Below are 57671 nucleotides of genomic sequence, written 5' to 3'. Positions count from 1 at the left end.
AACTTCCAACCAGTCGGTATGGGACCTGGGGCGACTGAGGCGAAAAGAGCAGATACTCTCCCGGGGTAATTCCCAAAGCCTTAAGGTTCTGTCCCCACTCCCGGATAACGCCCAACGCCCGTCCTTGCTCAGATAGACAGAAGTCACCCAATCGACATGTCCTTGAAAAGTCCGCAGACATCGACCGGTATCTACTTCCCAGAGTCGCAAGGTATTATCCCCACCCCCGGATAAGGCCCAACGTCCATCTTCACTGAGATGTACAGAAGTCACGTAGTTGGTATGTCCTTCGAAGACCCTCAAACATCGACCCGTATCCACCTCCCATAATGCCAGTGTCTTATCCAGACTTCCTGAAAGGGCCCAGCGTTTATTGGTACTTAAACAAACAGACATGATCCCCTTGATATGCCCTTCGAAGATTCTCAAGCATCGGCCAGTATCTACTTCCCAGAGTCGCAAGGTATTATCTCCACCCCCGGATAAGGCCCATTTTCCATCGCTGCTCAGGTAAACCGAAAGGACCTCCTTGGTATGTCCTTCGAAAACCTTCAGACATCGTCCCGTGGCAACTTCCCAAAGTCGTAGAGTTTTATCCCAGCTTCCCGATAAGACCCAACGGGCAACACCCATACTATCGGCCTCAGTGCTCAGGCAAACAGAGGATATTCCTTTAGTATGCCCCTCGAAGATCCTTAAGCATCGGCCTGTCGTTACCTCCCAAAGTCGCAGGGTATTGTCTCCACTTCCCGATAAGGCCCAGCGCCCGTCAGGACTCAGGCACACAGAACTTACATAACTGGTATGTCCTTCAAAGACCCTCAGACAGCGACCCGTAGCAACTTCCCAGAGCCGCAGAGTACTATCTCCACTCCCGGAGAGTGCCCAAAGTCCATCCTGACTCAGGCATACAGAACTTACATAACTGTTATGCCCTTCAAAGTTCCGTAAAAAGCGACGGGTAGCGAGACTACGGGATCTGGCTAACCGAAGAGGCTCCTGGAGTTCTGTTTCTTGGGGAGCCTGTCGGGCTGCTTCCTCCAGGAGTAAGAGGGCTAAATCTATCTCTCCCCGCTCAAACTGCACAAGAGCCAGGAGATACATGGCCTGCCACCAATTGCCGTGGGTGGCCCGGACCTCTTCCAATTGCCTTACCAGTGCTTCGTCTGTTAAACGACCCCGGCGCCAAAGGAAAATTCCATGGTTGTAAACCACTTCAGGGTGTTGAGGATCCACTGCGAGAGCCTTTCGCCAGGTGGCCTCCGCTTCTACTTCTTTCCCCAAATCTAAGTAGGAAAGGGCCCGGTTATTGAGGCTATCTGCCCGAAGGTCCAGATCTGTCGCCGCCTGCGTGTAAGGAGCTGTCCGCCCGACTTGCATTTGATAGATCAACTCCAGCCGTTCTCTGACCGATTTAACATCCGGTGGCCGGTCCACAGGAGTCTTGGCTAGACATTCCCTCAAGATCATGACCAGTGCTTCGGGAAGATCCCTTCGCCATTGATGGGGATCGGGAACGGGCTCCTGGGAATGCATCCGCTCCCACTCCCGTTCCTGAAGGGTCGGATGGGCATATCGTAGATTTTCTGTAAGCTCGAAAGGACGCCGACCACAGAAGAGTTCATAAAATACTAATCCCAAAGCATAAATATCTGTATGAACCCCCGTCTGTTCTGCTCCGGCCCACTGCTCAGGCGCCATATACTCTGGGGTCCCCAAGATGGTTCCTACCTGGGTCGCTTCTACAGATCGAGTATCTAACCTCGGGGAGGAAGATCGTATCGAATCCTGATCTCTGACCCTGGCACTTCGTTTGACCAGACCAAAGTCCGTAAGTTTGGGAGTTCCTCCCTTTGTCAGAAGTACATTGGCTGGTTTTAAGTCTCGATGAATAACCCCTTTACTATGGGCATACTCCAACCCCAGGCAAAGCTGGATAGCCACGGCCAATGGGGTCTCCAGATCCTGAAGAAACACCCCCCGGGTGATCCAGTCCTTAAGGGTGCCCCCTTCGACATACTCTAAAACAATGCGTGGCATTCCTTCAATTTGAGCCACATAATAACAGGTTGTGATATGGGGATGAAGACCCAGCTCCACCCAGCTTTCAGCCTCTTCAATAAATCGGGCCTTGAGATCTTCATTGGCAATCAGATGGGGTAAGGGACTCTTAATAGCTAACTCGATGTTCCAATCCCGATGCCTTACCCGATAAACCTGTCCCATAGCTCCTCCAGTTAATTCCTGGATAACTTCATAACGACCTTCTATAATCTCTCCAGGCATCCATACCCGTAGGGGATCCTTACTCTGTCGAGAACCTAAAATGGAAGAGCCACTGCCGGATCTGAGACCTCTGGAATGGGCAGAAATCCCCTCCTTAGCCAGACTTTCCGGAGAGTTTTTGGCAGGAGTGGGTGAGCTGCGAAGTTGATTCGGATCGGAAGCAGAAGATCCATTATCTGAAGATGAAGAGACTGTAGGTTCCTTCCTCTTCTTGTCACTCTTACCTTTTAATCTATCCCACAAACTCATAAAAATATCCAAGAATTGAAATTTTGGATGGTAACCCGTGTGAGGATTATCTTAAATAAGATGGATCGTATTTTCTAATTTACCAAACCTCTCAGGATAAGAAAATTATGAAGACCAGGCTAACCCTTCCCTATCAGATCCCTTCGCCCCTATTCCTTTAGGATTTACCCATTACGATTCCTATCTTAATACACTTGTCAGGTTTGCAATGTCAATAAAAAATTTAAATAGGGTTCGGGGTTATACCACAATAAGGTTTAAAACATCAATAGCCACGATGTTTATCTACCAGGTATCGAAGGGGTTCTTTGGCAAGAAAGCGGCGGTAGTTATCACAGAAGATTTGACTGACACGGGCCGGGTCATCCGGTCCCGAAATGTGTGGTGTTATAATAACATTTTTCAGGCTCCAGAGCCGACTCTCTTTGGGAAGAGGTTCATGCTCGAAGACGTCCAGAATTGCTCCGGCGATCCAATTTTCTTCTAAAGCCCGGATAAGATCCTCTTCTTGAACAACTGCACCCCGCGCAATATTGATCAGGTAAGCTTCTCGTTTCATTAACCTTAACTCATGGGCCTTGATCATACCCTGGGTTTTGGGAGTCAAGGGGACGGTAATAACCAGAAAATCTACCTGGGGCAAAAATTCCGGTAGCTGGGATTCCAGAAATAACCGATCCACATAAGGATAATGCCCGGCGGTTCGCTTCAAGCCTATAACTTTCATGCCAAACCCTTTAGCTCTTCGTGCAATCTCGCTGCCGATTTCTCCCAGACCCAGAATTCCCAGAACCCGACCCTCCAGGGTCCCAGGCATAAAAGGCTCCCAATGAGCCTTTTTTTGATTTTCTACTACCTGGGCAATTCGAAGAACCAGATAAAGTAGATATCCCAACACATACTCGGCCATAAACCTTCCAAAAACACCGCCAACTCTCGTTAAAAGGATCTCATCCCTTAAAAAGGGGGATCTTATAATATGATCCACCCCAGCCAGAGTTGATTGGATCCATTGGACTCTATAAGCCTGCTTCAAAAGATCCTCCGGAAACTTTCCATCCACTTTTCCGGCCAGAAAAATGTCCAGAGTTGACAGAAGACCTGGATCCTTCTTTACGTCCTCTAAAAAATAAATTTCCAGGTCCGGAATCTCCTTCTGGATTATTTGTCGATAACTTTCTGGGTTCTGTTCAATAATCAGAAGCCGATACAAGGTAAAATATTATCCATTAGGGGTCCCCCCAGAATCTCAAAGTTTGAAACCTTCTTAAGGATTCTTTGGATGAACCCCCTTTGTAGATTCTTAATTATTCCGGTTGACCCATGAGGAATTGATAGGCCTCGTTAATTTTCTTAAATGCTTTATCGGCCTTTTCCTTCATTTCCGGTGGGCTATTAACAAACTTATCCGGATGGTAGAGCTTGGCCAGCTCTTTATAAGCTTTTTTAATCTCTTCTTTACTCGCCCCTACCTTTACATTGAGGATCTCACGGCATTCTGCCTCGGTCAGTGGTTTTATGACTTCGGCGGATTCTTCACTCGCCACAGCATAGCTAAGCATTTCTACCGTTTCTTTAAGCTTGGAGGCTTCCATATAGGCTGTAGCTAGGGCGACCCGTCGTCCTTCTAACTTCCGTTGTAAGCCGTTTAACCGGGCCTCCAGGGCTAAGGTGTTACTCAAGACGGCTCCTCCACCTGCATTTTTGATTTTAAGTTCATCGATCAGCATCCGGGTCGTTGAAAGGATCTGCTGAAGGGCTTCCTTAGAAATCTCGGACTCTCCCTGGGAACTTTTCTGCCCTATCTGGGTCTGTGGGGTAAACGTCCTTCCAGATGGTTGTTCCTGTGGTTCTCTGGCATTTTCGTGCTGGACCTTCGGTTCATACTGCCTGGTCCGGGTAGAGGAGTTCACAACCGATGGAGCAGGCTTTCCTCCTCCGGCAATGTGACCCTGGTAAACCTCTCGAATCAGAACTTTTAATCGATTTTCCAGTCGAATAGACCTCTCCTTGAGGTTCTGATAAGAAGTTGGCTGGGAGAGAAATTCCGTCTTTAAGGCTTGAAAATTTTCCTCTAACTCTGTCAAAAGGGAATGGGCAGAAGTATCAGGATGAGAAGAAATTAGTCGACGATAATCCTCTATATGCCGAGGGATTCTGGCGAGTAATTTCTCCACATCGGATTTTTCAATGTGTCTTTGTCGCTCCTGCTCTCGACTTAGTTGCTGCTGGTAAAACCGGGTCTCGGTGAGGGGAATACCTACTCCTATTCCTATAAAAAAACCGGCTATCCCACTTACCATTAGATAATAAGACTGAAGCGTCAGAACAAATGAGACCTCTGAGACCAGAATACTTAAGAAAAAACCCGCTGCCCCGAGTATCAGTTGTAACACCCGGTGTTTATGTATGACAGACTCTGGGAAAAAAGAGTGGTTAAAGAGCTTCGTGAGACTTTCTGAAAAGGATAGGGTGAGTCCCATACCCCCTAAGGTTAAACATACAATTTTCAGAAATACCTCTCCAGATACAAAACCATAGGGGAGTAATACCAAAAGGCTCACCCCGATAAAAAGTCCCCAAAGGTCCTGACCAGGAGCCAAAATTGCATGAAGGACTCGATTTACTAATTGATATAAGGCCTTGAAAAAGATAATGGGAAGTTCCACTACCCTCCTCAGGTAAGTGGTTTCGAAAACCCGAGTTCCCCGGATACCAGGTTGAAAAGCTCCCATACTATAGACGGTGCAGAAACTAAAAAGACCCGTTAGAACTAAGCTGATCGCATACTGAAAGTTGTAAGGAAAAGAGGTAAGAAGTGGACCCAAGGCTAATCCCAAAGAACCTGCCACGGCAGATAGAAGGAGAATACCTACATTAGCCAGATGAACTCTTAAAGCCCCTTCCCTAAGGGGAATCTGTTGAGCTATCTGAATATTTATCCGCCCGATTTGATAGGTCAAAAAACAAATAACGCTATAAATGCCTATTACTCCTAAGAATTTTATATAAAACGGAAAGCCCAACCAGAGATTAATAAGTGGTATAAGGTTCATTTTCAGGATGGCTTCTTCACAGAGCCTACTCTTTTATTACCTTCTGGAAAGTTCTAAGTAGGTGCAAAGAGTTTCTTACAATAACTCCCTCACATCTTATAAAAAAGGGAAATCCTTGTAAGCTCTGGGTGAAGATACCCCCTCATTTATCTGGAAATTGAAAATAATGCCGCTAAATGGGCTGGATAGAAAAATTCACCTTTTTTTATATTTCTTACTTTTAATAAGAATTCAATAGATCACTAATTCCACAAGATTTCCTACATATTTTTCTTGCATCGGGAACAGAAATCTTGTATGAACTTACAAACGTTAACCTGCGTTTATAAAATTCCTATTTATCCGGGTCATACCTTTGCATGCAGTTTTGCTAAACCCTCGGAAGGATCTGTAAAATCGCAAGATATTCCAGGTCTACTCCTCGGGGAGCTGAAGGGAAGACCTGGAGTAGCCTGCGTTTAAAATTTGGTAAAAAATGATACATTCCGTTTTTGTCTGGAACCGTGTTTTCTTACTTCCGGGTTTTAGCTAAAAACAAAGAGTAGACGAGACTTTCACAGTTCTTTGCGTTACCCCATCCCATGAAAACTAGCGCGGTGGGGAATTTTAGAATTCTAGATGTTCAGACTAACGTGTTATACAGTGGTGCATAAAATATCGTTATAAATTTATAAGCAATAAATATACCAGGTATAGGTCAGGATATACCGAACCGGAAAAAGTGTCAATAAACAATTTTAACTTACTTACTTGGAAAACTCCTCTCTTTGTGGAATAACCTTTTTGTCCCTGCTTGAAGCCTGCCGGAAAAATTTTCTAAATCCCTTCTAGGGGAGGAGAGATTCGACTCCTACTTGGGGATCGGCGGGTTCGGATAAAGGGGATGTTGATACCCTTGACAGGCCTCCAACCTAAAACTCGGCGATTCAATTTTATAGGACTGTTATTATTGGTAACCATAGAGTGGATAGCGGTTGCGCCGGGTGAAGAGGGAAATTTCAGCCGGTTAGGGGGAGAGAGTCCTGGACTTGAATATTTTAACCAGGTAAAACAGTTGGTCAGGGCCGGCAAACTCCAGGAAGCACGGGATACTTATAACCAGGCTCTGGATCTCTTTCATAAAGAGGGTCAGTTGTTTCTGGAAGCCGAAACCTTGAGCGAGTTGGGGGTCATCTACCGACGCTTGGGGCAAATCCAAACTTCCCTGGAATTTCAATTTAAAGCCCTGGAACTTTATAATCGGCTAGGTAAAACCAGAGAGAAAGCCATCGCTTTGAGACGAATCGGGGTAGTCTATCGAAACCTTGGAGAGTTAAAAAAATCCCTGGAGGCTCAACATCAAGCCTTAGCCCTTATGGAGGAGTTAGGAGATCCTGAAGGTATTGCGGACTCCCGGATGAATCTAAGCGCTATCTATGTGAACTTGGGAAGACTCCGGGACGCTTTGAAAGTCCAACAAGAAGCCCTGGAGATCTATAAAACCCTTCAACGCACTGATAAGATGGCCTTTGCCCTGGGAAATCTTGGCCTTACCCAGCTTTTCTTAGGAAACCTGACTGAATCTATAAAGAATCAACGTCGTTCTTTGGAGATAAAACAACAACAAGGTGATGTCTATGGAGAGGGTAATGCCCGGGTCAATCTTGGACTTGCTTATGCCGGTCTGGGGGACTATTCCAGGGCTTTGGAGCAATATTGGGAGGCTTTGCATCTTTATCAAAAAATAGGAAATAAACAAGGTGAGGCAGTAACCCTGAGCAATATGGGGGACTTATTTAATGAATTAGGGGATTTAAATCGAGCCGAGACTTATTATCGGTCTTCCTTAACGCTTCGACGGGAAATCCAGGATAAGATCGGGCTGGTTATAACCCTCAAAAATCTGGCTCTTTTATATCGAAAGGAAAAGGATTGGGTTAAGGCAAAAAATTTTCTTCAAGAAGGGCTTGAGCTCGTCAGAGAATTGAAGCACCTGGGAACCGATCTACCTTTCACATTGCCTTTACTCGAAGGAGACCTTCAACAGGGGATGGGATTAATTTCACAAGATCAAGGGGAAGGCGCAGCAGCTTTGGAAAATTTTGAAAAAGCCCTGACTCTTTACGAAGGGACGGACTATTCACAGGGAGTTATGGAAACCTGGGGATATATGGGAGATGGTTATGGGTTGATCGGAGACTGGGAGAAAAGCCTGAGCGCTTATAAGAAGGGGCTGGAGCTTGCACGGCGGGAAAATCGTCTTCATATAGAAGCGCATTTACTTCACCGGCTTGGGCTTGTCTATGGAAGAATGGGCCAAGAAGAAATGGCCCTGCAGAATTTTTTAGATGCCATCAATCAGGTAGAAAGTCTACGGGCTAATCTGGAGGAAGCAGATATTCGGCGTTTATATACACAACAGAAATCGAATCTTTATAGGGATACCATCCGCCTGCTTCTGAGAAGAGGTAAGGTGGAAGAAGCTTTATTTTACCTGGAAAGATTTCGAGCCAGAACCTTCTTAGAAACGCTCTTAAGCGGACCTTCCCTTAAAATAAAAGAGGGAAGTCCACTCCTGGTAGAAGAACAGGAACTTTTTGCCGAAATTCGCTTTTTACATCGACAAATTAATCTTCTCTCTCAATCCAGTCTCCTAGAGTCCGGCTCTACAGGTTTAGATACCCCTTTGAATGAGGTTTCAAGTAAAAGTGATCCGGCCTATCGCTTTAATCCACCGGGTTCTAAGGATTCCTCCGAGACGCGAAACTTGAAATCCGAGAGTTATCTGAATCGACAACTCCTGGAACTCAAAGAGGAACTGGAATCTGCTAAAAACCGATATGAGGAATTATGGATTCGGATTCAATTGACGCAACCGGATTATGCTCATCTAAAAAGTGTCAAGGCTGAAGAGCTTAGAGAGATGATGACCAAAGCCAGAGCCTTACTAGATCCAGAGGTAGCCATCATAGAGTACTTTTTAGACGAAGAAAAGATTTATATCTGGGTGGTAACGAAGGAGCGGCTGGTTTATCGAGAAGTTCCCATCAGCCGAGAGATAATGACCCGGGAGGTTCTGGCTTTTCGTTCTTCGGTGAAGGCCCGAATCTCTCCGCCCGCGGGGAGGGCAGAGGGAGGGCCCTCTCGGGATTTTGTAGACCCTGCTAAGAAACTTCATGAAGCTCTGATAGCTCCTGTTGAAGAAGTTCTGGCAGGGAAGAAGGTGCTTGGGATTGTTCCCCATGAAATCCTGAATTTTATACCCTTTGCAGCCCTTAAGAATCAGAGATACCTTATCCAGGACTATGCCGTGTTTTATCTTCCTTCGTTGAGTCTGTTGCCGTTGCTTCGAGAAAAAAACCTGGAAAATAAACGATATCCTGTACCAGGTGAGTTATTAGCCATGGGAAATCCCTATGGAAACTTACCGGGTGCAGAAGCTGAACTTAAGTCCCTATCCAGGGTTTTTTCACAGGTAACTCTTTATCAAGGTTCCGAGGCTTCAAAGGAACGGTTTATGAAACTTTCCCCATCGTATCAGATCCTCCACTTGGCTACCCATAGTGTCTATGACAAGGAAAAACCTTTGCTATCTTACCTGGAACTGGCTTCTGAGGATCCAGGAGATGGGAGATTCTATGTCAGTCAGGTCTTGGGATTGAGCTTAAAAGCGAATTTAGTAACCCTGAGTGGCTGCGAGACCTCTTTACCTCAAGATTCTACTTCCCAGGAGATGGAAACTCTGGTATCCGGGGATGAGATTATAGCTTTTAATCGAGCCTTTATGTATGCCGGAGTTCCGACTGTTTTATCCAGTCTCTGGAGGGTTAGCGATTTTGCAACTCCGATTTTGATGTACCAGTTTTATCAAAACCTTAAAACAAAAACCCGGGCAGAAGCGTTGCGCCAAGCTTCTTTGATGGTCATGGGACAGCACATAACCCATGGGAGAAGAACAGTCAAGGATTTATCCTTATCGCATCCTTTTTTCTGGGCTCCCTTTGTCCTGGTGGGGGATTGGAAATGAGGAGAATTTATAGAGGCAAGTTAGCGAAGAGTTTTCTTGTTTTCGTGCTCCTTGACTTATTCTTTGGGTTCTTTCAAACCTCGATAGGGGCTATAGACCTGCCATTATCCCAGGAGGGAATGGATTCAGAAGGTAAAAAGCTGATCGTCTTGAGCGTTTTTGAGGAGAAAATAGCCGGAAAGGCAACGGCTGTAAAAGTTGAAAATACCTTGAGGAGTAAGGGGTACGAAGTAGTGGTGAATCCAAAAGTTGTAGAAATTGGAGAGCGTATCGTCCGAGTTTCCGAGCGTCCCAATTTAGACTACACCTTTAGGGTGATCCGGGGAGTTTTACGCCCCCAGGCTTTCTCCCTTCCCGGAGGGTATATTTATCTCACCCAGGGTTTGCTGGAGTATTTTTGTGAGGGAGATGATGAAATTGCCTTTGTAATAGGGCACGAAGTTGCCCATGTCGCACTCCGCCATTACGCAGATTATAAACTAAATAGTGAGGAAGAGACCCGGCATGTCCGAAAAATCCTTGAGAATCTGGACGCTTCAGATTTCCTGGAAAGATCCCGGTTAATTATGGAATTGAACGAAGTCCTTTCACCTTACCTTCTGAATATCAAAAGGGCTAAGGAAATCGAAGCCGATCAGTTTGGGGTACTTTATGCTCTCCGGACAGGTTACAAATTCTCGGGGGCCCTTCGATTATTGGAGAAGCTTAAACTGGCTTATGGGGATCAGTTTCTGCTGGATACTTCTGCCGAACAGGATGTGATAAAGACTCCCGATCAGGGAGCCAGATCGGAAAGCCAGACAGAAGTTCATCCGAGTTTATCTAAGCGACTGGAACAACTGGAAATCTTTAGAATTAAGGCCCATGAAATTGTCAAACTTTTCCCGGATGGGGTGAAAGCCCTGGAGCGTGGAGATTATGAAACGGCTTCAGTTATTTTTGAATCCATTCTCTCGATTCTGCCTCAAAGTTCTGCCGCTCGTTTAGGGCTTGGTATTGCCCGGCATCTAGAGTACTGGAGTTCTACGCAACCGGATGATTTTCTCATCTCATATGTGGAAGAGGTGGAGTTAGATTTGATGAATCTCCTGGTGCGAGGTGAAGAGAAAAGCGGCAATTGGATTGCTTTAAAAAAAGCCGAGGAAGCTTACAGGGCGGTACTGGAGCAAGCACCGGGAAATCCCCATGCCCATAACAATCTCGGAGTAGTTTTTGCTGAGACCGATCGACTCGACGAGGCCGAATCAGCCTTTCTAAAGGCTTTACATATCCAGGAGAAGAGCGATTTTCCCATCTTTAATCTGGGTTTACTCTTTGAAATCCGTTATCAAAAGACACGAGAAGCCAGGTATCGGGATCAGGCCCTTGAGTATTTCCGCAAATACCTCCAAACCAACCCGCAGGACCCGGTGGTAAAGGAGCACCTGGATAAGTTAAAATAGGAGAAAGCCGGGGCTAAGTGACCTACCCTTTTATTCTTCTTCCTTTAGGGATCTTTGGCGCATCTAAATCCAACGATATTTAACTCATATTCGGGCAAACCCGGGCTACGATGGGCTCCACGGGCTGTATAGAGTTCAGTATACCAGGACCCTCCTTTGAGGGTATAGCTATTTTGATCTGAGTCATACCAGCTACGGGTCCACTCCGATACATTACCGCCCATATCGTAAACTCCGTAGGGGCTTACGTCTCCTTGGTACTCGTCCACCGGAGAGGTATCACCTCGACCGGCATTGACCAGATTGACTTTCTCTCCTCCATACTCATTTCCCCAGGGATAGATAAATCCTTCAGATCCCCTGGCCGCTTTCTCCCACTCTTCAGCCGTAGGAAGCCGTTTCCCCGCCCATTTACAATAGGCTGCCGCATCTTCCCAGGAAACATAAACGACCGGATGATCGGCTTTATGAGACGGGTAAACATTTCCTTCCCAATGGCGAGGGGGTTTATGCCCGGTGGCATCGACAAATTTTTTATATTGGGCATTGGTTACCTCGTATTTATCCATAAAGAAGCCTTTGAGGAAGACCTGACGTTGGGGCTTTTCATCGGCCAATTCAGAGGGGTCGACGCCCTGACGCTGAGCAATTTTATTAATTTCCCCCTCACTACTTCCCAGGGTAGCCTCTCCGGCCGGAATAAAGACCATATCTTCAGGGGTTCTGACTTTTCTTGAGAGCTTCATATCGGGTTGATCGGAAGATTTTGTCTCTATTTGAATGGGAGATTCCACATCGGGTTGACCGGAAGGTTTGGTTTCTGTTTGAACAGGAAATTCCACTTTGGGTTGAGGAGGGATTAAGACCTGCTTGGGGGGAGGTGCCGGAGGTACTTCCTCCGATTTCTCTTTGAAGGGAGAAGGAGCCGGAAATACCCCTCGAGGGGAGAACGAAGGGGGTTTAGATACTTCTTCGGCTTTCTTCTGAGGTCGGGATTTTTCTGTCGTCTGGATCTCTTCTTGTTTTATTTTTTTAGGGATCAAAAGGGATGAAGCGATCCATCCAATTCGGCCATCCTCCAGTTGGACCAGGGACCAGTTCCCTTCACCCCTTAAAAAAGTAACCTTTGTATCCCGAACCAACCTGTCAATAATATTACCGGGGTTCTCTACGGGGCTCGCCCTTAAATTTGCAGCCTCTGTTTTGACATATAAAATCTGACCTTCTTTAAAAACAGATTTAGATTTCTTCGTCGTTACGGATTGGGGAGAAATCCTTCGAGATTTAGACCAAGTTGGAGCCCTTTGAGATTCTGAAGAGCGCAAACTTTCTTGAGATTTCTTTTTAATAGTTATATCCGCAGAGCTGATTTTGCTCCAATCGGCCCCGAAAAGTAAAAAGCCTGTAAAAAGTCCCCAACCTAAAAGTCTGTAAACTCGTTTCATATCTCTCTCCTTTTTCTCTCTAAATACTCAGGGATAAGGCTGTTTCTTCATATAACTCTCTCCCCCCAAATGTCAAGGGGAATAAAGAACTCAAAGTGAGATTTTAGAAATTTTATTTCGTGAAAAGTTTTAAGCCCCCTTTTTCTTGACAAGTTCAGGGAAAAAATTTATATCTAAATGAGCTTATTTATTATTAATGAATAGCTTGACGAGGTTATTACCTGATCCCTTCAGTTAAATTCATACAAGTTTTTCCAGATGAATGCAACCGTAAGGTTAACCGAGGTTTTTATTCATCAGGATAGTTGGAAGGAGTAGCTTGATGGAAGACCTGAACGTAGGAAGTCGTTTACAAGCCATTGAAGATCGGCTCCAACGGTTAGAGGAGGTATTGATCCAGATCCATCAGAAGCTGGAAAAGGAGGAAGAAAAAATCTCTTCCCGGGAAGAAACCCTGAAAAAATGGATCACGGACTATGTTTCGCTTCGGCTCCAGCAACTGGTCCCGGAGACCTGCGAGCATACCGAGATAGATCGGGTCAACGGGCCTTTCTTAGAAGGGACCAATATTCGATGTACAGAAGAGGTAGTGCATCGGGTAAGTCGGATTCCCATTCCCTTTGTCCGGAAGATGGTGATCCAGAAAGTAGCTAACAGCGCCAGAGAAAAAGGTTTGGATGTAGTAGATATCAAGTTCTTTGAAGAGGCTGCCACTTTTTGACAGTGTAAATTAACTGAGGAGGCTGCCTCAGATCATTTTCACTGGGAGGAGCTAGTCTTGCAAGGACCTCCTCTGTAGAGTTTATCCAGGAAAATCCGCCTATTGAACGCGTAGCCTGGAAAGATCAAGACTCTTCGGATAAGCTCTTGACAATCGATTGAATTAACTTAAATGCAGTTACACAAAAAGCCGTACGTATTTCCCTGTCGTCCCAGGCGATAGTCCCATGCGTACGAAGGTCTCGAGGAGATATCGTAATGAAAAAACTTACTCCCTTTGCGGTTCTGTTCTTCTTTGGGTTGGTTACGATAAGCACTGCCTACGCGTACGAATGTCCGGATATTTATGGTGCAGCAGAAAAAGCTCTTCCTGAAGCCGAATTCTTTGCAGCCAAGGCAGCACCTGGCGTTAAAGACCGGGTGATGAAAGAGCTGGCAAACGCCAAAGACTCCATTAAAAAAGCAAAAGAGCTTCATGAGAATGCTAAAGGTCTTGAAGATCACCTCAAGTCAATCCAACTTTCTTATGCTGCCCTGGCCAGCATTAAAATAGCTCTTTATCTTTCTATTCATGGAAAATAAACCGGGATTTTCTGCATCGCGAAAATACTCTTTTATGCAGTTTAAATGCCTGGGGAAAAGATTATGAAAAAAGGCTTAACGATCTCCATTGCGATCTTCGTTGGGAGGTTTCTATTCCTGAGCTTATCTGTAACAGAGGCTCAGGTTTCCCGGTCGGATATTGAAATGCTGGATAAACTTTCTCGGTTTCCGGGTGATTTAGGGCCTCTTCCCGAAGTACCTGTCCCGGCCGATAATCCCTGGACCCCGGATAAGGTTGCCCTGGGAAAAATGCTCTTTGTTGATGGACGACTTTCCCTTGGACCGGATGGAAAGTCGAGTTGTTTGACCTGCCATATTCCGGAAAAGGCTTATGCAACCGATCATCCGACCGATATTGGAGCCAAAGGCCCCCGAAATACGCCGACCCTCTTAAACGCTGCTTATAATAAGCTTCAGATGTGGGATGGGAGGTTCCCTTCTTTAGAAGCCCAGGCTTTGAGTCTGATCAAAATGGGACTAGCCGTAAGCGATGGGATAACCCGACTCCGGGGTTATAAAGAACAATTTCACAAAGTATTTGGGACGGAAGAAGTGACCGCTGAGAATATGGCAAAGGCTATCGCGACCTTTGAACGGACTTTGACCACCCCCAATTCTCCCTTTGATCGCTATGCCCGGGGAGATAAATCGGCTTTGAGCGAATCGGAGAAGAGAGGGTTATGGGTCTTTTTGCTGAAGGGGGCCTGTGTGCAATGTCACAAAGGGATTCTTTTCACCGATGACGAGTTTCACAACCTCGGGGTCCCGCCTCGTGGACCGGATGATAAAGATCCAGGTCGGTCTGGCATAACCCAAAAAGAGGAGGATAGGGGTCGATTCAAAACCCCCGGGCTTCGGAATGTGGCTTTAACCCCCCCCTATATGCACAACGGAGTTTTTAAAACCCTGGAGGAAGTTATCGAGTTTTATAACAAAGGTGGGGGAGAGGTGCCGGGTAAATCGGAACGCATGAAACCGTTAAATCTGACCGATGAAGAAAAGAAGGATCTTATCGCCTTTTTAAAAGCCTTGACAGGTGAACTACCCTCCTTCACTCTTCCGACTTTACCAACAGAGTGAAGAACCGGGCTCTTGGGATCGTAGTCCGGTTCCTAATATTTGGGCTCCCGTTTTTCTCTATACGCCCGCATGGCTTCTTGATGTTCTTCCGATTCGCTGGCAATCTTTTGAAACTCAAAGTATTTCTCCAGAAATTCTGAATAGGAGAGGTCAAAGGCCTGACTGGTCAGAATCTTGGCCAGTCTGGCGGCTTTGGTGGCGAATTTGAGGAACTTTTGGATAATGGCTTGAAGTTTTTCCTCAAACTCTTCCGGGGGCACCACCCAATCCACCAGACCTATCGCTTCAGCTTCCAGGGCTGTAATATTTTCTCCTGTGAGGATTAACCGTTTGGCCCGGCCCATTCCGACAAATCGGGGGAGACGATAGGTAGCCAATCCTGGAATCAGGCATTCTTTCACGGCGGGAAGTCCTAAGATAGCTGTTTGGCTGGCGACTCGAATATCGCAGGCCAGGGCCAATTGAAGTCCACCACCCAGACAATACCCATTAATTCCGGCTATGACAATCTTATCCATAGTTTCCAGGATTCGCATGGTACGCTCCCAGAGGTTATGAAAAGATAGGGCAATTTTCCCGGTGGATAAATCCTTCAAATCGATACCGGTACAAAAAGCCCTTCCAGCTCCGGTAATGACCACGATTCGGAGCTCTCCGTCAGAGGCTACAACATTGACCACCGTATGAAGGTCTTCGATCCATTGATGGTTGGCGGCATTGAGAATTTCCGGCCGATTTAAGGTAATTCGAGCCACACGCTGTTTTTTCTCGTAAAGGATGGTCGGTAAACTTATTTTATCCAATATTCAACTCTGCTCACACTCCTGGCAGGTACCTCCTCCCAGGATGAAGTTTTTGCAGCCTCGGTAAAGACCTTTTTTTCCATCACAATAGGTTAAGAGATTTTCAGCGCCGCAAGCCGGGCAGCGAAGGAGGGCCCTTCCGATTTCCAGAAAAGCCTTTATCCCAATGAAATACTCCCCGGAATCCTCCTTTAAAGTTAAATAACCGGTAAAGCCACAGGGTCTACAGAGGATTTCCATTCCTTCGTAGAGATCTTCTACATCAACGATGGCACTTTTGACTCGTTTGGGCATATGTGCTATCCCCTCTTGTAATGGCGATCAAAGATTGCCTGGGCTCGTTCCTGGGCTCGCTTAGCAGCTTCAGCCGGATCTACCCCTCGTACCAATACCTCCTGGGCCATATCGGGGATGATGTAAGAGTCTACGACCTCTGCCGTGGCTGGGGTGGGAGGCGATTTGGCGGTCACTCTATATCCGTATTCCGGCATTTTAAGAAATTCACTAAATACCGGGCGTTGCTGCCAAAACTCATCCTTTGTCAAGCGCCGGTAGACAGGTACTGCCCGACCACCTGCTTCCTCAATAAGGCGGGCATAACGATCGGGTTGCATCATCCACATCATGGCATCTTTTACCAGATTCGGTTCTTTGGTTTTTGTAAAAGCTCCATAGGCCCAGGCATCAATGAGACTGAAGGATCCGGCTGGCCCCGGTGGGAAGGGAGAAAGTCCGGTCTTACTCATAAGATCGGGGTCGTTGATGGATAAATAAGAGTAAACACTGGTCGGGTTACAGATAAAGATAGCCTGTCTGGACTGATAGGCCTTGTTATTTCCACTATCATCCCAATTGATAGCTCCAGGTGGAATGATTTTATCTTCATTATACATTTTGTTAAGGAATTTTAACCCTTCTATGGTGCCGGGGGAGTCAATACTCAAGGTCTTCTCATCCTGGGTCATCCAGCCCCCAAAAAGCCAAAGGATGTTTTGGATGTTGTCTACGCCATCCAGGGCTCTTCCCAAACAGAATCCGGCCCCATAGAGATAAGGTGGTTTCTGGAGCTTTTTACAGACCTCGACAAATTCAAAGATGTCTTTGGGATACTCCAATTTAGCCTGTTCGAAGAGATCTTTTCGCCAGTGCAGGGGCCAGGGGCTTATGGTAAGGGGAACTCCAAAGGCTTTTCCCTCGTATTCTACGGTATCCAGAGCCGCAGGGAAGAGCCCCTCAGGCTCCTTCTTCATCTCATTGACCAAGTCGGTAACCTCCAGAAGCTGGCCGATAGATCGATAGTACTGGGTATCCGAGTCGTAGATCATAGAGAGATCCGGTGGAGCCCCTCCCTCTACGGCCGTTTGTAACTTACGGGTAATCTGAGGACCTGGGACGATAACTACGTTTACATCGGCATTGGCTTTCTTGGCAAACTCGGCAAACTGCTGTTGAATAATTTCGTCGGCTTTAGGATTGAAAAAACCAATAGTCCAAACCGTTATCTGGGGCTTTGCCCACGTTTTTCGAGGCGTCCAGGCAGAAAAAGCGGCCGCACCAACGGCGGCTGCACCCTGCTTTAAAACTTCTCTACGGGTAAAAGTTTTTTCGGTCATATTTTAAGAAGCAGGCCTTGGATTGTGGGAAGTAAGCAGAAAGAACTGATTTACAGGCTCCCCTCTGCTTACCGATTTAGGCTTTTACGGCTCCCACAACCAGCCCTTTAATCATGAGTCTTTGGAATAAAAAGTAGATAAGAACCGTCGGCAGAGAAGCTAACACACTTCCGGCCATCATCTGACCCCAGAAAAAGATATCCTCCACCATGAGGCTACTCAGCCCAGACGTAATCGTCTGAGACCATTTGTTTTGGGTAAACAGGATCGCATAGAGGAATTCATTCCAGGAAAGGGTAAAGGAAAAAAGGGTCACGACGGCAATTGCTGGGCCGGAAAGGGGAAAAATAATACGGAAGAGGGTCCCCAGATGGGTACACCCATCTACCAGAGCGGCTTCATGAAGTTCTTTAGGAACAGTTCTAAAATAACTCATCAACATCCAGGTGCAGAAAGGAACTGTAAAAGTTAGATGGGCCAACATGAGTCCATAAACATTATCGATAAGATCTAATCGGTTAAAGAGGGCAAACAAAGGAAAAGCCAGCAATACAGGAGGAATTAAGTAGGTTACGATCATACTACGGGCCAGCATTTGTCGACCGGGAAAATGGAGGTAAATGAAGGCATAGGCCCCAAGGGTCCCCAAGAGAATAGAAGCCGAGGTTGTAACCAGGGCAATTCGGAGGCTGTTATAAAAAAAGTTTGGGAAAGGTTTTTGAAAGAGGATGGTACGATAATTCTTCCAGGTAAATTCCCGGGGTAGCAAGGTCGCTTCCGATCCGTAAATTTCTTTATCTTCTTTAAACGAAGTTGCTACCACCCAGTAAATAGGTCCCAGGGTCCATAAACAGAGTAAAGCCAATACAAAATAAGTGATTACAGCAGCGCCTTTACTTTTGAATCGTCTTTCTACAACCTCCATAAGAATAAAACCCGGAGACGTAAGGACAGGAGGATTTTCCCTATGTCCCCAGGTCTTCACCTCTCTGCCCAGCAGAGTTGTTTAGAGTTCTGTTTGCCGGAGCATTTTTCTGGTAAGGAAAGCGATAGCCACCAGGAAAAGGGGGAAAAAAATGAGCGTTACCGCAACGGCCCTTCCCAGTAGATGCTGCCCTTGGAAAAGTTCTAAGGCCAGATTAGGAAAGATCTGGGTGGCATAATCGGGACCCCCATTGGTAAGAATGTAAACAAATTGTACTTCGTTAGCCGTCCAGATGGTAGAGAGAAGTACGGTAATGGCAATAACATGACGAATACTGGGGATCGTGATATAGAAGAACTTCTGGATAGCCGACGCCCCATCGATCTCTGCCGCTTCGTAGAGTTCCATGGGAACGGCTTGCATGCCGGCCAGAAAATTCATGCTGTAGAAAGGCGTTCCCTGCCAGACCACCACGGCTACTACCGAGAACATAACAATCTTGGGATCGCTTAAGAAATAGATAAACTCTTTGCGACCCAAGTATCGGACCAACATGAGGTTAAGAACCCCATTCATATCATCATAGATCCAGCGGAAATTTAGGGCCGTCATGACCGCGGGGATAGCCCAGGGAGCAAACAAAAGGGTTCTGAAAAAATTCCGGAATCGAATGGGTTGATTGAGCACTGTTGCCGTCGTCAAACCCAACAGGCATTTTATTCCCACACCTAGGATCGTATAAACAAAGGAATTAACAACTGTCTTCAGAAAGATGGGATTGTGAAGTAGATACCGATAATTATCTAAACCTACCCACTCACTTTCCTTCACCCCGATCAGCTTATTCTGAAAGCTGAAAATAATCGTACTTATGAAAGGGTAACCGATCAAACCGACCAGAATAACAAAAATGGGGAAAAGAAGCAGGTACCCCAAAAGCCATTCATTTTCCAGACCTTGAGTCCATAACCGACTGCCGGGCTTGTATTTTTTTGTATAAACTTTATATAATTTACCTTCAATCTCCGCCATAATTCTGTTTTTTCACTCTCTTTAAGAAAAGTCAATGGAAAAATAGCATTTTACCCGAGAATTCTCTTCAGTACCTCTTGAAATTGCCTCTAAATGGGATTATCTGAAAAAATCTTTTTAAAATTTAGAACTCTGGCCTTGAAGGCCCCTACCCACTTTTCACTCTACCTCTGGGGAGTACGGAGTGATTTCATATCCGAGGTCCTGTCCTGGAGCCTCCTGAAGTTAAAAGAGTCGAGAAGGATATCGTTTTTCCCTTGACCTTTTTGAAGTAATCCGTAATCATCGATCCACAGTCTAAAATTCTAACTTCATAACCGAGGAGGCTTAAACATGACCGGTCGATCTGTTACACTTTTTGCGCGAGGTTTAAAATTTCCAGAGGGTCCCGCTTTTGATAAGAAAGGGAACCTGTTCACGGTGAACATTGATACAGGGGATATCTCGAAAATTACCCCGGAGGGTCGAGTAGAAACTTTTGTAAACACCGGAGGAGTTCCCAACGGTGCCAAGTTCCATGCAAATGGGGACTTGTATGTGGCCGATCGAAGAAAAGGCATCCTAGCCATCTCCCCTGAAGGAAAAATTCGTACGGTTGTCGATACTTATAAAGGAAGGAACTTTAATGGACCCAACGACCTTGTATTCGATTCTATGGGAAACCTTTACTTTACAGATCCTTGGGGATCTTCCGCAGAAGAGCCCTTTGGGAATATTTATCGCTTATCGGCCCAGGGAGAGCTTAAACTTTTCGCTTCAAAATTGGCCTTTCCCAATGGAATTGTCATTTCACGAGATGGGAAAGATCTATGGGTTGCCATTACGCGTAAGAACCGAATTCTACGCTATGGAATAGACGAGCACGGTAATATCATTCGGAGCTCCATCTTCTGCCAGCTCAGTGGAGGCTGGGGACCCGACGGGATGGCTTTAGATGTAGCCGGAAATTTATACGTGGCCCACTTTGGAGCCGGCGATGTCGTCATTATTAACCCCAAGGGAGAAATCCTGGAACGGGTCCCAATTGGGGGGATGCGGGTTACAAACGTAGCGTTTGGCGGACCCGACCGGAAAACCCTGTATGTAACTGAAGTCGATAACAATGCGGTGTTTCGATTCAACACGGATTATCCGGGTCTCCCTTTATACGGAGAGATGATGGTAACCTAACCGGGCCGTAGAACGAAATACCATTTCGTAAGAAGCGGATCCTTTGTTTGTTCTATAAAATTATGGTTTTTCCTTCTTGGGTCCCGATTTGATCGAGATTTGACCATACCCGGAAAAAAAGCTCGGATTTAAACCGGGGAAGTAACTTTAAACCGTGCCCGGTTGCGGCATAAAGACGTTGCTCCGTCAGGAGTTTTTCTAAAAGATCGGCTCCCAGGGCCGATCTTTTCCCCTGAGAACGGGCCTTATCTAAAGCTTCTCCAAGCGTCAGGGAGTTGCCTTCAAATTGGATTCCTTTAATAAAATTGATAATCCGCGTGGTTATAAAGAGGGTATAAATATCTTCTCGCCTGAACTGCTTTGATTCGATGGCCATGGCCGTGAGACGTGATTTGAAAATGTCCTCTTCGGCAGGTTCTGGAAATCCTTTAGCTATCGGGGAGTTAGGAGTAAGGTAAAACATGGAGGCTCCCAGAAGAACTGGAAGTCGAGCTGCAAAGGAAAGGGTCTGAACCATGGAATCTAAAGTTTCATTTGGTAACCCCAGGATTTGATAAGAAACAATTTTAAACCCTAAACGTGTCGCCTCATGGACTACTTCCAGATATTTTTCTATCGTATGGGGACGTTTGGTAGTTTCTCGAACTACTTCATCTGAGCTGACCAAAGCCAGATTGAGATGGGTAAATCCAGCTCTCTTCATGAACTGCAACAGCTCAGGGTTCAGACTCAAATAGGAAATTCCATTCATAGCCACCAATTGAAGGTCACCGGCAGGAAACGCCTCGATGAGTTTTTTACACAGGACCTTCATTTCATCCATGTAAAAGGTCAGGTTATCATCTTCAAAATCAAAAACCCGAAATCCTTCCCGATAACGTTGTTTAATTTCTTGAAATACCTGCTCGGGGGTACGCCTGCGATAACGATAGCCAAAGGTAAGATGAACCGAACAGAATGTACAACGGTGGGGACAACTCCGTGAAGTAATCACAAAGCTGAGGGGACGGTTTTCAAAAAGATACCTTTCACGCGGCAGATCAGAGAGATCCGGGAAAGGAAGTTCTTCAAGGGGAAAATTATCTTCCATCTCATTGAGAACATAGGTACCCTTTTTTTTAAAACCCAAATTAGGGACCCGGTCCAGAGATTCTCCGTTTTTCCAGGCCCTCAGAAATTCTACCAGGGGTCTTTCTCCCTCTCCCCGAATGACAAAATCGATGTCGGGATGTTTAAGCATGGTTAAAGGGGCTGCCGATACATGGGACCCTCCGACCAGGATAGGAACTTTCAGACGTTTTTTTATCTCATGGGCACTTTGTAGAACTTCCCGGTAGTAGGGAGAAAACAGGGAAGAGATACCGACAAGATCCGGTTTTTCACGGGCCACCTCTTCCGCGAGGACTTCAAAGGGGGCTCCAAAATGGTAATAATGATAAAAAGAGGAAAAAGGACTCTTATCCGGCCAGGGATAAAAATCCTTAAGATAGGCAAGTTCCTTGGGTATGGGAATCGTTCGACGTCCCCAACCCTGATGATAATCCTTGATGACGACTTCCACATCCGGCAGGTATTTTTTTACCGCGGCTTTGAGATAGCACAATCCGATAGGTTGAAGACGGACATCGGTTTCATAGAAATCCTGAATAGGGGGTTGTAAGAGGATAAGTTTCGTCATGACTAACCTTTACCCTGCTCAATGGAAAAGGTAGAAATTTTCTCCGATTAAAACATCTTCTCGAAGAGTTCGTAATGCTCTTTGCTCATTTTTAACCTGGAATAAACTGCCTGGGCCTGCTTATTATTTTTATCTACGTAAAGCCTTAGCCCTCGGGCTCCCGATGAACGGGCTAGGGTTTCCACATATTCAAACATCTTCGTAAAAACTCCCCGTCGCCGATGATCTGGAGAAACATATACACTATGAAGCCACCAAACTTCTGCGTTACGCCAGTCACTCCACTCTTTTAAAACAAGCAAACAACCCACGGGAACTTGCGAGTTGTATCTGGCGACAATATAAAATCCTTGCGAAGGATTTTCAAAGACATGCTGAACTCCTTGGGTGACTACGGCCAGGTCGAGGCAGAGATTTTCGGATTCGAAGGCCAAGGCCAGTTGGAAGCGGGCAATCCACTTAACGTCTTCAGGACAAGCTTTTTCGATGATATAGGTTTCAGGGTCCATAGACAGGGATCTCTTTTTAGTTTAGAAGTCCTGACTTTACAATAAGTTTGTGGTTTTTTTACTTAATTTATATAATGTTGCCTGAGGGAGAGAATTACAAGCTTTCAAAGGCGAGAAAGGGAGGGAGAATAATTTCGCCGGCATTTTGCAAATATACCTGGCTCCAACCTGGGAGGGAGATAAGTAAAAGGTCTGTGTTAAACTCCCTGGGGGAAAAGAAACCCCCGGAACGGTTATTTACAGAGTACTATTTTGTACTTGACTTATAAATCCATTACCGTTTAGTATTTTGTCCATGGACATTGCCGGAAACCGTACCCTTTACTCTGTTTTTGCCACCCATGCCCGACAACAACCGACCCGGGAAGGGTTGATCTACGAACGGGATGATGGCCTGGCTTCTCGCTGGACGTTTGCAGAATTTTTGGAGAGTGTCCATCGAGCCGTGAACCTGTTGTGTGCCTTGGGCATAGGTCCTGGAGATGTTTTCAACTTACATCTTTCCAACCATCCCGCCTACCCTCAATTGATCCTGGCAGCTTCTTACCTGGGCGCAATAGCCATGCCGAGCAATCCGGTTAGTACTCCAGACGAGCTTACCTATCTGGTTCAACATTCTGAAAGTAAAGTTATTTTCACGGAAGCAAGGTGTCTGGATGTGGTCCGGCAAGCCGCCGGGAGATCCTCGGTACGCCAGATCATACTGTGTCAGACGGAAGCTTCTCTACCCCAGGGTTATCCTATCTATGAAGAGGAACTGGCCAACCAGTCGGTATCGCTGCCGTGGGGAGAGGGTAAGGCAGAGCGGGTCGTGCAACTCCTTTACACCTCTGGGACCACCGCACGTCCCAAAGGGGTTATGTTGACCAATACCAATTTTGTATACGGGGCAGAGGTATTTCGGGCGGCAACCGGATTAAGGCAGGAAGATCGCCATTTGATTGCCTTACCCTTATTCCATGCTGCTGCCCAATGTCATGCCCTTTGGCCTTCCTTAATTGCAGGCGCAAGCGTGGTGATCTTATCCCGATTTAGCGCCAGCCGTTTTTTTGAACAAGCCATTACCTATGAGGGTACCATGGCTGCCTTATTTGGTGCGCCGTTGCGAATGCTTCTTAACCAGCCCGAGCGCCCGACGGATAGGGCCCATAAATTGAGAAATATAACCTTTGCCCAGAACCTCACACCGACCCAATACGAAACCTGGCATCGTCGCTTTCGGGTGCCACTCCAACAGTTGTGGGGGATGACAGAAACGTGCAGCTTGCCGGTGATGAGTCCTTTAACCGGCGAGAGAAACTTACAGGCGATGGGACGACCCGTGCCGGGTTACGAAGTCAAGGTGATAAATGAGGAAGGTCAAGAGGTTGCACCTGGCGAGTCCGGTCAATTGATTGTGCGGGGTATACCGGGACGTAGCCTGATGCTGGGTTATCTCAAGAATCCAGAAGCTACGGTCAGAACACTCCGTACCCTGTCCGATGGGATCTGGTTATTTTCTGGGGATACCGTTTACGCCGATGAAGAAGGTTTCCTGTACTTTGTTGACCGTAGCAAAGATTTGATCAAGCGGGCAGGCGAGAATATCTCCAGTATAGAAATTGAAACTGTTATCCTGGATTGTCCGGGTGTATTGGATGTATGTGTGGTGGGAGTTCCGGACCCCCTCCGGGATGAAGCTGTTGTAGCAGTCGTGGTTCCAAAACCCGAGGCCCGTTTAACCGCCGAGATTATTCAGGCTTATTGTGCAAAACGCCTTGCTCCCTTCAAGGTTCCAGAACGGGTAGAGTTTGTAGACACACTCCCCCGTACTTCGGTAGGAAAAATTCAGAAACAGATCGTTCGGGAAAGATTGGAAGGAAAGAGAAATAACTTTTCGTCATAAAATGGGAACAGAAAAAGTGGCACTCTCCATCACCGGTAACATTGCCTGGCTCACCCTGAAGCGTCCGGAGGTGTTAAATGCTATTGATGGAGCAATGACCCATCAATATGCGGAATACCTTCGAGAGTTGCGGGAACGATCTGATATCCGTGTGGTCATCACCCGGGGAGAAGGGCGTGCTTTTTGTGCCGGGAGTGATTTACATGAGCTGGCACCCCTGTCACCGGCAGAAGCAGCCTCGGCTGAGCGTGAGCAGGGTCATACCTTTGCGCTTCTGGATACCCTGCCCCAACCAACGATTGCCATGCTGCACGGTTATGTTCTGGGAGGTGGGGTCGGCCTTGCGGTTTATCATGATTTTCGCATTGCTGCGATCTCGGCGGTCCTGGGTATGCCAGAGGTTGAGTTGGGATGGACCCCGCCCTGGGCGGTGGGTCGACTTGTGGATGTTATCGGAGGGGCGAATGCTCGATGGATAGCCATGGCCTGCAGGCGTGTAACGGCCTCGGAGGCAAAGGCCATGGGTCTCGTCCATGAAGTTGTTCCCGATGAGCAGCTCATTGAACACGTGGAAACCTTTGCCCGCCAACTTGCTGCTTTACCGGCTGCAGCCGTCCATCACACCAAGGTCTTAATCAATCAAATGTCCCCCTTGCGGGGTTCCCAATGGGATGCCGCTACGGCTGCAGCCTTCGAAATTTGCTATGCAACTCCTGAAGCAAAGGAGAAGGTTGCGGCCTTTGTTGCCCGACGTAAGGAAAAGAAATAATATCCTTTCTACGTTGTTGAAACATCACTTAAACGGGTAGGAGCAGGTCCACAGTAGGTCGAACGTCCCGTTTGACAAGGGAGAAAGCCTTTTCATGGCAAAGGGGTAAAAGTTTTAAATAATCTCCAAATAATCCCGGTCCGGTAGCGGCGGGAAGGATGAGGCAGGTAAAGTTTGATACCAGTAAGCAACAGAGGCGATATCATCCTGGAGGGGGAGATAACGACGCCCGCTTCGCCAACCCAGAGCCTGAATAGTTACGCGCAGATCCCTCTCAAAACGAATAGGGTCCATGATATGCCAGCGGTACATGCCGAAACGCATTTGGGAAGCATAGAGCCCATCGGGTCGAATCACTTGGGGTAAGCCGGAATAGGGAGTTGTAAACTCTCGATACCCTCCTTTTTCCTTACCTACATCAAAATTGTAGGATCCGCAAAAATAATCCTCGGTACCGGTACCGCAAATAGTCGGGAACGGGTCATCTCCATCGATATAAAATTTGATCTCCCCCTCTCCCCACCAGCCGTTATTATGAACCCCCCAGGCCAGGTAGGTTCCGACGTAATGACCCTGTCCTTTAACCCCATCCAAAATGGTATAGACCTCTTTATAAGGTAGCGGATTAACCCGACGAAATTGGGCATGAAAATAAGCAACCTCCTCCGATACCTCGGTTAGTGTGTAGTTGATTTGGTAGTAAAGGGTCATTTCTTCATCAGCGATATTGGTCATGGTGATCCTGGCCCGCTTACGGAAAGGCATCTCCCAGTAGCAGTTGAAGGCACTCCCCGGATTCACACAGACAGCCAGGGAAGAAATCTGGGCATACTGATTCCACCCACAGGCAAAGAAATCTCCTACAGGACATTCTACCGAGGGACTCTCAGAATCCTCCCAATACATGCGCAGAATACTATGCCTCCAATGTCCGGTGGGTGTCATCCATATATGTTGAATGGCCCCGGAACCCTGAATATCGGCCAATGTGAAGGTCTCACCGGGAGCCATTCGGATGGAAGGTGAGATCTTCCATCCCCGACCCAGATCCCTTGCGGCTTTGGCTCCCGTCCCTTCGGTCGCCATGCCTCCCTTTCCTTTTTCTCCGGTAAAATTTTCAGGGCTGATGGACCGTGACTTTGCTGAAGATAACCGGGGGAGATTCCCCAAACTCATTCCGAGACCATTAAATCCTGACCTGGACATATTAATAAAAAATCGTACCGGGCTGTTCGTTTTTAGGTCTTTACCTTTAGCTAACCGACAAAACTAATTTCCCCTGCACATGCCCTTCTTCGAGTAAGGTATGTGCACGGCGAACCGACTCAACTGAAAACTCACCCAGATGGGTAATCGCAGGAGGTTGGATATGTCCCATCTCGATAAGTTCGGTCAGAGTATTGAGTTCTCTTCGATAAATCTTCCAGGTTTCGGGCCCCCCAAACATGGCACGGGCACTGAGTAATTCAAAGTGGAAGGTTGCGGACTTGATAAATAAAGGGCTTTTCCGACCATTCCAGATATTGAGATGGAAGTCTTCCGGCTCTTCCACGATGGATACAACTCTTCCATCGTAATCAATAATCTCACAGCATAGCTGCTTCATGAGACCCCCTACAAAGTCAAAGGCAGCTCCCACAAACCTGCCTCCATTCATTTCTAATACCTGTGCTTTGAGTTGGTCCAGGGAGAGCCCCCGGTAACGGAGGATATGGGCCGGTAAGATACCCAACTCTTGGGTCAGGTACCGGACACTTTGATCACTTCCGGCAGTGGTAAGGATGGGTTTAGCTCCAAGGTAGTGAGCGAGTTGAATAGCCATCGTCCCGACCCCACCGGAGCCTCCTGCAATAAATACCGATTCATAAGCCTGGACCCTGGCTTTATCCATTACCGATTGATAGGCGGTCAATCCGACCAATGGAACGGCGGCGGCCTGGGCAAACGACAGATTCAACGGTTTTCTACCCACGAAATCGGTGGGTACACAAACATACTCGGCATAAGAACCGTTGCTCCTGGGCCCACCCAGGTAGGCGTAGACTTCATCTCCAACGGAGAAATCGGTTACCTCCTCTCCTACAGCATCCACCACGCCGGATAAATCACGACCGAGGATCATGGGTAAGTTCCCACCAAAACGGCCCTGGCGCATCTTGTAATCCACCGGATTAAAGGAAATCGCCTTTATTTGAATACGGACCTCAGTCTGTTTTGGCTTGGGCTTAGGCCAATCTAAAAGTTGTAGATTGTCAACTCCACCAAATGCGCTAAGTACAATGGCTTTCATAAATCACCTTTAAATTCTACCGGGAAAATTCTCCGGTATAAAAATTTACAGATACGAAAACGAAGCGGACTTTCCATCAGGTAAATCGTGGAATCCTTTCATAAAGTCTGAGTTATGGGAATTTATCCGCCAATTCTCATGACCTCCATGGGAGGATATTAAATCCAATAATCCCCAGAGTCAAGTTGTTTCGGTTCTTTTATAACAATTTCAGATGGAACATTCCATAGGGCTCATCGTTTCGCCCTGGACCTACCAAAGGTCAACCAGAGTCAAGGGCACGGCGCGCCGTGCCCCTAACCTTATTTCCTAGGACCTGCAGAAACTTCTTGAAGGTTTTTCTGAATTTGATATCAATAAAAAGAGAAAATTAAACTCAAGGTACAGGGTTATTTTTGCCCATACCGATGATACACGGGTACTTTTTGCTTATAACCAGGAAATTTTAAAATTTTGTAAAGGCTGGAAGTCTGAAGTCAGAAATCAGGTCGGACTAGCAGCATGGGATCATCCCACAAGACCAGCCCGATAAAACATAAGTTAATTAAGATAGGTTCATTCGGGTTCTGACTCCCGACTCCTGGGTAACGAAAAATATGAAATACGACCTGTTGCTCCAGGGGGGACAGATCATTGATCCGTCCCAGGGTTTAAATGCTTTAAAGGATTTAGCCATTTCCAACGGAAAGGTTTCAGAGATTGCCGATCATATTTCCGCTGATCAAGCGGGCCAAGTTATCGATGTAACCGGAAAACTAGTAACCCCGGGCCTTATAGATCTTCATACCCATGTGTATCACGGAGCCATCCCTATTGGGGTGGAGGCAGATCCCATAGCCGCCCGGAGTGGGGTAACTACCTTTATTGACGCAGGAAGCGCAGGAGCCGGTAATTTTTTGGGTTTTCGATTACATGTGATTGAACGTAGCCGATGTCGAATTTTGCCGTTTCTTCATATTTCTTACACCGGTTTGAGCTGTTTTGGGTATATCCCGGGTTTGGGAGAACTCCAGGACCTTCGATATGCCGATGTAGGAAAAGCCATTGAAGTAGCCAGGGAGCACGGGGATTTAGTGGTGGGAATCAAGGTACGTCTGGATCGGTTTGCTACAGGTCCTCATGGAATGGCTGCTCTCTGGCTAGCTCGAGAAGCAGCAGATGCCATTGGAAAACCGTTGATGGTTCATACCGCTTATCCTCCTCCCACACGTTGGGAAATTCTCCCGGCCCTCCGTACCGGTGATATCGTTACCCATATCTTTCGTGGAGAACCCGGAAGTATCCTGACCCGTGAAGGTAAAATCCGACCGGAGGTTTATACCCTTCAGGAACGACAGGTTATTACGGATTTAGGACATGGGGTGGGTAGTTTTACCTTTAAAACAGCCCGACAAGCCTTAGCCCAGGGGTTTCGTCCCGACGTTCTTAGTACAGATATCCACCGGTTGAACGTCAACGGCCCAGTTTATGATCTGCCGACTACGCTGTCTAAGTTTCTCAATTTGGGATTAAGCTTAGAGGAAGTTATCACCATGTCAACCCTTCATCCGGCTCGGGCTATTGGTTATGAAGGGAAGCTAGGAACCTTGAAACCGGGAGCTGTAGCCGATGTTGCCGTATTTGAACTTCAACAGGGGGCCTTTGAATTTCGCGATGTCGACGGCAGTATCATGATCGGAACTCAAAAGTTAGTTTCTACTTTAACTTTATGTGGGGGAAAAGTTTTATAACTCCCGACCTTGTTCTCATCCCCTCCCCGGTCATTAATATCAAGCGGGACGCTCGACCTACTGAGTCCGGTCGAAGGACGATTCTTAAAAGTTCGCCTCACGGGTTATACGACATTTCTATTTAAACTACTCCAGGAAGCCAGGGACGGGGAGGGAGGAGGCTGCCCTACCGAGTTTGTAGGGTTCTCGGTAGGGAAATGGTATGGAAAAGGGTTTTAGGAAGTCTCTTTGTGGTCCTTTCAGTCCAGGGTCACAAAAATTGATTTTCGTGGTTGGTTATTGACAGCCCGGCTTCTATGACCGCGCCCCGTCGTATCCTCTGCGAGGAGAATATCTCCAGGTCCTAATCGACGGGTGGTTCCATCTCCTACCTCTATTTCAACTTCACCGCTCAGGTTGATGACATACTGCCTTCTCGGTGCCGGATGCCAGTCGTAGTCATAATCCGGTCCCGTTTCCCGGAAAATGATCCCGGTGGCCTTTTGAAGCTGGGAGAGTTTACCTATATCACCCCGATCCTGGAGGGGAATCTCTATCTCTTCGAAATGGGATTCCCCGTCGGAGCCGGTATAAATTCGTGTTATTTTCATTCTGATCCTCCTTGAAATAAGGTTATGACCTTCCAGGTTTTGAGCAGGAACGAGTGAATTTAGCAGATCAACAAAAAAATAAGTTTATTCAGGCCGTTTTGCTACCTTTCCTCAAAGGAAAGAAATTTAACAGCCTGAAACATGAACTCTGGGACGTTTCTCGGGATTGGGTTCGGCTCGACGCAGAACTTCATGGGTTACGGGGGCGGTATCTCCTTCACCAAAAATGAGATACTTGAATAGGTTGGTGATGGGGTTTCCTTCGGCCCATTCAAAGTAAACATGGGGTATTTTCCCGGTTTTGTCCCGCAGGTAGAGTAAGAAGGCTGCAATGGCGTTTGGTACTGCTGTACCTTCAGCACGGAGGACCCGATACCCATTGACCCTTATCCCCTTTACCTGAAGTACCCTGGTAAACTCCGAAGCATCTCGAACCTCTACCTCGAAGAAAAGGATGGGATCGCCTGTCGGCATATGGTTAAATTCGCGCTGGAATTGCTCCTTCAATCGATATTCTTGAACATCTCCCGTATCACATTGATTGGCGATAACCCGAATGGTACCCTGATTCGCTTCTTGAATCAATGCCTGAGCCAGCTCATCGAGTTCGATTTTATCTACCCGAAGTTCGGTCATCCGCCATAATCTTGAAATCAGGGAAGTTATCAGGATAGAACCTATAAAGAAGGAAGCTATCTTGATACCTTCAGGTCGCTCGATAACGTTGGTCAGGGTCGTATAAACAAATACCAGGGTGATCAACAGGAAAATCCATCGGCTCCAACCCGCATGCCATACCGATAAGGTAACCGCAATGGCAGCAGACGTCATCAAAACCAAAACCCCGGTAGCATAGGCTCCTCCCTGGGCATTTACATCGGCGTTGAAGAGGATCGTTACGGTAAAAGCGATTGCCGTATAGATGAGCACCAGGGGTCTCGGGGCACGGGTCCATTCGGGAGCCATTCCATATCGAGGGAGATAGCGAGGGACGATATTAAGTAAGCCGGCCATGGCCGAAGCTCCGGCAAACCACAGGATGAGAATGGTACTCACGTCGTAGGCAGTACCGAATAGATTACCTAAGTATTTGTGGGCCAGGTAAGCAAGGGCTCGACCGTTGGCAACCCCCCCTTCTTGAAATTCATGGGGTGGAATAAGCAGGGTAGTAACCAGGCTGCTGGTCATCAGCATCCCACTCATGATCAGGGCAGCCGTGGTAAGCAGACGCTGCGTATTGCGGATACGACCTGAAGGATGTTCAGGAGTATCCGTGGGGTCCCCTTGTACCAGAGGCATGACAGCGACTCCGGTTTCAAATCCCGATAGACCCAGGGCCAGTTTGGGAAACAAAAGCAACGCTACCGCCAGCATCCTCCAGGGACTGCCGCAGCTTTCAAATAACCTCTGCTTCCATCCGGTGAATACTTCTGGATAGATCCAGATTTGATAAAGTCCTACACCTATCACAATGGAATTTAATGAGAGATAAAGGACCACTAAAAAGACGGCAAGTCCAATGGCCTCTCCAAAGCCTTTGAGGAAAATGGCTCCCAGCAGGGTAATTAATATCAAGGTAAGACCAACTGAATGGTGAAGAAACTCAGGGGTAAAAGGATTTTCAATAATATGGGCGGTCGCATCGGCAGCCGATAGGGTCATGGTAATAATAAAATCTGTCGCCACGAATCCAAGCAGGCAGAGCACGAACAATTTGCCCTTCCACCAGGGGAGCAGATGTTCCAGTATGGAAATGGAGCCTTCCCCATGAGGGCTTAAAGCAGCAACCCGTTTATAAATGGGAAGGGCTCCGAAAAGGGTTAACAAAATTAAAACCAGGGTTGCAAGGGGAGAAAGAATTCCGGCGGCTAAGAAAGCAATTCCCGGCTGATATCCCAAAGTAGAGAAGTAGTCTACCCCGGTTAAACACATGACTTTGTACCAGGGATATCCCTGGGACCTACCTCCCGATCCATGAGGACCCTGTATTTCTTTGATCTGACTTTCAAAGAACCAGCGTTTAAAGGAAGCGCTAAAGAGTTTGCGCCAAAAATTGAACTTAGCCATTTATGACTCCTGAATGAAAAAACAACTCATTTTAAGCGTAATATACCACGTCGCGCAGGGTAAAGCCAGAGAGTTATTGCGGTCCTTAAACAAAATCGGAGTAGGGGCGGAAGGCCTTCCGCCCGTACTAGGGGCGCACGGCCGTGCGTGCCCTATTTCCGATAGGGGAGAGGAGGGGTTTAAAGCCGATGGTTTTCTAAAGATAAAACGAGATGCGATGCTTTCTTAAGGGGGGATAATCTTAGAGGAATCCTTAGAAAAGGGACAGGGGTGTCTTCCCCCAGGTTCTTTGTGAAGATTCTTTTTTTCACAAGCCCTTTTTTCTCTTCTTTATTGCCCTAAAAAGCTTGAAATCTTGCTTGAAATCTTGTTGACGGGAATGGTTGACACCCCTGTTTATTTGAGAGATATTAAAGGAAAATTTGGGAAGATATTTTCTGTGCCTTATAAAAGAATCCTTCGTAGGATACAGGTAAAAAGGGAGGACTCAGTTTATGATAACGCTCATTAAGATTGTAGCGATTATTGTTGGATTTTTCAGGTATGCTATGTTCCGTAGTCAGGTGGTTGAGGCAGTGAAAGCAGGCCAGTTATGGGAGTTTTTGAGAACAGCCTGGCAGCCTGCCCTACTAGAAACCCTCTGTCAAAGTGGCTATGAGTTTCGGCATCCTGAATTGCCCAAACCCTATTCCTGGAATTCTTATCGAAAATCCTGGTGGGGTTGTTAACTGAAGGGGTCGATAACCATCGACCCGTACTGAGGAGAAGAGGCGGGAGAGTCTTTCACTTCTCGTCTCCCTTGGAGAAGACTTATGAGAAGAAAACATAGACGATCGAATATCCGCAATGGAAACATTTATGTAACTCCCGATGTAGTACCAGTTTTATTTGCTGTAAAAGGTCAACTGGAGACCGATCTGTTTCAGGGTGTCGAACTTTTTGAAATCGAGGCTCCCATAGCCGAAGAAATCCATGCCTACTATGCCCGATTACTTAAAGGACCCTCTGTAGATGAAATTCAGATAGTTCCCATGGTGGTAAGGATGATGTATCTGGGGGAAGTTTTTAGAGATCTTCTGGACAAGTTTCTTATTGAAGGGATTGCCATGGGACTCGACCCCGGTAAATTAAAAATGCCGATTCCTCAGGAATCCGAGCAATGGGAATGGTATAGCGATACGGTAGGGGGACAGGTTTGGTCCTATGCGACGTTTGGGATTCCGTTCTTAACCATCCGAACAAGGCCTCCTTCGGAGATCCGGGCTACGGAGTGGATAGTAAGGTTACCGCTACAGGCCCCCAGTAAAATAGTTACCTTGGTTCGACTGGCGGTGGCTGCGCCCCAGTCGATAGCCATTGCAGTGGGAGGGCGTACCTACGACTTCCGATCGGATTTTGCCGAGATCTACTCTCGTCTTTTAGCATTTATCTCCGAGCAAGAGGGGGGTTAGGCGGTAAACCGGTGGGAGGCAGAAAATCAGACATTGGATGCCTGGTTTCTCAAATATTAAGAACCCGGTATTCTGAACCTTAGGGAGAGAATCCTGGACAGGCCCATAACGGGTTGGTGCCCTGATCGGGGTACCTATCGACCGCTTTCCTTTATCCCCTGGAGAGAATCAGAGTAGGGGCGCACGGTCGTGCCCCCTACTATCCCCCCGTGATCTGTTTAACAGAATGCGGCCAGGGAACTAGGAATTGAGGAAACCCCCCTTCCTTCCCCCCCTGTGTATGGGGGAATTAAGTCTGAGAATCCCCTCATGGAAGTCAGGGGCCACCCACGGTTCGCCCCTGGTGGGGCTTTTTACCCTTAACCCGGTGCCTGGACCTTTTCCGGGTCGGGAAGGGGGTCAGAGGTATACACGCCAGGATAAGCGTGAGGGTCCTGAGGAGAGCCTCCTTAATATAATATCAAGTGTCAAACGAGACGTTTGACCCACCGGACGTTTGACCTGCTCTGCATTACCCAAGCGTAGGGGCACGCGCGCCGCGCCCTTGCTAACGTCTTGTTTGACTCTGGGAAGACCCCATCTGTCGGATAAAAAGAATGAGCCAGGAAGAATCGGAAACGCAAGACGGGAATGGGCTTTCCTCGGTTTTATCTTCTCACTTCGTTCAACCCTCTCTCAGATCTCCTCAACAGATTCGTCTAAAATCTTCTTTAATCTTCTTTCTCAAAGATTTCCAAGAGATGGGGGTAAGGTAAGGCATTTTACAGGAGAGGGAACTTCGCTTCAAAGTTCCTTCCCCTGCGAAGCGAGAGGGGAAGATTAGAAGGTCAAACGTCCCCGTTTGACTGTAAAACGGAGGGGGGACCGGGTGGGGAGGTGCCTTATCCCAGAGACTTATAGGAGTCAGAGGGGGCAGATCAAAAAACCTGTCCCAGAAAGGGGAAGGGAAGAGGAGGCGGATCCTTTGAGGAACCTGGTTTTTTAGGAAGGGGGGGTGGCAGGTTTATCTTCGGGGTCATAAAGCCCGTAAATATGGGGAGGAAGGAGGAGGGGGTCAGTTCCACCTGAAGTTAACATAAGACTTCTTATCGGCATATTAAGAAATAATTCACTAGCAAGAAAAAAGCAAAACCTCTTTAAAAAAAGTAGGTTAAACGTCTCGTTTGATAAAGTCCCGGCATTCTTTCAGCCAATTTCTATATGCCCAGCCTTGATCTTTTTCCTTTCTTTCCCCCAGCATGGAAAGAACCCTCTTATCCCGGTGACTCCCCAAACCTAAAAAGACATCGTTTAATCGAAAAAATAAATCCTCCAGCTTGTGAAAAAGAGAAACTTCACAAGCAAGCCTTCTCCCCTTCCCTTTTTTCTCCTTGGGGGGTCCTTCAAAGGGAAAGATGCCTAAACCCCCCTGTGCTTCGGGACTTTATGATCTCAAAACTTAACCGGAGGACCTCCCCTTCCCTATCGGCGAGGATTTTTTATGCTTACATCCTTCTTGAAATCTCGCGTGCCTCCCCCTTCTCTTCATACCCGCCAGGATAAGGATATTAGCCCTAACGGGTAACCTGTTTAACAAACCGCCTATCCTAAGCTTGAAAAAATTCTGAAGTACGGGCGCAAGGCAAGGCAAGCGTACTATCTCGCAAGGTCGGGTTAAGACTTAAAGTACGGGCGGACGGCCGTCCGCCCCTACAGGCTAGGATAAATTCAGCAAGGGGGTCGAGGCGACCGGAGGATTAGAATTGGCGGTAGTCCGTGTTTCCCCTTCCGCGTACGCTTGCCTTGCCTTGCGCCCCTACCTTAGGCCGAGGTGTTAGCCTACGAAGCTTTCGTGGTGCGACCCACGCCGTGCGTCCTTTACCCGACGGGCTTTCCCCAGGCGAAGGCTTCCTTAAGAAAGTCACCGCCGCCAGTAGGGGCGCAAGGCAAGCGTACAACGTCTCATTTGATCGTTGAGATGATCACGGCTGAGAAAAACCGCTTACAGCAAGCCACCCCGGCTATAGCAGCAAGGAAGAAAGAGCCTATTAACTGGATCAAACGCCAACAATATCGAACGGGACGTTTGATCTACTCGAAACCCTCGAAGACGATATAAACCAGAGGATCCGAACCAGTCCTTATTTCCCCCTGGTCCTTCAGTGAGTTTAAAGGACCAATATTCTCCTCCCCCCCTGGGTAGGGGCAACCCGCCGGTCGCCCGTACTCTAAACGCCCAGCTTATCTGCCAAATCGTTGAAGTCGCCGGCACTCAGGTCGACCGAAGGATCTGGTGTTAAATCTGCTTTATCTGCAGAGGGGCCAAACTCCAGGGGTCGCTGGACGAAGGCGGTCTTAAACCCAACGTTCTTGGCTGCTTTCAAGTCCCCATTATGGGCGGCTACCATCAGGATTTGATCCGGCCGGAGATCCAACAGCTCAGCAGCCATCTGGTAAACCTCCTTGTCGGGCTTATAATGCTTCGCCAGTTCGGCGGATAAGATACAGTCCCAGGGCAAGCCTGCATTCCTGGCCATGTTAACCAGCAGAGAGATATTGCCGTTAGAAAGGGTAGAGACGATAAATCGTCGGCGTAATCTTTCAAGTCCACTCACAGCATCCGGCCACGGTTTGAGCCGATGCCAGACTCGATTCAGATGGTCCTTCTCGGCGAGAGAAAGTCCAACAATGTTGAATTCGTTCAGTAATTGATCGAGGATCATCCGGTGCAAGGCATCTATTTTCATCCAGGGGAGCTCCCCTCGACGAACACGATCCATGGCCGGCGCATAGCCACCTCGCCAGGCATCGGCAAACTTAGCCCAGTCCACCTCAATTCCCTTGGACTTTCCAAACTGCATCCCTTCCTCGATGAGGCTAGTACGCCAATCGACAACCGTACCAAACACATCGAAGGTCAGGGCTCTGATCGACGATACATCAATTTTCATGTTGACCTCCTTATTCTTATCCACTCTCCCCCTGTGCTTTGAGCACATTGAATCTTTTTAAAACTTTGAAGTCAAGGAAAAAGTTAATAAACAAAAAGGGAAATCACAGGTATCCGGGTTCCAACACAACCTTTAAAAGAAAAAAGGTCTTTTCATAGCAAAAAAGTTAGAAATAAAAACCTTCTGTTTCTGTGAAACCTTCTGACCCTCTTTCTTTCCCTCGTCTAAAAATCCGTGGAACCTGTGACAAAAAAGTTTAAAGAAAGTTTATTTTAATTGCTAATCATCCCAGATCGATCTTCCTCCACTTTGACTTTTAAACTTCTTATCCCTTAAATTTATATCAAAAATAGATCCCTTTCTTCATCAAACGAGACGTTTGACCTACTTCTTCGCTTTGAGAAGTTTTCTTTAACTCCTTTCATCTGGCAGTAAACTTTGTAACTTTAAAACTTCCAAGTTTTAAAAATGGAGGTCATGACATCAAACGAGACGTTTAACCTACTTATGCAATTCCTACGTGTCCCTATGAAAATTAGCCTCAGGATTTTTGCCATCCTGGGAAGTCTTAGCGGCCTGTATGTCCTCTATCAGCTTTTACAGGTAGGCCGTGATGTTTGTACGGGCGGAGGGCCCTCCGCCCCTACGGCAGATATTCGTCTCCTTTGGATGGTAAGTGTCTTCGGGCTGACCGGATCGCTCTTACTCATCTTTGGAACTTTTGTTCTTCTATTAGGGGAGTGGGTTTTGCAGATCTTGGAAAGATTTCGTCACCTTCAGGCTAAGAAAGTTGGATATAAATTAACTGTTGACACGGAACGGATTACCCACTTAGAATTAGTAGTGACGTCTGCTTTGGAAAGATTGGAGCGTCGTCTACAGGTTCTGGAAGAAAAGTCTGGTGAAGAGTCAATAGCTTTAGAAGTACGGTCTTTAGAGGAGACAGGGAAGTTCGATTAAGTACGGCTTGTGAAACATTTAATTTTAAGGGGATCTTGGTGGGTGGTTCTCCAGATGGTTCTGAGTGTAGTAGCCTACCCGGCCTCTCTCCCCCAGGGTCCTTTAGCCGTACATAATTATCACCCCCTCCAAGGATTATTTCTCAGCTTTCCTACGGAACAGGCAGAAACCCTTCCCAGGAATCGATTGAAAGTCGAGCTGAACTTCGCAGAGAGTAACACGTTAAATATCAACTCGAATCCCCCGAATATTTTCATCCTTCTGGATCAAGAAATCAGTCGATTGGCGCTGATCCTGACCTATGGTATCACAGAGGCCCTAGAAGCAGGGGTAGAGATCCCTTTTCTGTGGCGGCATGGGGGATTCCTGGATCCCTTTATTGAGGGAGTCGAAGGTCTTATCGGAGCTACCTTTCCGGCACGGGATCAGCGCCCTCAGAATATCGTTGATTTCTCCATTCTCCGAACCACCGATGGAACTTCTTTGGAGTTTACAACGGGAGACTCCGGACCGGGAGATATTATTTTAAAGGGAAAATTCCACTTGGTCAAGGAAAGCCCGGGTCACTGGGGAATAGCTGCCCGGGCAGCTCTTAAACTTCCCACAGGAGATGAAACTTTAGTCTTCGGAAGCGGTCATCCCGACTTTGGAATCGGAGCGGTCTTCCAAAAATCCCTTGGAAACTTCACCCTATATGGAGACACCAATCTCATCTTTCCGGGAGGTCCTTTGGAACCTTTTGATTGGGATCTCCGTCCGATTTTTAGCTTTGGGTTTGCCGGCGAATACAGATGGACCCCCCGGTTTTCGCTCCTTGCCCAGTTGGGATTCCATACCACCCCCTTTCACGACACAGGGGCTACCTCCCTGGATAATGGAAGTGCTTTTGAGTTGACGGCGGGATTTAGTTGTCGGATTTGGAAGGATCTGATTTGGAAACTGGGCGGCGTGGAAAACCTCAATCGACCTCAATCCACTCCTGATTTCTCGGTGGTTTCCTCTTTGGGCTTCCAATGGACCCCCTAAAGTAAAAAGGTAAATGATCCATACCTCCTGACCGGCCTTACCCTTCTTCCTTTTTTGGTCACCGTTCTATCTTACCGTCCTTTGCTGAAAATTTTTTGTGAAACTTTTTATTTTTTTTCTTGACTTCGTCTTTTTTTCGCCCTAGCTTAGAATAAAAGGCATGATCTGCAGGAAACCTATTTTTTTAAGAAAGGATAAGGGGGAAGCCATAAGGGTACAAGAACCTTCCAGAGCTTCGTCTCTTTCCACTCTTTGCAAAAACCCTAACCGGTAAATTGCAAATCAGGTTAATCTATATGAATAACAATGATTTAGAAAAACGGTCGAAAGCCTTAGATTTAGCAGTTTCACAAATCAACAAGCAGTTCGGAAAAGGGGCCATTATGAAACTCGGTCAAGAGGAAACGGTCGAAAACATCCCGGTTATCTCAACAGGGTGTTTATCTCTGGATTTAGCCCTTGGGGTTGGCGGGGTACCCCGGGGTCGAATTATTGAAATTTACGGAACGGAAGCTTCCGGCAAGACCACCCTGGCGCTTCATATTGCCGCCGAAGCTCAAAAACAAGGGGGTACCGTCGCTTTTATCGATGCAGAGCACGCCCTGGATGCCAAGTATGCCAGAAGATTAGGGGTCAATACCGATGAACTTCTCATTTCCCAACCCGATCATGGAGAGCAGGCTTTAGAAATCGCCGATATTCTGGTTCGAAGCGGTGCTATTGATCTGGTTATTATCGATTCCGTTGCAGCGCTGGTACCCAAAGCGGAGTTGGAAGGGGAAATGGGAGATGCTCAGATGGGGCTTCAAGCCCGATTGATGTCCCAGGCCATGCGGAAACTGGCCGCTGTCATCAGTAAATCCCGTACAACGGTGATTTTTATCAATCAGATTCGTGAAAAAATCGGGATTATGTTCGGTAATAACGAAACGACCACGGGGGGAAGGGCCCTTAAGTTTTATGCTTCCCAACGACTGGAGGTGCGCAAAATGACTTCCATCAAGCAAGGTCAGGATGTTATTGGAAGTCGAACCAAAGTCAAGGTGGTTAAAAACAAAGTAGCTCCTCCCTTTAAGGAAGCCGAGTTCGATATCCTTTACGGAGAAGGGATCTCCAGAGAAGGAGATATCCTGGATCTGGCTTCCAACCTGGGTATCATGACCAAAAGTGGAGCCTGGTATGCCTATAATGGAGAGCGAATTGGACAGGGACGGGAGGCAGTCAAGGCCTATTTAAAAGAACATCCCGAAGTAACCGAGATGATCACCCAGCAGATTCGAGAGCGTTGGAGTCTGGATAAACCCCGGAGTATGAAATCTGTTTCAACGCCGGAACCGGAAGGATTTATGGAGATGGGAAGCATTTCCGAGGAGGTGGAAGTATCTACCCTTGCCGAGGTATAGGTCTGGAAATCTTAGTCTTGGAGATAGGGGGTGCCCGGAGATTTTAAAGGTCTCAAATCTCCAGACACTCTTTATCTCTATCAACAGATCAATGCTATTTCCAACAACTTCATGAGAGGATGACCTCTCCCTTGAAACGTTTGAAAGCAGTATGGAGTTTTTAGAAGTAAAAGAATTGAAAGAAAGATATACCGGGTCTAGGTTTAACCCGGATCAATTTTATGAAGAGCTTATCCAGCAATTCTCTTATCCCAGAGCCCCTTTAAATTTTAGAGCCCGGTTGCGGAGATATCCCAATCTATGGCGCGAAGTCCGAAAGCTCGAAGAGCAGATCGACCGGGTCTGGGTCCGATTTAAAAACGGGGATGTCTTGAAAGAAAATCTATTCCAGCTAATGATTCAACTGAAAGAGCGGCTGACCAAAGGACTTGAAGTTGTCAACCATCCTTGAGATTTTTTGAAAATCTGGGATGGAAAGGGAGCCCGATAAGGAGATGGAAGGAAGGAACCAGTAGGGGCGCAAGGCCTTGCGCCCGTACTTGGTTAAGATTTTTGAAAAACCGGAGATGGAGAGAGAGGGCCACAAAAAGCTCTGGCATCCTGGAACAGAAGTTGCTATATTAAAGATACATGTGGCCCTCTAACTACATCGTTAAGTTGACCCGCGAAGGAAAAATATTCTCAGGTTTAACCCTCCTCATCGGGATTGCCGCGGTTAATACCGGTAACAATTTACTTTATTTAATTCTCGGAATGATGTCCAGCTTTATTATCACTTCTGGACTCCTTTCCACCCTTTCCCTTCGAAAAATTCAGGTTCAGAGAACCCTCCCCGAACACATTTACGCGCGTAAACCTTTTTCTGTGAAAGTAACTTTAACTAACCATAAGCGACTCTTCCCTTCCTTTTCGCTTCTGGTTGAGGATCTTTCGCAAGAATTTTCAGAGTTACCGAAGGCCTTTTTCATAAAAATACCGGCAAAAGGTGAGGTAACCCTTCGATATACCCTGGTTCTCGGCCGCCGGGGCCTTCATTCCTTGAAGGGACTTAAAGTCTCGACAGGATATCCCTTCGGCCTTTGCCTGCGTGCCAGGATTTTAGATCCCAAACAGAAGGTCCTGGTCTATCCCAAAATCGAATCGATTCACGGGTTATCCGATTCCCCTGCTTTTCTGGAGGGAGAACAGGAGGTAGATCGGAGGGGGATGGGGACGGATTTTAATGGGATTCGAGAGTATACTCCCGGGGATAGTTCCCGACGGATCCATTGGAAAACAACGGCCAAGTCGTCTCGACTCATGGTCCGGGAATTTGAAGATGAGTCCAGAAGGAGGGCGACTCTGATCGTGGATACTTCCTGTCCCTCCGAGTGGGAAGCCGAAATGGGGAGTCAAAGTCTGGTTCAGAAGCTCGACGATGCTGTGGATATGGCGGCTTCTTACGCCTGGCATTTTCTCCATCAAAACTTTGAGGTCCAGTTAATCACCCCTTCTGAAACGGTCTCCTTCAATGGGGGTTGTGTCCATCTGTTTAAAATTCTACGAGTTTTAGCACTTCTGGAACCAACCCATGGGCAGGCCCGCGCAAGGCTCCTTGCTGCAGCGCAAAAGCTGAATGGAAAAGGCGGTCTGCAGATCCTTATAGGTCTTGATGGAAAAACGTCCATTTTCCACAGTTCTGGGTTCATTAGAGGTATATCATCAGTACGGGTCGATGGCCATCGACCCTTTCAGTCAATTCCCATAAAGGATGGCCCTTAAACCTTAATCCACAGACTTAAGATGCTGAACTCCTGACTACCGACCAGGGACAAAAATGAAACTCCTTTCCTACTTTAGGTTATTCAGTTATCTACTCATCGCATGTGGCTTCCTATCCTTACTTCTTACGGAGTTTTTTGGTACTTCCTATCTGATTCTCTTTACGATCCTTCTTACCACAGGATGGATGATCGACAGCGATAGAATCCATCTTCGTATATCCAACCGCTTCTGGAATGCCTTGATTCTACCGGCGGCCTTCCTGTCCATTGTAGACATCCTTTTTATCCGAAGATATCCCGTTGTAGGGATTGTAAGCTTTCTGATCTTTCTTCAAGTCACAAAGCTCTTCCAGAAAAAAGAAAATAGAGATTACCTGTTTCTTTATGTTATTAGTTTCATTCAACTTTTAACCGTTGCGGTTGTAACAACCGATGTGATCTTCTCCATCCCCTTTATCTTATATACCGTTCTGGCCACCTGGACCTTAATTATCTTTCATCTTAAACAACAGATCGAGATCCATCAAAAGCCCCAGATTTTATCCATTGCGTCCTATGCTCTGGATTCCGAACGTACGCCGCATCCGAATATCTTTCAGATGTATCGGTTTGAGAGTATCCTTAATCCCTCTTTTTTCCTGGGTACCTCGATGCTCACCCTTCTGATGTTTGCAGTTACCCTGACGATTTTCTTTGTAGTCCCTCGGATCAGTATTGGTTATTTTTTCCAGGAGAAGGAGAGGATTCAACCTGTTTCGGGTTTCTCCGACGAGGTAATACTGGGTTCCTTTGGGAATATCCGGAAGAACCATACGCCGATTATGCGGGTGGAACTCCCGGATATATCCGGAAAACCCTCGACTTTACTCTACTGGCGGGGTATATCCCTCGATTTCTACGATGGTCGAAGTTGGAAGGTTTCCAGAAAGCAAGAGAGGAAAGTAGCCGGAAGGTCAGAACTGACTTTAGACGGAAAAACAACCTACTTTTTTAACGTGGGAGAGCGTCCCCGTTTACCCTTCCTCGGTGGAAAGTTGAAGGGGGGCTCATCCTTACTCAGACAGGAAATCGAGGTAAGTCCCATTACCTCTACGGTGATTTTCGGAGCCCATCAAATTCAAGGAGTAGCCGGCATGTTTACCCCTCTCAATGTAGATGAACTTTCCGGTACGATTCGTTCTGATTTCCCACCCTATCGAGGGCGCAAGTATACCGTTTACTCGGATCTTAAAGTCCCTTCTGAAGAAGAACTCAAGGAAGGTCCGATGGACTATGGAGAAGTTTCCGACCTGAAGGAAAGATATACCCAACTCCCGCCCCTGTCTCCGGAAATAAAAAAACTGGCCAGATCCATCACTGAAAACTCTTTACATCCCTATGATAAAGCCAGGGCCATTGAGCGATTTTTACAGGATAATTTTACCTATAGTCTGGAGGTAAAAAGGGAGAAAGGGGTCGATCCCCTGGAAGATTTCTTCTTTAAAAACCGGGCCGGACATTGTGAATATTTCGCGACGGGTATGGTGGTTTTATTGCGAACCCTGGATATTCCGGCCAGAATAGTCAATGGGTTCCAGCAAGGCCAGTGGAACGAGTTTGGAAAGTATTTTGTGGTTCGACAAAGCGATGCCCACTCCTGGGTTGAGGTTTTCTTCCCCGGCAAAGGTTGGATTACCTTCGATCCCACTCCCCCTGCTGCGTTTAGTGAAGAATACGCCCCGGTTATCGACCGGATTCCGGTTGTAAATAGAGTAAACCGCTACCTTGATTTTATCCGAACCCGCTGGGACCGTTATATTGTCCAATACAACCTCATGGATCAGGTGGAAATGGCCATAACCCTGAGGAATAAAACGCTTCGCCTCCAGCGGCAGATGGCAAAGTATCTGGAAAAACTTCCCTCCGATCTGCCCCGGTTGGATCGGATCAAAACCTTGCTGAGTCGAGAAAATCTGATCACCCTCTCGGTTATAGCCATTGGGTTAACTGCCGTGGGTATTATCCTCTTTCGCTCTAAGCAAAAGGCCGAGTTCAAAAAACTTTTTCCCCATTCCCCCGCTTCTCCTGAACAACTCCAAATAGCCAGGCTATATGTGAGGATGCTTCGAATTCTTGCTAAAAAGGGATTTCCTAAGAAGGGCCCTCAAACTCCCCAAGAATTTGTTTTTCAACTGGCAGAAAAACAGGTACCTTACACCCCGGAAGTTCAAGAAATCACCTGCCTCTACTACAAAGCACGATATGGAGGGGTTCCTATTACTCGGGAAGAGTTACAGAAAGCAGTAAGTTGGCTAAAAGTCATAAGTCACTTTAAAAGCCATTCACAAAATCGTGTGGAAATAGAGGGATCGGTACGTGTGACCCGTTAAGGAAGGATGAGTAACTCGTTGGGATATTCTTTAATGTCCGGACAGATCCATAACACTCAACCACCCTTTATGGGGGAGATGAAGCCTCGAAAGTATCGTAATTGGTTACCTTCCAGACATTATTTACTTTGGAAACAATCATAATGGCATCTTTCTGGACCTCTTGCGGTCCTCCCTTGATGATAATTTTGTATCGAAAAACTTTGGTGGCAGGACCGGATTCTTTAACGTCCTGGAATTTATAATAAATGTTGGGCTTTGCCTGTTGGGGTGAGACCCCCATGCCCCGGATGCCTTCCACCAGTTTTAATTCTTCTTTGAGTTTTTTCTCTGCCAACCCGGCACTGATAGGAAGGGCGCCCTCCTGGTCGATTTCGATATAATACTTATCCAAAAACATTCTGGCAATCTCCTCAGGGGTTTCGCCCTTGTTGGTACAACTCCCCAGAACGAACAGAAAACCCAAGGCAAAGGGAACTACCCCGATTATTTTTGCCTTTTGCCTGTTGTTCCTTCCACCGGTTTTGGGATGAAGTTGCCCGGGTATTTTCAGAAAAATACGCACCATGCCAGGTTTTTAATGAGGTCTGAGTAAGTGAACCAGAGTTCCCACCTCTCGGACCCTCAAAAGGAGAACCATGCCGAAGAAAGTTAACAGTCCTACCATTCCGGCAGAGCCGACTAGAATTCCACGGCCCACCAGGTGAGAGAGGTCCAATAAAACCTTAACCCAATCGTGATAAAAGTAAATGGAAGCTCCCATGGCGATGCCTGCAAGCCCCAGTTTGGCTAAAAATCCTAAAAGATTATAAAAATGGAGGTTCACCACCTTCCCTTTAAGAAGAATGTAGAGAAGGGAAACTTTAAGGGTTTTAGAGAGGGTAAAAGCCAAAGCAATACCCCCATGTTGCAGAGGATCTATCAGGAAATAGACCAGGGTAACATGGAATAGGACGGCGATGACTTCCAAAAGGATGGGAGTTTTGGTATCTGATAAGGCATAGTAGAATCTCAACAAAACGGCTTCCAAAGCGTTACTGGTCATCCCCCAGGCATAGAAGGTCAAAGGAAGGACGGTCATCTGGGTAGAATTCGCATCGAAATGACCCCGTTCAAAGAGGAGTTGAATGATGGGAACTCGAAGGGTAAATAAGCCAATGCTGAGGGGGATGAAGATCAAAAAAATCGTTTTAAGGGCAACCATCAGGGTTTCAACCAGCTCATTCTCTCCCATTCGTTCCCTTCTCAGGGAAGGGGAATCTGTTTTACTTTGCCTGACGGCTAAATCAGAAAAAAAGGGGAATAAAACGACGGCCAGGGGTTCTGCGATGGCTACAAAGGGAAAGTCAATGAGTCTATAAGCGAAAGTTAAGGCAGAAACACTTCCAACGGCCAGGGTAGATGCGAAGGCATTATCGATGATACGACGCCCCTGGGTGAAAAAGAGCCCGGCCACCAGGGGAAGCATCAGGGAGATAACTTTACGGAAGGGACCAAAGCTTATATCCAGCGTGGGTTGATAGAGGTATCTTTTCCGCCAGAGTCCTGCCAGGTGAATCAGAGGTGCAACCAGGGAGCCGACTAAAATTCCCACGCCCAGACCATAAATCCCCAGAGAATGATAAAGCGTCACAAGTCCTAACAGCCCTAAAACCTTAAAGGAGAAGTCTCCTAAGACGGCTAAAACGAATCGATGATAAGAATTCAGGACCTGAAAAGTCAGGATCTCAATACCAAAAAAAGCAGCTCCGGTAAACATAATTCGGATGAGGTTAACGGCGACCCGAAACTGTTCGTCTTTAAATCCGGGAGCAATAAAGTGTACCAGGGACGGTGCAAAAAGTACGCAAAGAAGAGATAAGCCAAGCAGAATAATTGCCAGGAGGTTTAAAAGGATGCTGATCAGTTTCCAGCCTTGGGCCTCGGTTTGATTCTCTTTAGTTTCTACCAAAACCGGAAGAAAGGAAGGACCTATGAGATCCCGGATGCAATCCCAGAAGACGATCAAAATTCCAAAGGTGACAAAATAGGCATCGATTTGGAATCCGGTCCCGAAAAAATAGGCCAAAACCTGCTTTTCTACAAAGCCAAAGACTTTGATAATCAGGAGGATTCCCATGACCCAACTGGCGGATTTAAGAGCTTTTCCAAAAACTGTCAACGGTCTGTTGGCCGTTGTCTATTGTTCCCTGTTTTCTTTGCTTCTACAGGGGACAACAGGCAGCGGATATCTAAACCTACTAACCTAAAATCAAGTCAAGGAGGGCCTGGTATTCCCTCAGGTCTTCAAAACAATGATCCGGGTTACAGGCTAACAGCTCATCCCGGGAGATAGAGCCCGTTGCCACCGCTATACAGACCCCTTCCAGAGCCCTTCCACAATCAATATCCCGGGGAGTGTCTCCGATGACAAAAATGTCTCGGCCTTTGAAGGTTTGTCCGTAGAGTTTTTCTGCTTTTTCCACGGCTATTCGGGTAAGATTTCTCCGGATCTCGGAATCATCTCCAAAACCACCCACCGGGAAAAAGCGGTTTAAATTATGAACCTGAAGCTTGATCCGGGCCCCCCGTTCAACATTCCCGGTGGCCAGTCCTAAAAATACCCCACGTACCGTGGATAAGGCTTCCAAAAGTTCCAGGATTCCGGGCTTAACATGGGCCGTATGAACCTTCCGAACTTCTTCTTCCAAACACTCTAAATACTTCTGCAGAATGCGGGGATATTCCTGCTTAAAGTCGCGGGGAATCGGTGAGTTCTTCTCCAGGGCTTCCCGGAAGATCCGGGGATCCGTATTACCGTTGGGGTCTACCCCTTCCATGGCATTTTCAATTCCATATAACTGTTGAAAGGCCCGAACAATGGATCTGGCACCGGCACCTCCAGATCCAATAAGGGTTCCGTCAATATCAAAAAGAACAAGCCTGCTCATGGTCGCCTATCTCTCCTGATGAGGGTTGATTTTTCTTGACATGGTTCGATTACCTAGAATATTTTAGGCAAAGCTCAAAATTTGCGCAACTTAATTTTAGCTTAAAAACAGGAGGAAAACACCATGGCAGCCAAGTGGACTTTTCTGGTTTTCATAGCAGGGGACAATGACCTGGAAGGATCGGGTTACCATGATATCGATGAAATGAAAATGTTTGGATCGAACACTCAGGTTAAAGTCCTGGTCCAATTCGATAACTTAAAAGAGCAGACCGTCAAGAGATATCTCATTGAAAAGAATAATGCCCGATGTGTTCAAGTCCTCTCGGAAACAAATACCGGAGATCCCGCTGTACTGCAGGATTTTATAACCTGGGCCATGCAAAAGTATCCGGCAGAGCATTATCTGGTAGATGTCTGGAATCATGGCGGAGGTTGGGAAGATCTTCCCGAAGGATTTGATTATGACTCTCTTCGGGGAACGCCCGTAGATCACCGAAGAAAAGTACGAAAATCGATCTTTTTAAGTACGGTTAAAAAAGTGACCACAGACCCACAACATAAACGATATATTGCCGTGGATGTTACGGCACGGGATTATTTGGATAATCTGGAGCTTAAAAAGGCCCTTACTGTTCCGAATCGCAAAATAGATGTCGTAGGGTTCAATGCCTGCTTGATGAATATGCTGGAAGTGGCCTATGAAATCAAGGATTGTGTCAATTTTATTGTAGGCTCTGAGGAAACAGAGCCGGGAGCAGGTTGGGCCTATAACAAAATCTTTGAAACTTTATTTACCGATCCCAATATTTCTCCCCCAGATCTGGCCCGGGCTATTGTCCAGTGTTATGCAGAAAGCTATCCCAACAACCGAAATGTAACCCAATCCGCCCTGGACATCAGCAAAATTAAGCAGGTGGTAGCTGCCGTAGACGAATTGGGAAAGGCTCTGACTCCAGAGATTCCGGCCATTTGCGATCTTCTCTCTACAATTCGAAATCAAGTTCAGTACTTTACCAACGATAACTACGTAGATCTGTACGATTTAGCAAGTCTCATCATGGGCTCTGTGGAGAAAGCGTCTATTAAAAGTGCCGCCGAGAAGGTTAGGCGGGTTATCTCCAATGACGCCGGGAATGGATTTGTCCTTCACAATTTCAGAAGTAGCGATCTCCCTTATGCCTATGGCGTATCCATCTACTTTCCACGAAATAAGAAGACTTTTGCGCCCAATTATGACAGGCTGGATTTTACCCGAGATTATCCCCGTTGGTATAACTTTCTGACTGCTTATACCAACTACTCTCCGGTACGGGGAAGACGCTAAAGAATCCCTAAGGGTAGGGATAAGGGTCCGTGTAAAATCCAGGATTCCTTACCGTTTCTCCTATTCCTTCCAGGGTTACAAGGGATAAGGTTATACCGGTAATGGAAAGGATAGGGGTACTATTTTCCTTTTAGAGCTTCCAACTCCTGAGGCCCCTTTCTGTCCCACCTCTTTTTTAAGCTTATCAATTTGAAATTATAGATGACCTATCCGATATTTTTTCTTATTTTTCTTTATGGATCTTGACAGGAGATAAAAGGAGTCTTTATTTAAATAAATCTAGAAATATTTAAATAATATGAACCCCATAACCGAAGATCGAATTATAAAGATCGCCGGGATGTTTAAGGCACTTGGCGATCCAACACGATTGAGAATCTTTGAGTTCCTACGTCGTTGCCCCCCTTCGTCTCTTTTAGCCATAGATGAGAAGGGGGATGTAAGGCCCCTGGAGGGACCAACGGCCGGAGAGGTTTGCTGCCAGATTACCGGAGCAAATCAAATTACCTCCAGGATTTCCTTTCATCTAAAGGAACTTCGCCAGGCGGGTTTAATTACCATGAAGCGACGCGGTAAAAACATGATTTGTCGGATTAATCAGGAAGCCGTTGCTTTACTTGCCCGCTATTTGGAGGAACAAGAAAAAGGAGGTAGAAACCATGAATGCGGTTAACAACCGGAAAGATGAGGTAAGAGAGTATATCCGGGAGAAGTATGCGACCCTTGCCCGGCAGATAGTACAGGGCAGTTCGGGTTGCTGCGGATCAGGAACCAGGGAAGATGATCCTATTACCCGTGATCTGTATACAGTTAATGAAGCGGCAGGGCTTCCTGAAGAGGCGGTTTTAGCTTCTCTGGGGTGTGGAAACCCGACGGCTCTTATTGAACTTAAACCCGGTGAAACGGTGTTGGATCTGGGTTCGGGAGGTGGTATAGATGTACTTCTCTCAGCCCGACGCGTCGGTCCGACCGGTAAAGCTTACGGCCTGGATATGACCGACGAGATGCTGGCACTTGCCCGAGAGAACCAGAAAAAGGCAGGTGTTGAAAACGTAGAGTTTCTCAAAGGTACGATCGAGAATATCCCTTTGCCGGATAATTCCATCGACGTCATCATTTCCAACTGTGTTATTAACCTCTCACCGGATAAAGACCAGGTGTTCAGAGAGGCTTTTCGAGTATTACGACCGGGAGGTCGATTGGCAGTATCCGATGTGGTGTTTCGTAAACCGGTATCCGAGGCTCTTCGAAGAAACCTCGAGCTTTGGGCCGGTTGTGTGGCCGGTGCGCTTTCTGAAGAAGAATATCGGATGAAGCTTACCGCTGCAGGTTTTATGGATATAACGGTTACTCCAACCCGGATCTATACCCAAGAGGATGTTACAGAGATCGTTTCTTCCTGTTGCAGTGGAAGTGTGGAGGCAGAACTCGAGGGAGTTCTTATGAGTGCTTTTATACGGGCTTCTAAACCGGTCACCGGGGCAAGAAGATGAAAACCATCCTTTTTGTATGTGTACACAACGCCGGTCGATCGCAGATGGCCGAAGCATTTTTCAATTACTTTGCCAAAGCGCGGGGGCTTAAAATCCGTGCGCTTTCTGCAGGGACCATGGCAGGAAAGGAGATTAACCCCATAATCAAGCAGGTTATGACGGAAATAGGTATTTCCTTGGAAGGACAGAGACCCCGGCAGCTTACGCCTCAGATGGTTACAGGTGCTGCAAGGATGATTACCATGGGTTGTGGGGTAGATGCAAGTGTCTGCCCGGCGGGCATTTACCTCACGGAGGATTGGGGTTTAGAGGACCCGGCCGGTCAGCCCATAGAAAAAGTTCGGGAGATACGTGATCAAATCCGCACACGGGTAGAGGCGCTTCTAGACGAGGTAAAAGACGAGGATTGTTAAACTGTAGGGGCGGAAGGCCTTCCGCCCGTTTATCATGGAGCGGGATATACGTCGAGGCGGATCGACTCAGCGTTTGCCGGACCCAGGGTCACCTTCTTGTCAGGTAATAGCCGATTGGCATCGGCCAGAAAGGCAACTACCGCCCAATACTCCTCCTCTTTGAGACTTCCCGGTGCATCAAAGGGCATGGCTTTGCTCACATAAGTGAACAGACCTGCAGCCGTTTTATAGCCTCCCAGGGGATGTGGTGTGCGAACAAGTGCGGGTGCAATCCGAGTGCCCTGACCCTGTGGACCGTGACAGCGTGCGCACTTCTCCTTGAATAGCTCTCTACCTTTGGCAAGTTGTGCTGATTCCACAACCGAACCGGGTGATGGAGTATTCTGTGTTAAAGGAGATTGTGTGGCCAGGACCACTCCCCCGAAGATCAGATATAAACCCCACACAACGGCGACTTTCATTGTTATTGTAAATCCATGGCCCATGATCTAAATATAAAAGAACCTGGAGAGGAAGAAGGTCCTTTGTAATCGAGACCTTCTTCCATAGGCTAGTCCTACGACGTCACATTCACCTCAAACTTCGGTACGGCATTACAGTTGATACCCAGTTCATTGAAGGGCACGGTATCCGGCTGGACTTCACCCCGTTTATCTGTAGCTCTGGTTGCTAAGATATGGGTGCCACGGGTCGCTTCCCACGGAAACTCAAAGCGTACCCAGCGGTATTTAAGTCCAAGGGGGTCTTTAATAGGAGCCTCTTTCCACGTTTTACCTCCATCAAGGCTGTATTCCACTTTTTGAATACCGTGGGGTGAATAGGCATAGCCCAACATGGTATACTTGCCTGCAGGCATGGTATAGGGTTCCCCCTGTTTGAGTGGATAGCCTTCTGGTGGTTCTGAGTTTTTCATGGTATAGGGGATAGTCAGGTGGCTCTTGACCTTGAGCCAGGTACCCGTCTGACCACGAATGTCTTGAGCAGTAACACCACGGAATTCATCAGTGGGACCGGGCTTTTCAGGAGGGTAATCAGGTCCTATATAAGCTTCTTCTTTGGTGTGCATGCGGGTCCAGAAACCTTTGGTTGAAGAGATAATGATTTCTGTCAACCACTTGACACTAGCCGCACCACCCCAGCCGGGCACCACCGCCCGTACGGGTCCTCCATGGTCTGGGGGTAAATCTATGCCGTTCATGCCAAAGGCGAGCCCAATCTCCTCCGGACGACTAAAAATCTCTGACATCGGCATGGGACGCCCCGTATCAGGACCATCTACTCCACTCCAAAAGAGTAAGTTTTTCGCATCTGTCTTGACCCTGGCACGGTCTAGAATTTCAGCCATGGGAACATAGGTCCATTCCACCTGACCAACATCTGAGAATCCCCAGTTGCCACCCCTGACTTCATGACCCAGTTGCTCCCAATTAAGGGTACGACCATTACCGAAGCATTCATGTACACGAATCTCTGAACGACTTGGTAGCTTGAGAAGTTCATCGTAGGTCAGCGTCAGTGGTTTTTCCACTGCATCGCCATGGATTTTGAGTGTCCACTTTGCCTTGTCAAGGAGCGGTGTTTTGTAACGGTTACGAATAAAAACCCGTTCCCACGGTGTGATATACGTTTTGACATCCCACCACCTGGTACCTGCTTCAACCGCAAAGGGATAAATATGATAGGACTTTGTGGGTTTGGCAAAGTTCTCCTCTGGACCTGCTGCATAAACCGGAGACAATCCCAACAACGATTTGCTGGATAACCTTATAGCGGTTAGGACCGCACTCGTCCCACCCAGGCTCAGCAAATGCAGAAACCACCTCCGGCTTATTCCAGCCTTTTCGGCAGCTTGCCATAAGGCTTCTTTATGCCGTGGTTGATATAACATGTTACAGAGGGCTGGTTACCACTTTAGCCATCGGCTCTTATGGCTGAATTTGCAACCAGCTCCTTTTGCCAGAAAAGGTGGTGATAAATGCTTGAAACTTGATAACGAGATATGATATTGAGATCTTTAGAGCCCTATTCAATCCTTTTTACACCTTACCTTTCTCCGCTCCCTCTTCCACTCCCTCATTTTAAAGGATACGATTTTCACCTCAAGAGTCTCCCATGGAGGAAATAGATTGTCAACCAATTTCTTTCATTATTTTTAAAATTATTTAAATATAGAAATATCAAAAGTGACGTCCTTGTAGGGGTGCACGGCCGTGCACCCCTACTTCTGCCGAGATGGAAACGGATCAGAACAAATACCATTCCCACATTGAAACATCGCCCAAACGGTAAGGTCCACGCCCCTCTTACCCTGCTTAAGGGGAGCTACAAGATTATCTTCTTGTAATCAGGCAATAATTTAATGAAAGCGTAGGAAGGATCGTATATAAGAAGCAGAAACCACACGTCGGGATTGGATGATCCTCCGTTTTTCCCAGGTTTCAGGAAGAAGAGGTAGCAAATCCGGTAGGATCCGAAGTAATTTAGGTTGGATTAAACCCACATAGATCCAGATAAACGGGTCGAAGAGAAAAAGGGAGGGAAAAATCAGAAAAAAGTCCTTAACTCCCAGGTTCTTGAGGAGGGTCAGATATCTGTTCTTGAGAATGTGTCTTTGAAGGGAGGAAGGTTTATTAAAAAAGCTGAATTGGGGAAGAAGGCTCTTGATCCGGGGGTTTTTATCTGCTACTTTGGGCGAGGGGTAATGGGTAACAGGTAATTGACCGCTGAGGCCACCACCCCGGTAGTGAAAGGCAAGGGCCCGGGGCGTATAATAACATTTCCAGCCGAACAACTGGGCCCGCCAACCTAAATCCAGATCCTCATAATAGGTGAAGAAAGAACCATCAAAATACTCGCCTTTAATTTTAATATCTTCCAGCATCGCCCGGCGGTAGAAAGCCGCGGCGCCGCAAGTGGAAAAACAGTACCCGGGCGTATCAAATTGTCCGATATCCTTCTCTCCATAACCTCGCTCCAGGGGAGTCAGGTTCCATCGGAGGAATTGACCGGTGGTATCCAGGGTAGTTTGATCAAACCGGAGAAGTTTTCCCGACACCATCCCGATCCGAGGATCCCGTTCAATCGCGCTGACCAGGTTTTTAATAAAATCAGGAGTCAGAATGGTATCGGGGTTCAAAATCAAAACATAACTCCCGGAAGAGGAATTGATTCCTTGATTGCATCCCTGACAATACCCTCTGTTTTCGGGGTTCTCTATAAGTCGAAGTTGGGGATAACCTTCTCGAATTATCTGAACCGAATGGTCCTCCGAAGCATTGTCAATAATCAAGATGTCGAGATCTGTATAGGATTGGATCAAGATCGAATCCAGACAGTTCTTCAAAAATCTTGCTCCATTCCAATTTACAACGACTACCGAAACCCGCATAAGAAAGGTCTAAAATGCTTTTTAGGTAGAGGGGTGCACGGCCGTGCACCCCTACTTGAGACTCTGATAAACCTGAAGGGTTTCCTGGGCCGTTTTCTTCCAGGAGAATTGTTGGACCCTTTCTCGTCCCCTTTGAACCAGCTCTTTTCTGAGTACCCCATTGGTAAGACCTTCAAAAAGAGCTTCGGCTATTTCCCCGGGGTTATAGGGGTTTATCAAAATGGCAGCATCCCCAACTATTTCAGGTAAAGAAGATATATTAGAGGTAACAACCGGAGTTCCGCAAGCCATAGCTTCTAACGGCGGTAAACCAAAACCTTCATACAGGGAGGGATATACAAAAAGATCGGCTAAATTGTAAAGAAGGCATAAAACTTCCTGGGAGACAGGTTCAGATAAAAAAGAAATCCTGGGTTCAAGACCTAGTTCTTTTACCAGGGAAGGTAAATCGGGATAAGGAGATAAAGGCCGTCCGACCAGGAGAAGATAGGCTTCGGTTTTTTTCTCCGTAATGATTTGATGAAACGCCCGGATAAGCCGAACTAAATTTTTTCGTAGGGTAAGGGATCCCACATAGAGGATCAAAGGACGGCGAAGGTTGTACTTATCCTGGATTTGAGCCAGCTTATCCGGGTTATCGAGGGGTTGGAAATCTTTGGAGACCCCGTAATAGGTGACAACCACCCTTTGTTCTGGAACTTTGTAATAACGAAGGATATCTTCTTTCGAGGCATAAGAGCAGGTCAGGATACATTCGGCCGTTTTTACGGCCCAATAAGAAAAAGGCCGAAAGGTCAACCATCCTTTCCAATCAAACCACTCCGGATGGATTTTATAGGTAATATCATGGATACTGACCACCCATTTGCCTGATTTCAGCAGAGGAACCGTATAAAAAGGAAAGTGGAATATATCAACCGGATGGAACCTTAATTCCAAGGGGAGTCGGAGGTTGTTCCAGGTCGTCAGGTTCTGCCCTAAGGGCAGACGCAGCGTTCGGATCGTGAAGTTCGGTTTTTTCAAGAAATCAAGTAAGGGCGCACGGCCGTGCCCCCTTACCAGGGGCTGTTCGTCAAAAAAAAGGACGTACTGATTGTCAGGATCCAGGACACTTAAGCCTTCCAATAAATTTTTCAGATAGGTTCCTACGCCCCCAGACGGTTTGAATAAGGTTCTGGCATCGATCCCGATTTTCATTTTAAATGTTGATAAACTTCAAGGGTTTGTCTGGCGATGGTATGCCAGGAAAAGGATGCAGCCCGTTTTAAACCTTTTTCTTTCAGAGTTTTTTGCAAATCCGGGTTTGTCAAAACCCTGATAATAGCCTCTGTGATGGAGGTTACCGAGTAGGGATTTACCGATACCGCCGCATCTCCGACCACTTCGGGGAGGGAAGTATCGTTGGAAGTAATTACCGGTAATCCACAGGCCATAGCCTCCAAAGCCGGCAAGCCAAATCCTTCATAAAGGGAAGGAAACAAGCAGAGTTTTGCACCATTGTAGAGATAACTGAGATCTTCAGGGGAAGCATAACCGGTTAGGATAACCTGCTTATCCAGTCCCTTTTCTGAAATATACCGTCTAATCCGTTGAGATTCCGGACTTAAATTCCCAACCAGGGCCAGTTGATAATTTCCGGGAAGTACCTGAAGAGCTCGTTGAAAGGCAAGAATAGTTAACAGTACGTTCTTCCGAGGTTCGAATCCACAGGGAAAAATAAGATAATCCCCCTCGAGGTGGTACTTCTTTTTCATGGCTTCCACCTGATCTGCCGGCAGAGAGGGTTGAAAAATCTCCCGGACTCCTCCCAGGATCACCTCTATCTTCTCCTCGGGAAGCCCTAGAATTCGTATCAAATCGTTCTTGACACTTTCCGAGATGGCTATGACTTTCTCGGCCCATCGCGTTGAGTGAAACTTTAACAGATACACCAGATGATGGGGCAATTTTCGGAGGGTCTTGTATTCCTGAAAAATCAAAGGGATCAGATCGTAAATCGTAATCACCCGCTTACATGGAGAAAACCTGGGAATTGCAAACTCCATGGCATGGAAGATATCTATTCGATAGGCTTTTAAAACAGGATACCACAGGAACTGATCGGTTAGGGAAGTGAGTCGGGTTGGACGTTTTAGCCAGATAACCTTGGATTGTAAATCCTCTCGTAAGCCTCTGATTTTTTTATAAGCTGAGGCAAAGAAAAAATACTCATTTTCTGAATCTACTTCAACCAGATGGTTCACCACATTGGAGGTAAACGTTCCTATTCCACGAAATTGACTTTCTGTTTGAAGGGATCGAATATCAATACCGATACGCATAGATCTCCTCCACTGGATTTATAAAAATGAACTTCTCAGTAATTGATGTAAACATTTCCAGAACAAACGGCGTCGCGGAGTACCTTCCGGATGTATGAGGAATGCAAGGAAAAGATATTTCATGGCTTCCCGGGTCTTCCCCACCTGACCTGCCTGATAAGCTTGTTTAAGAAAACGGACCGACCGACACCACCGGCGTCCGGTTCCTGTCAACTGATTCTCATAACGCTCGGCGATTTCATCGAATTCATTTCCAAACCTGTGCCCTTCGGCTACAGACTTACTACCGACATGATAGCGGTAAGCAGCAACAGGTATGGTCAGATGTTCACAGCGATATCCCGCCAGGAGCAAACGGACATACAATTCGTGGTCAAAGCTATAGCGCAGGCGCTCCTGAAACCCAGCGTTCAGCAATTCTCGCCTCCAGAACATTCCGGGTTGTGGCGCATTGTAGGCACACATCAGGCAATGGGCTACAGACTGCGGAACTCTGGCTTGAATCAGTTCGGTCCGACATCCCTCATTCCCGAAAAAGAGTGTATCACCACACAACCATTTACAATCTGCATGTTCACAAAAATATTCGGCTACAGCCATCAAAGCACCGGGTAGATAAAGATCATCACTGTTGAGGAAGGCTACAATTTCCCCGGTCACCTGCCTCAGACCCTTATTGAGGGCATGGGCCTGTCCCCGATCGGGTTCGCTAACCCAATAGGCCAGATGGGACTCGTAACGCTTAATAATCTCTACACTTCCATCTGTACTTCCTCCATCAATAATAATGTACTCTAAGTGAGGATAGCGCTGATTAAGCACCGAACAGATGGTTTCTTCCAGAAATGGGGCCTGATTAAAGGAAGGGGTGATAATGGAAATTTTAGGGAATCTTCTTAAAAGGTCTGGATGAAGGTAAGTTGCAGTTTGCATGGCACCAGTACGGGCGCACGGCCGTGCGCCCGTACGTAACAAAAATTTTTTAATTAATTCCAATTTATCTATAAAACATGTCCGTTGATGACCAGGATATATCTTTGTGTCAAAAAACCCTTTCCAATCTGGAACATTCTCCTCAATTTTCTTACCCTCTGGGGTAATCGGGATTTCACTGTTTGACCTCTTACATTGGATTGAAGGGAAGCTTTTGGTGAAAGAAAGGGAACTTGTTGGGCTTTTGTGAAAAGAGTATAGATATAAGGTGCATAAATACTTTGCCGTATAACTTTAGAGGGTTTCAAATTGTAATCTGCAAAGTTAGGATCATAGAGCCAGCCGGTGATCTGTTTAAAGCCATGGAAATGGAAAAAAATGAGGGGCTGGTCATCCACCCAAATCTCATTTTTATATTCTTGAATTTGATAGTTAGCCAGATTCCAGGGAGCCAGATTAACCCCTTTGTGCTGTAAAACCACGACGTTTTGGAAGCGATCAGGCCAGGTATCCAGATATTTTTGGTCTGCATAGCGACCCTCTTCGCAGCGATCATAACACCACTCAATGCAACGTTCACGCCACCAATAAAGGCAGGTAAAGGCATGACTATCACGCTTGAAGGAAAGCCAGCCTACGTTGTAAATTCCGTACCGCTCTCGGTCGCGAAGATAGGGTGGAAACCGATGTTCAACAATGGCAATGGAGTGGTTGCCGATTTCTTGATAAATAGGGGCTAAATCAGAGAAAAAGAAAAGATCTGCATCCAGATAGGTAATATGATCTACTTCAGGAAAGTTCCTTAGTACAAACAAAAGGAGGGAAGGGGTACAGGTGAAATAGTATTCCATGAGAGAACGGTTCTGCCTGGCCTTAAGAAGTTCTTCATCTCCTTTCTCGAATTCTTCGAGGGAAATTAAATGGACATCTGGCAAGTTCAGTTGGGAAAGAATCCTCTGGCACTCAGCATCCAGACATAGCACCCACAACCGAAACGAAGGGCAATAACGCTTAAGC

48 protein-coding genes (2 of these 48 running past the window's edge) are annotated in these 57671 nt (G+C 46.9%); 22 read left to right on the top strand and 26 right to left on the bottom strand.

The genetic code is table 11. The annotated features are described in order from the left end of the window. The 3 genes from VNM22_19500 to VNM22_19490 form a co-directional block, all read right to left on the bottom strand. Positions 1-2535 carry the 5' portion of a protein kinase gene (locus VNM22_19500; GenBank protein ID HWP49352.1) on the bottom strand. Its footprint begins 1314 nt before the window's first position, so only the first 2535 of its 3849 coding nucleotides appear in the window; it begins with the start codon at positions 2533-2535; its stop codon lies beyond the left edge, outside the window. Positions 2536-2800: 265 nt separating this feature from the next. After that, complete coding sequence (locus VNM22_19495; protein HWP49351.1) at positions 2801-3748, bottom strand: D-2-hydroxyacid dehydrogenase; 948 nt, start codon at positions 3746-3748, stop codon at positions 2801-2803. A 94-nt stretch (positions 3749-3842) separates the two neighbouring features. Continuing rightward, on the bottom strand, positions 3843-5591 hold the full coding sequence (locus tag VNM22_19490; protein ID HWP49350.1) for a DnaJ domain-containing protein: 1749 nt from the start codon (positions 5589-5591) through the stop codon (positions 3843-3845). 883 nt (positions 5592-6474) lie between these two features. Here VNM22_19490 and VNM22_19485 point away from each other — a divergent pair. Together VNM22_19485 and VNM22_19480 are read left to right on the top strand one after the other, a co-directional pair. Further along, positions 6475-9597 carry a CHAT domain-containing protein gene (locus VNM22_19485; GenBank protein HWP49349.1) on the top strand — a complete coding sequence of 1041 codons (3123 nt, stop codon included), beginning with the start codon at positions 6475-6477 and terminating at the stop codon, positions 9595-9597. A 119-nt stretch (positions 9598-9716) separates the two neighbouring features. Then, positions 9717-11039, top strand: a complete 1323-nt coding sequence (locus VNM22_19480; GenBank protein ID HWP49348.1) for a M48 family metalloprotease — start codon at positions 9717-9719, stop codon at positions 11037-11039. 44 nt (positions 11040-11083) lie between these two features. Here VNM22_19480 and VNM22_19475 read toward each other — a convergent pair whose 3' ends face one another. Further along, on the bottom strand, positions 11084-12484 hold the full coding sequence (locus tag VNM22_19475; GenBank protein HWP49347.1) for an SUMF1/EgtB/PvdO family nonheme iron enzyme: 1401 nt from the start codon (positions 12482-12484) through the stop codon (positions 11084-11086). Between the two features lie 322 nt (positions 12485-12806). On the opposite strand from VNM22_19475, the gene VNM22_19470 reads away from it, so the two are divergent. The 3 genes from VNM22_19470 (at position 12807) to VNM22_19460 (ending at position 14887) form a co-directional block, all read left to right on the top strand. Continuing rightward, positions 12807-13205, top strand: a complete 399-nt coding sequence (locus VNM22_19470; protein ID HWP49346.1) for a PCP reductase family protein — start codon at positions 12807-12809, stop codon at positions 13203-13205. 257 nt (positions 13206-13462) lie between these two features. After that, on the top strand, positions 13463-13786 hold the full coding sequence (locus tag VNM22_19465; protein HWP49345.1) for a hypothetical protein: 324 nt from the start codon (positions 13463-13465) through the stop codon (positions 13784-13786). Between the two features lie 63 nt (positions 13787-13849). After that, positions 13850-14887 (top strand): cytochrome c peroxidase, encoded by a 1038-nt coding sequence (locus VNM22_19460; GenBank protein HWP49344.1) that lies wholly within the window; start codon positions 13850-13852, stop codon positions 14885-14887. A 32-nt stretch (positions 14888-14919) separates the two neighbouring features. Here the strand turns inward: VNM22_19460 and VNM22_19455 are convergent, their stop codons facing one another. The 5 genes from VNM22_19455 to VNM22_19435 form a co-directional block, all read right to left on the bottom strand. Next, entirely contained in the window at positions 14920-15690 is a 771-nt protein-coding gene (locus VNM22_19455; protein HWP49343.1) for an enoyl-CoA hydratase/isomerase family protein, read from the bottom strand. A 3-nt stretch (positions 15691-15693) separates the two neighbouring features. After that, positions 15694-15984, bottom strand: a complete 291-nt coding sequence (locus VNM22_19450) for a hypothetical protein (protein HWP49342.1) — start codon at positions 15982-15984, stop codon at positions 15694-15696. Between the two features lie 5 nt (positions 15985-15989). Then, positions 15990-17303, bottom strand: coding sequence for a sugar ABC transporter substrate-binding protein (locus VNM22_19445; GenBank protein HWP49341.1), 1314 nt, complete (start codon positions 17301-17303; stop codon positions 15990-15992). A 76-nt stretch (positions 17304-17379) separates the two neighbouring features. Next, positions 17380-18228, bottom strand: a complete 849-nt coding sequence (locus VNM22_19440) for a carbohydrate ABC transporter permease (protein HWP49340.1) — start codon at positions 18226-18228, stop codon at positions 17380-17382. Between the two features lie 81 nt (positions 18229-18309). Then, positions 18310-19260, bottom strand: a complete 951-nt coding sequence (locus VNM22_19435; protein HWP49339.1) for a sugar ABC transporter permease — start codon at positions 19258-19260, stop codon at positions 18310-18312. Positions 19261-19593: 333 nt separating this feature from the next. Here VNM22_19435 and VNM22_19430 point away from each other — a divergent pair, with 333 nt between their 5' ends. After that, positions 19594-20430: an SMP-30/gluconolactonase/LRE family protein gene (locus VNM22_19430; GenBank protein HWP49338.1), complete on the top strand. Its 837-nt coding sequence runs from the start codon at positions 19594-19596 to the stop codon at positions 20428-20430. A gap of 52 nt (positions 20431-20482) precedes the next feature. Here VNM22_19430 and VNM22_19425 read toward each other — a convergent pair whose 3' ends face one another. Both VNM22_19425 and VNM22_19420 read right to left on the bottom strand, forming a co-directional pair. Further along, positions 20483-22108, bottom strand: a complete 1626-nt coding sequence (locus tag VNM22_19425) for a radical SAM protein (GenBank protein ID HWP49337.1) — start codon at positions 22106-22108, stop codon at positions 20483-20485. 47 nt (positions 22109-22155) lie between these two features. Further along, a complete protein-coding gene (locus VNM22_19420; protein ID HWP49336.1) occupies positions 22156-22617 on the bottom strand; it encodes a GNAT family N-acetyltransferase in 462 nt (153 codons plus the stop codon). A 295-nt stretch (positions 22618-22912) separates the two neighbouring features. On the opposite strand from VNM22_19420, the gene VNM22_19415 reads away from it, so the two are divergent. Both VNM22_19415 and VNM22_19410 read left to right on the top strand, forming a co-directional pair. Then, a complete protein-coding gene (locus tag VNM22_19415) occupies positions 22913-24502 on the top strand; it encodes an AMP-binding protein (GenBank protein ID HWP49335.1) in 1590 nt (529 codons plus the stop codon). Between the two features lie 16 nt (positions 24503-24518). Continuing rightward, complete coding sequence (locus VNM22_19410; protein HWP49334.1) at positions 24519-25271, top strand: enoyl-CoA hydratase/isomerase family protein; 753 nt, start codon at positions 24519-24521, stop codon at positions 25269-25271. A gap of 114 nt (positions 25272-25385) precedes the next feature. Here the strand turns inward: VNM22_19410 and VNM22_19405 are convergent, their stop codons facing one another. Together VNM22_19405 and VNM22_19400 are read right to left on the bottom strand one after the other, a co-directional pair. Then, positions 25386-26357 carry a glycoside hydrolase family 172 protein gene (locus tag VNM22_19405; protein HWP49333.1) on the bottom strand — a complete coding sequence of 324 codons (972 nt, stop codon included), beginning with the start codon at positions 26355-26357 and terminating at the stop codon, positions 25386-25388. 166 nt (positions 26358-26523) lie between these two features. Next, positions 26524-27561: an NADP-dependent oxidoreductase gene (locus VNM22_19400; protein ID HWP49332.1), complete on the bottom strand. Its 1038-nt coding sequence runs from the start codon at positions 27559-27561 to the stop codon at positions 26524-26526. Positions 27562-28157: 596 nt separating this feature from the next. Here VNM22_19400 and VNM22_19395 point away from each other — a divergent pair. Then, positions 28158-29291 (top strand): amidohydrolase/deacetylase family metallohydrolase, encoded by a 1134-nt coding sequence (locus VNM22_19395; protein ID HWP49331.1) that lies wholly within the window; start codon positions 28158-28160, stop codon positions 29289-29291. Between the two features lie 239 nt (positions 29292-29530). Here the strand turns inward: VNM22_19395 and VNM22_19390 are convergent, their stop codons facing one another. Together VNM22_19390 and VNM22_19385 are read right to left on the bottom strand one after the other, a co-directional pair. Next, complete coding sequence (locus tag VNM22_19390; protein ID HWP49330.1) at positions 29531-29881, bottom strand: hypothetical protein; 351 nt, start codon at positions 29879-29881, stop codon at positions 29531-29533. Positions 29882-30007: 126 nt separating this feature from the next. After that, entirely contained in the window at positions 30008-31948 is a 1941-nt protein-coding gene (locus tag VNM22_19385; protein ID HWP49329.1) for a hypothetical protein, read from the bottom strand. Positions 31949-32442: 494 nt separating this feature from the next. On the opposite strand from VNM22_19385, the gene VNM22_19380 reads away from it, so the two are divergent. The 3 genes from VNM22_19380 to VNM22_19370 all read left to right on the top strand — a co-directional run bounded on the left by VNM22_19380 (position 32443) and on the right by VNM22_19370 (position 35497). Continuing rightward, positions 32443-32676 (top strand): hypothetical protein, encoded by a 234-nt coding sequence (locus VNM22_19380; protein ID HWP49328.1) that lies wholly within the window; start codon positions 32443-32445, stop codon positions 32674-32676. 84 nt (positions 32677-32760) lie between these two features. Next, positions 32761-33399, top strand: coding sequence for a hypothetical protein (locus VNM22_19375; protein ID HWP49327.1), 639 nt, complete (start codon positions 32761-32763; stop codon positions 33397-33399). A 1831-nt stretch (positions 33400-35230) separates the two neighbouring features. Beyond that, on the top strand, positions 35231-35497 hold the full coding sequence (locus tag VNM22_19370) for a hypothetical protein (GenBank protein ID HWP49326.1): 267 nt from the start codon (positions 35231-35233) through the stop codon (positions 35495-35497). Positions 35498-35606: 109 nt separating this feature from the next. Here the strand turns inward: VNM22_19370 and VNM22_19365 are convergent, their stop codons facing one another. Next, positions 35607-36329, bottom strand: coding sequence for a haloacid dehalogenase type II (locus tag VNM22_19365; protein HWP49325.1), 723 nt, complete (start codon positions 36327-36329; stop codon positions 35607-35609). A 507-nt stretch (positions 36330-36836) separates the two neighbouring features. Here VNM22_19365 and VNM22_19360 point away from each other — a divergent pair. The 6 genes from VNM22_19360 to VNM22_19335 all read left to right on the top strand — a co-directional run bounded on the left by VNM22_19360 (position 36837) and on the right by VNM22_19335 (position 43850). Further along, positions 36837-37289, top strand: a complete 453-nt coding sequence (locus tag VNM22_19360; protein HWP49324.1) for a hypothetical protein — start codon at positions 36837-36839, stop codon at positions 37287-37289. 9 nt (positions 37290-37298) lie between these two features. Then, positions 37299-38315: a DUF3187 family protein gene (locus tag VNM22_19355; protein HWP49323.1), complete on the top strand. Its 1017-nt coding sequence runs from the start codon at positions 37299-37301 to the stop codon at positions 38313-38315. 296 nt (positions 38316-38611) lie between these two features. Next, entirely contained in the window at positions 38612-39718 is a 1107-nt protein-coding gene (recA, locus tag VNM22_19350; protein ID HWP49322.1) for a recombinase RecA, read from the top strand. 151 nt (positions 39719-39869) lie between these two features. Beyond that, a complete protein-coding gene (locus VNM22_19345) occupies positions 39870-40169 on the top strand; it encodes a hypothetical protein (GenBank protein ID HWP49321.1) in 300 nt (99 codons plus the stop codon). Between the two features lie 179 nt (positions 40170-40348). After that, complete coding sequence (locus VNM22_19340; GenBank protein HWP49320.1) at positions 40349-41479, top strand: DUF58 domain-containing protein; 1131 nt, start codon at positions 40349-40351, stop codon at positions 41477-41479. 55 nt (positions 41480-41534) lie between these two features. Continuing rightward, positions 41535-43850 (top strand): DUF3488 and transglutaminase-like domain-containing protein, encoded by a 2316-nt coding sequence (locus VNM22_19335; GenBank protein HWP49319.1) that lies wholly within the window; start codon positions 41535-41537, stop codon positions 43848-43850. Between the two features lie 67 nt (positions 43851-43917). Here the strand turns inward: VNM22_19335 and VNM22_19330 are convergent, their stop codons facing one another. The 3 genes from VNM22_19330 to VNM22_19320 all read right to left on the bottom strand — a co-directional run bounded on the left by VNM22_19330 (position 43918) and on the right by VNM22_19320 (position 46780). Continuing rightward, positions 43918-44418 carry a hypothetical protein gene (locus tag VNM22_19330; GenBank protein HWP49318.1) on the bottom strand — a complete coding sequence of 167 codons (501 nt, stop codon included), beginning with the start codon at positions 44416-44418 and terminating at the stop codon, positions 43918-43920. 9 nt (positions 44419-44427) lie between these two features. Beyond that, positions 44428-46011, bottom strand: coding sequence for a murein biosynthesis integral membrane protein MurJ (gene murJ, locus VNM22_19325; protein HWP49317.1), 1584 nt, complete (start codon positions 46009-46011; stop codon positions 44428-44430). Positions 46012-46090: 79 nt separating this feature from the next. Next, complete coding sequence (locus VNM22_19320; GenBank protein HWP49316.1) at positions 46091-46780, bottom strand: HAD family hydrolase; 690 nt, start codon at positions 46778-46780, stop codon at positions 46091-46093. Positions 46781-46903: 123 nt separating this feature from the next. Between VNM22_19320 and VNM22_19315 the strand changes: the two genes are divergently transcribed. From VNM22_19315 to VNM22_19300, 4 genes are all read left to right on the top strand, one after another. After that, a complete protein-coding gene (locus VNM22_19315; GenBank protein ID HWP49315.1) occupies positions 46904-48106 on the top strand; it encodes a clostripain-related cysteine peptidase in 1203 nt (400 codons plus the stop codon). 298 nt (positions 48107-48404) lie between these two features. Beyond that, entirely contained in the window at positions 48405-48779 is a 375-nt protein-coding gene (locus VNM22_19310; protein HWP49314.1) for a metalloregulator ArsR/SmtB family transcription factor, read from the top strand. Continuing rightward, complete coding sequence (locus VNM22_19305) at positions 48766-49599, top strand: arsenite methyltransferase (GenBank protein ID HWP49313.1); 834 nt, start codon at positions 48766-48768, stop codon at positions 49597-49599. The genes VNM22_19310 and VNM22_19305 overlap by 14 nt, the downstream gene beginning before the upstream one ends. Further along, a complete protein-coding gene (locus VNM22_19300; protein ID HWP49312.1) occupies positions 49596-50012 on the top strand; it encodes an arsenate reductase ArsC in 417 nt (138 codons plus the stop codon). The genes VNM22_19305 and VNM22_19300 overlap by 4 nt, the downstream gene beginning before the upstream one ends. A gap of 32 nt (positions 50013-50044) precedes the next feature. Here the strand turns inward: VNM22_19300 and VNM22_19295 are convergent, their stop codons facing one another. The 7 genes from VNM22_19295 to VNM22_19265 all read right to left on the bottom strand — a co-directional run. Continuing rightward, on the bottom strand, positions 50045-50473 hold the full coding sequence (locus VNM22_19295; GenBank protein ID HWP49311.1) for a cytochrome c: 429 nt from the start codon (positions 50471-50473) through the stop codon (positions 50045-50047). Between the two features lie 95 nt (positions 50474-50568). Beyond that, positions 50569-51900, bottom strand: a complete 1332-nt coding sequence (locus VNM22_19290; GenBank protein ID HWP49310.1) for a molybdopterin-dependent oxidoreductase — start codon at positions 51898-51900, stop codon at positions 50569-50571. Between the two features lie 468 nt (positions 51901-52368). Then, entirely contained in the window at positions 52369-53400 is a 1032-nt protein-coding gene (locus VNM22_19285) for a glycosyltransferase family 2 protein (protein ID HWP49309.1), read from the bottom strand. A 51-nt stretch (positions 53401-53451) separates the two neighbouring features. Beyond that, positions 53452-54597 (bottom strand): glycosyltransferase family 1 protein, encoded by a 1146-nt coding sequence (locus VNM22_19280; protein HWP49308.1) that lies wholly within the window; start codon positions 54595-54597, stop codon positions 53452-53454. Further along, positions 54594-55721 carry a glycosyltransferase family 1 protein gene (locus VNM22_19275; GenBank protein HWP49307.1) on the bottom strand — a complete coding sequence of 376 codons (1128 nt, stop codon included), beginning with the start codon at positions 55719-55721 and terminating at the stop codon, positions 54594-54596. The genes VNM22_19280 and VNM22_19275 overlap by 4 nt, the downstream gene beginning before the upstream one ends. An 18-nt stretch (positions 55722-55739) precedes the next feature. Further along, positions 55740-56696: a glycosyltransferase family 2 protein gene (locus VNM22_19270; protein HWP49306.1), complete on the bottom strand. Its 957-nt coding sequence runs from the start codon at positions 56694-56696 to the stop codon at positions 55740-55742. A gap of 26 nt (positions 56697-56722) precedes the next feature. Beyond that, a protein-coding gene (locus tag VNM22_19265) for a glycosyltransferase (GenBank protein HWP49305.1) crosses the window boundary here: on the bottom strand, positions 56723-57671 show its 3' portion. 65 nt of this gene lie beyond the right edge of the window; the window shows 949 of its 1014 coding nt (coding positions 66-1014); its start codon lies off the right edge, out of view — the gene reads right to left on this strand; the stop codon is at positions 56723-56725.

The organism is Candidatus Limnocylindrales bacterium (assembly GCA_035559535.1).
Taxonomy (GTDB): domain Bacteria; phylum Moduliflexota; class Moduliflexia; order Moduliflexales; family JAUQPW01; genus JAUQPW01.
Note: the sequence above shows the minus strand (reverse complement) of the source record. Positions and strands in the feature narration are given on the sequence as shown.

Coding starts and splice junctions, on each gene's coding strand:
- VNM22_19340 (HWP49320.1), top strand. CDS start 40,349: ATGTGGCCCTCTAACTACATCGTTAAGTTGACCCGCGAAGGAAAAATA.
- VNM22_19405 (HWP49333.1), bottom strand. CDS start 26,357: ATGGCGACCGAAGGGACGGGAGCCAAAGCCGCAAGGGATCTGGGTCGG.
- VNM22_19310 (HWP49314.1), top strand. CDS start 48,405: ATGAACCCCATAACCGAAGATCGAATTATAAAGATCGCCGGGATGTTT.
- VNM22_19315 (HWP49315.1), top strand. CDS start 46,904: ATGGCAGCCAAGTGGACTTTTCTGGTTTTCATAGCAGGGGACAATGAC.
- VNM22_19320 (HWP49316.1), bottom strand. CDS start 46,780: ATGAGCAGGCTTGTTCTTTTTGATATTGACGGAACCCTTATTGGATCT.
- VNM22_19330 (HWP49318.1), bottom strand. CDS start 44,418: ATGGTGCGTATTTTTCTGAAAATACCCGGGCAACTTCATCCCAAAACC.
- VNM22_19430 (HWP49338.1), top strand. CDS start 19,594: ATGACCGGTCGATCTGTTACACTTTTTGCGCGAGGTTTAAAATTTCCA.
- VNM22_19435 (HWP49339.1), bottom strand. CDS start 19,260: ATGGCGGAGATTGAAGGTAAATTATATAAAGTTTATACAAAAAAATAC.
- VNM22_19275 (HWP49307.1), bottom strand. CDS start 55,721: ATGCGTATCGGTATTGATATTCGATCCCTTCAAACAGAAAGTCAATTT.
- VNM22_19480 (HWP49348.1), top strand. CDS start 9,717: ATGGATTCAGAAGGTAAAAAGCTGATCGTCTTGAGCGTTTTTGAGGAG.
- VNM22_19415 (HWP49335.1), top strand. CDS start 22,913: ATGGACATTGCCGGAAACCGTACCCTTTACTCTGTTTTTGCCACCCAT.
- VNM22_19335 (HWP49319.1), top strand. CDS start 41,535: ATGAAACTCCTTTCCTACTTTAGGTTATTCAGTTATCTACTCATCGCA.
- recA (HWP49322.1), top strand. CDS start 38,612: ATGAATAACAATGATTTAGAAAAACGGTCGAAAGCCTTAGATTTAGCA.
- VNM22_19465 (HWP49345.1), top strand. CDS start 13,463: ATGAAAAAACTTACTCCCTTTGCGGTTCTGTTCTTCTTTGGGTTGGTT.
- VNM22_19345 (HWP49321.1), top strand. CDS start 39,870: ATGGAGTTTTTAGAAGTAAAAGAATTGAAAGAAAGATATACCGGGTCT.
- VNM22_19300 (HWP49312.1), top strand. CDS start 49,596: ATGAAAACCATCCTTTTTGTATGTGTACACAACGCCGGTCGATCGCAG.
- VNM22_19460 (HWP49344.1), top strand. CDS start 13,850: ATGAAAAAAGGCTTAACGATCTCCATTGCGATCTTCGTTGGGAGGTTT.
- VNM22_19390 (HWP49330.1), bottom strand. CDS start 29,881: ATGAAAATAACACGAATTTATACCGGCTCCGACGGGGAATCCCATTTC.
- VNM22_19485 (HWP49349.1), top strand. CDS start 6,475: ATGTTGATACCCTTGACAGGCCTCCAACCTAAAACTCGGCGATTCAAT.
- VNM22_19365 (HWP49325.1), bottom strand. CDS start 36,329: ATGAAAATTGATGTATCGTCGATCAGAGCCCTGACCTTCGATGTGTTT.
- VNM22_19470 (HWP49346.1), top strand. CDS start 12,807: ATGGAAGACCTGAACGTAGGAAGTCGTTTACAAGCCATTGAAGATCGG.
- VNM22_19395 (HWP49331.1), top strand. CDS start 28,158: ATGAAATACGACCTGTTGCTCCAGGGGGGACAGATCATTGATCCGTCC.
- VNM22_19400 (HWP49332.1), bottom strand. CDS start 27,561: ATGAAAGCCATTGTACTTAGCGCATTTGGTGGAGTTGACAATCTACAA.
- VNM22_19280 (HWP49308.1), bottom strand. CDS start 54,597: ATGAAAATCGGGATCGATGCCAGAACCTTATTCAAACCGTCTGGGGGC.
- VNM22_19425 (HWP49337.1), bottom strand. CDS start 22,108: ATGACGAAACTTATCCTCTTACAACCCCCTATTCAGGATTTCTATGAA.
- VNM22_19375 (HWP49327.1), top strand. CDS start 32,761: ATGAGAAGAAAACATAGACGATCGAATATCCGCAATGGAAACATTTAT.
- VNM22_19385 (HWP49329.1), bottom strand. CDS start 31,948: ATGGCTAAGTTCAATTTTTGGCGCAAACTCTTTAGCGCTTCCTTTAAA.
- VNM22_19295 (HWP49311.1), bottom strand. CDS start 50,473: ATGAAAGTCGCCGTTGTGTGGGGTTTATATCTGATCTTCGGGGGAGTG.
- VNM22_19440 (HWP49340.1), bottom strand. CDS start 18,228: ATGGAGGTTGTAGAAAGACGATTCAAAAGTAAAGGCGCTGCTGTAATC.
- VNM22_19285 (HWP49309.1), bottom strand. CDS start 53,400: ATGCGGGTTTCGGTAGTCGTTGTAAATTGGAATGGAGCAAGATTTTTG.
- VNM22_19305 (HWP49313.1), top strand. CDS start 48,766: ATGAATGCGGTTAACAACCGGAAAGATGAGGTAAGAGAGTATATCCGG.
- VNM22_19360 (HWP49324.1), top strand. CDS start 36,837: ATGCAATTCCTACGTGTCCCTATGAAAATTAGCCTCAGGATTTTTGCC.
- VNM22_19450 (HWP49342.1), bottom strand. CDS start 15,984: ATGCCCAAACGAGTCAAAAGTGCCATCGTTGATGTAGAAGATCTCTAC.
- VNM22_19290 (HWP49310.1), bottom strand. CDS start 51,900: ATGTTATATCAACCACGGCATAAAGAAGCCTTATGGCAAGCTGCCGAA.
- VNM22_19475 (HWP49347.1), bottom strand. CDS start 12,484: ATGAAACGAGTTTACAGACTTTTAGGTTGGGGACTTTTTACAGGCTTT.
- VNM22_19420 (HWP49336.1), bottom strand. CDS start 22,617: ATGGACCCTGAAACCTATATCATCGAAAAAGCTTGTCCTGAAGACGTT.
- VNM22_19380 (HWP49328.1), top strand. CDS start 32,443: ATGATAACGCTCATTAAGATTGTAGCGATTATTGTTGGATTTTTCAGG.
- VNM22_19445 (HWP49341.1), bottom strand. CDS start 17,303: ATGACCGAAAAAACTTTTACCCGTAGAGAAGTTTTAAAGCAGGGTGCA.
- VNM22_19490 (HWP49350.1), bottom strand. CDS start 5,591: ATGAACCTTATACCACTTATTAATCTCTGGTTGGGCTTTCCGTTTTAT.